The sequence below is a fragment of the Pseudomonas sp. HMSC063H08 genome (assembly GCF_001813645.1).
GTDB classification, from domain to species: Bacteria; Pseudomonadota; Gammaproteobacteria; order Pseudomonadales; family Pseudomonadaceae; genus Pseudomonas; species Pseudomonas aeruginosa.
This window is the reverse complement of the sequence record NZ_KV813369.1, coordinates 86,546-141,194: the sequence shown is the minus strand read 5'-3', so window position 1 is coordinate 141,194 and position 54,649 is coordinate 86,546. Positions and strand designations below refer to the sequence as shown.

At 68.2% G+C, this 54,649-nt stretch carries 55 protein-coding genes and 1 tRNA gene (2 of these 56 cut by a window edge); 25 read left to right on the top strand and 31 right to left on the bottom strand.

What is annotated here, in order from left to right:
* Window positions 1-1,056 carry the 5' portion of an elongation factor P maturation arginine rhamnosyltransferase EarP gene (earP, locus tag HMPREF2924_RS06340; protein ID WP_003130808.1) on the bottom strand. 75 nt of this gene lie to the left of the window's left edge, so the window shows 1,056 of its 1,131 coding nt (coding positions 1-1,056); its start codon is at window positions 1,054-1,056; the stop codon falls past the left edge of the window.
* A gap of 155 nt (window positions 1,057-1,211) precedes the next feature.
* Here earP and HMPREF2924_RS06335 point away from each other — a divergent pair.
* Window positions 1,212-1,301: transfer RNA gene (locus tag HMPREF2924_RS06335), tRNA-Ser, on the top strand.
* Window positions 1,302-1,717: 416 nt separating this feature from the next.
* A complete protein-coding gene (oprI, locus tag HMPREF2924_RS06330) occupies window positions 1,718-1,969 on the top strand; it encodes an outer membrane lipoprotei OprI (RefSeq protein WP_003090944.1) in 252 nt (83 codons plus the stop codon).
* A gap of 123 nt (window positions 1,970-2,092) precedes the next feature.
* Here the strand turns inward: oprI and HMPREF2924_RS06325 are convergent, their stop codons facing one another.
* From HMPREF2924_RS06325 to tesA, 3 genes are all read right to left on the bottom strand, one after another.
* Window positions 2,093-3,064 (bottom strand): L,D-transpeptidase family protein, encoded by a 972-nt coding sequence (locus HMPREF2924_RS06325; protein ID WP_003090946.1) that lies wholly within the window; start codon window positions 3,062-3,064, stop codon window positions 2,093-2,095.
* Between the two features lie 77 nt (window positions 3,065-3,141).
* On the bottom strand, window positions 3,142-3,420 hold the full coding sequence (locus tag HMPREF2924_RS06320; RefSeq protein WP_003090947.1) for a hypothetical protein: 279 nt from the start codon (window positions 3,418-3,420) through the stop codon (window positions 3,142-3,144).
* 55 nt (window positions 3,421-3,475) lie between these two features.
* On the bottom strand, window positions 3,476-4,081 hold the full coding sequence (gene tesA, locus HMPREF2924_RS06315) for an esterase TesA (RefSeq protein ID WP_003119867.1): 606 nt from the start codon (window positions 4,079-4,081) through the stop codon (window positions 3,476-3,478).
* A 10-nt stretch (window positions 4,082-4,091) separates the two neighbouring features.
* Between tesA and HMPREF2924_RS06310 the strand changes: the two genes are divergently transcribed.
* From HMPREF2924_RS06310 to greB, 3 genes are read left to right on the top strand one after another with little or no spacing between them, the layout of a single operon-like run.
* The gene (locus HMPREF2924_RS06310; protein WP_003090949.1) at window positions 4,092-4,775 is read left to right on the top strand and encodes an ABC transporter ATP-binding protein; all 684 of its coding nucleotides are present in this window, start codon (window positions 4,092-4,094) and stop codon (window positions 4,773-4,775) included.
* An 8-nt stretch (window positions 4,776-4,783) separates the two neighbouring features.
* Entirely contained in the window at window positions 4,784-7,276 is a 2,493-nt protein-coding gene (locus HMPREF2924_RS06305; RefSeq protein ID WP_003130807.1) for an ABC transporter permease, read from the top strand.
* A 51-nt stretch (window positions 7,277-7,327) separates the two neighbouring features.
* Entirely contained in the window at window positions 7,328-7,834 is a 507-nt protein-coding gene (gene greB / locus HMPREF2924_RS06300; RefSeq protein WP_003090951.1) for a transcription elongation factor GreB, read from the top strand.
* 12 nt (window positions 7,835-7,846) lie between these two features.
* On the opposite strand, the gene HMPREF2924_RS06295 is transcribed toward greB, so the two are convergent.
* Window positions 7,847-8,164 (bottom strand): hypothetical protein, encoded by a 318-nt coding sequence (locus HMPREF2924_RS06295; RefSeq protein ID WP_003090952.1) that lies wholly within the window; start codon window positions 8,162-8,164, stop codon window positions 7,847-7,849.
* A 176-nt stretch (window positions 8,165-8,340) separates the two neighbouring features.
* Here HMPREF2924_RS06295 and thpR point away from each other — a divergent pair, with 176 nt between their 5' ends.
* The 3 genes from thpR (at window position 8,341) to HMPREF2924_RS06280 (ending at window position 11,092) form a co-directional block, all read left to right on the top strand.
* Window positions 8,341-8,889 carry an RNA 2',3'-cyclic phosphodiesterase gene (thpR, locus tag HMPREF2924_RS06290; protein ID WP_003130805.1) on the top strand — a complete coding sequence of 183 codons (549 nt, stop codon included), beginning with the start codon at window positions 8,341-8,343 and terminating at the stop codon, window positions 8,887-8,889.
* Window positions 8,890-9,084: 195 nt separating this feature from the next.
* On the top strand, window positions 9,085-10,020 hold the full coding sequence (lipA, locus tag HMPREF2924_RS06285) for a triacylglycerol lipase (protein WP_003090955.1): 936 nt from the start codon (window positions 9,085-9,087) through the stop codon (window positions 10,018-10,020).
* A gap of 49 nt (window positions 10,021-10,069) precedes the next feature.
* Window positions 10,070-11,092: a lipase secretion chaperone gene (locus HMPREF2924_RS06280; RefSeq protein WP_003160579.1), complete on the top strand. Its 1,023-nt coding sequence runs from the start codon at window positions 10,070-10,072 to the stop codon at window positions 11,090-11,092.
* A gap of 167 nt (window positions 11,093-11,259) precedes the next feature.
* On the opposite strand, the gene HMPREF2924_RS06275 is transcribed toward HMPREF2924_RS06280, so the two are convergent.
* Together HMPREF2924_RS06275 and HMPREF2924_RS06270 are read right to left on the bottom strand one after the other, a co-directional pair.
* Complete coding sequence (locus HMPREF2924_RS06275; RefSeq protein ID WP_003090958.1) at window positions 11,260-11,694, bottom strand: DoxX family protein; 435 nt, start codon at window positions 11,692-11,694, stop codon at window positions 11,260-11,262.
* Between the two features lie 98 nt (window positions 11,695-11,792).
* A complete protein-coding gene (locus tag HMPREF2924_RS06270; protein WP_003110285.1) occupies window positions 11,793-13,223 on the bottom strand; it encodes an MltF family protein in 1,431 nt (476 codons plus the stop codon).
* A gap of 246 nt (window positions 13,224-13,469) precedes the next feature.
* On the opposite strand from HMPREF2924_RS06270, the gene HMPREF2924_RS06265 reads away from it, so the two are divergent.
* The 5 genes from HMPREF2924_RS06265 to HMPREF2924_RS06245 all read left to right on the top strand — a co-directional run bounded on the left by HMPREF2924_RS06265 (window position 13,470) and on the right by HMPREF2924_RS06245 (window position 18,531).
* Window positions 13,470-14,273 (top strand): TatD family hydrolase, encoded by an 804-nt coding sequence (locus tag HMPREF2924_RS06265; protein WP_003130793.1) that lies wholly within the window; start codon window positions 13,470-13,472, stop codon window positions 14,271-14,273.
* A 138-nt stretch (window positions 14,274-14,411) separates the two neighbouring features.
* Window positions 14,412-15,884, top strand: a complete 1,473-nt coding sequence (locus tag HMPREF2924_RS06260) for a methyl-accepting chemotaxis protein (protein ID WP_003110283.1) — start codon at window positions 14,412-14,414, stop codon at window positions 15,882-15,884.
* Between the two features lie 125 nt (window positions 15,885-16,009).
* The gene (locus HMPREF2924_RS06255) at window positions 16,010-16,369 is read left to right on the top strand and encodes an Mpo1-like protein (protein WP_003101677.1); all 360 of its coding nucleotides are present in this window, start codon (window positions 16,010-16,012) and stop codon (window positions 16,367-16,369) included.
* A gap of 86 nt (window positions 16,370-16,455) precedes the next feature.
* Window positions 16,456-16,944 (top strand): putative pterin-binding protein, encoded by a 489-nt coding sequence (locus HMPREF2924_RS06250; protein WP_003130791.1) that lies wholly within the window; start codon window positions 16,456-16,458, stop codon window positions 16,942-16,944.
* Window positions 16,945-16,953: 9 nt separating this feature from the next.
* On the top strand, window positions 16,954-18,531 hold the full coding sequence (locus tag HMPREF2924_RS06245) for a GGDEF domain-containing protein (protein ID WP_003130789.1): 1,578 nt from the start codon (window positions 16,954-16,956) through the stop codon (window positions 18,529-18,531).
* 8 nt (window positions 18,532-18,539) lie between these two features.
* Here HMPREF2924_RS06245 and HMPREF2924_RS06240 read toward each other — a convergent pair whose 3' ends face one another.
* The 7 genes from HMPREF2924_RS06240 to HMPREF2924_RS06210 form a co-directional block, all read right to left on the bottom strand.
* Window positions 18,540-19,337: an acyl-CoA thioesterase gene (locus HMPREF2924_RS06240; RefSeq protein ID WP_003090970.1), complete on the bottom strand. Its 798-nt coding sequence runs from the start codon at window positions 19,335-19,337 to the stop codon at window positions 18,540-18,542.
* An 80-nt stretch (window positions 19,338-19,417) separates the two neighbouring features.
* Window positions 19,418-20,188 carry a CHAD domain-containing protein gene (locus HMPREF2924_RS06235; protein WP_003117634.1) on the bottom strand — a complete coding sequence of 257 codons (771 nt, stop codon included), beginning with the start codon at window positions 20,186-20,188 and terminating at the stop codon, window positions 19,418-19,420.
* A complete protein-coding gene (tgpA, locus tag HMPREF2924_RS06230; RefSeq protein WP_003130786.1) occupies window positions 20,185-22,191 on the bottom strand; it encodes a protein-glutamine gamma-glutamyltransferase TgpA in 2,007 nt (668 codons plus the stop codon). Before tgpA ends, HMPREF2924_RS06235 begins: the two co-directional genes overlap by 4 nt.
* Window positions 22,188-23,141, bottom strand: a complete 954-nt coding sequence (locus HMPREF2924_RS06225; RefSeq protein WP_003130785.1) for a DUF58 domain-containing protein — start codon at window positions 23,139-23,141, stop codon at window positions 22,188-22,190. The genes tgpA and HMPREF2924_RS06225 overlap by 4 nt, the downstream gene beginning before the upstream one ends.
* Window positions 23,141-24,058, bottom strand: a complete 918-nt coding sequence (locus HMPREF2924_RS06220) for an AAA family ATPase (protein WP_003090974.1) — start codon at window positions 24,056-24,058, stop codon at window positions 23,141-23,143. Before HMPREF2924_RS06220 ends, HMPREF2924_RS06225 begins: the two co-directional genes overlap by 1 nt.
* Before the next feature lie 258 nt (window positions 24,059-24,316).
* On the bottom strand, window positions 24,317-25,015 hold the full coding sequence (pyrF, locus tag HMPREF2924_RS06215) for an orotidine-5'-phosphate decarboxylase (RefSeq protein WP_003090975.1): 699 nt from the start codon (window positions 25,013-25,015) through the stop codon (window positions 24,317-24,319).
* Between the two features lie 96 nt (window positions 25,016-25,111).
* The gene (locus HMPREF2924_RS06210) at window positions 25,112-26,005 is read right to left on the bottom strand and encodes a LysR family transcriptional regulator (RefSeq protein ID WP_003101696.1); all 894 of its coding nucleotides are present in this window, start codon (window positions 26,003-26,005) and stop codon (window positions 25,112-25,114) included.
* A gap of 45 nt (window positions 26,006-26,050) precedes the next feature.
* Between HMPREF2924_RS06210 and HMPREF2924_RS06205 the strand changes: the two genes are divergently transcribed.
* On the top strand, window positions 26,051-26,692 hold the full coding sequence (locus HMPREF2924_RS06205) for a DUF924 family protein (RefSeq protein WP_003130784.1): 642 nt from the start codon (window positions 26,051-26,053) through the stop codon (window positions 26,690-26,692).
* Window positions 26,693-26,714: 22 nt separating this feature from the next.
* On the opposite strand, the gene HMPREF2924_RS06200 is transcribed toward HMPREF2924_RS06205, so the two are convergent.
* A complete protein-coding gene (locus tag HMPREF2924_RS06200; RefSeq protein WP_003130783.1) occupies window positions 26,715-27,605 on the bottom strand; it encodes a LysR family transcriptional regulator in 891 nt (296 codons plus the stop codon).
* Between the two features lie 91 nt (window positions 27,606-27,696).
* Here HMPREF2924_RS06200 and HMPREF2924_RS06195 point away from each other — a divergent pair, with 91 nt between their 5' ends.
* Window positions 27,697-28,167: a multidrug/biocide efflux PACE transporter gene (locus HMPREF2924_RS06195; RefSeq protein WP_016254236.1), complete on the top strand. Its 471-nt coding sequence runs from the start codon at window positions 27,697-27,699 to the stop codon at window positions 28,165-28,167.
* Window positions 28,168-28,175: 8 nt separating this feature from the next.
* On the opposite strand, the gene HMPREF2924_RS06190 is transcribed toward HMPREF2924_RS06195, so the two are convergent.
* Together HMPREF2924_RS06190 and HMPREF2924_RS06185 are read right to left on the bottom strand one after the other, a co-directional pair.
* Window positions 28,176-29,087, bottom strand: coding sequence for a response regulator (locus HMPREF2924_RS06190; RefSeq protein WP_003090981.1), 912 nt, complete (start codon window positions 29,085-29,087; stop codon window positions 28,176-28,178).
* Between the two features lies 1 nt (window position 29,088).
* Window positions 29,089-30,390 (bottom strand): sensor histidine kinase, encoded by a 1,302-nt coding sequence (locus tag HMPREF2924_RS06185; protein WP_003160587.1) that lies wholly within the window; start codon window positions 30,388-30,390, stop codon window positions 29,089-29,091.
* A gap of 236 nt (window positions 30,391-30,626) precedes the next feature.
* Here HMPREF2924_RS06185 and HMPREF2924_RS06180 point away from each other — a divergent pair, with 236 nt between their 5' ends.
* On the top strand, window positions 30,627-30,794 hold the full coding sequence (locus HMPREF2924_RS06180; RefSeq protein WP_003090984.1) for a DUF2897 family protein: 168 nt from the start codon (window positions 30,627-30,629) through the stop codon (window positions 30,792-30,794).
* 232 nt (window positions 30,795-31,026) lie between these two features.
* Window positions 31,027-31,791 carry a CPBP family intramembrane glutamic endopeptidase gene (locus tag HMPREF2924_RS06175; RefSeq protein WP_003090986.1) on the top strand — a complete coding sequence of 255 codons (765 nt, stop codon included), beginning with the start codon at window positions 31,027-31,029 and terminating at the stop codon, window positions 31,789-31,791.
* Here HMPREF2924_RS06175 and atuR read toward each other — a convergent pair whose 3' ends face one another.
* The gene (gene atuR / locus HMPREF2924_RS06170; RefSeq protein WP_003114740.1) at window positions 31,792-32,415 is read right to left on the bottom strand and encodes an atu genes transcriptional repressor AtuR; all 624 of its coding nucleotides are present in this window, start codon (window positions 32,413-32,415) and stop codon (window positions 31,792-31,794) included.
* Between the two features lie 253 nt (window positions 32,416-32,668).
* Here atuR and HMPREF2924_RS06165 point away from each other — a divergent pair, with 253 nt between their 5' ends.
* The 8 genes from HMPREF2924_RS06165 (at window position 32,669) to HMPREF2924_RS06130 (ending at window position 44,028) form a co-directional block, all read left to right on the top strand.
* A complete protein-coding gene (locus HMPREF2924_RS06165; RefSeq protein WP_003130781.1) occupies window positions 32,669-34,471 on the top strand; it encodes an acyclic terpene utilization AtuA family protein in 1,803 nt (600 codons plus the stop codon).
* A gap of 72 nt (window positions 34,472-34,543) precedes the next feature.
* Window positions 34,544-35,422: an SDR family oxidoreductase gene (locus tag HMPREF2924_RS06160; RefSeq protein ID WP_003130778.1), complete on the top strand. Its 879-nt coding sequence runs from the start codon at window positions 34,544-34,546 to the stop codon at window positions 35,420-35,422.
* 1 nt (window position 35,423) lies between these two features.
* Entirely contained in the window at window positions 35,424-37,040 is a 1,617-nt protein-coding gene (gene atuC, locus HMPREF2924_RS06155; RefSeq protein WP_003114738.1) for a geranyl-CoA carboxylase subunit beta, read from the top strand.
* Window positions 37,041-37,156: 116 nt separating this feature from the next.
* Window positions 37,157-38,317 carry a citronellyl-CoA dehydrogenase gene (gene atuD, locus HMPREF2924_RS06150; protein ID WP_003101733.1) on the top strand — a complete coding sequence of 387 codons (1,161 nt, stop codon included), beginning with the start codon at window positions 37,157-37,159 and terminating at the stop codon, window positions 38,315-38,317.
* Between the two features lie 20 nt (window positions 38,318-38,337).
* A complete protein-coding gene (atuE, locus tag HMPREF2924_RS06145; RefSeq protein WP_003090995.1) occupies window positions 38,338-39,132 on the top strand; it encodes an isohexenylglutaconyl-CoA hydratase in 795 nt (264 codons plus the stop codon).
* Between the two features lie 45 nt (window positions 39,133-39,177).
* Window positions 39,178-41,163 carry a geranyl-CoA carboxylase subunit apha gene (atuF, locus tag HMPREF2924_RS06140; protein WP_003130775.1) on the top strand — a complete coding sequence of 662 codons (1,986 nt, stop codon included), beginning with the start codon at window positions 39,178-39,180 and terminating at the stop codon, window positions 41,161-41,163.
* A 51-nt stretch (window positions 41,164-41,214) separates the two neighbouring features.
* The gene (locus HMPREF2924_RS06135; RefSeq protein WP_003101741.1) at window positions 41,215-42,039 is read left to right on the top strand and encodes an SDR family oxidoreductase; all 825 of its coding nucleotides are present in this window, start codon (window positions 41,215-41,217) and stop codon (window positions 42,037-42,039) included.
* A gap of 162 nt (window positions 42,040-42,201) precedes the next feature.
* Window positions 42,202-44,028, top strand: a complete 1,827-nt coding sequence (locus tag HMPREF2924_RS06130; RefSeq protein WP_003130772.1) for a long-chain-acyl-CoA synthetase — start codon at window positions 42,202-42,204, stop codon at window positions 44,026-44,028.
* 13 nt (window positions 44,029-44,041) lie between these two features.
* Here the strand turns inward: HMPREF2924_RS06130 and HMPREF2924_RS06125 are convergent, their stop codons facing one another.
* The 13 genes from HMPREF2924_RS06125 to cobG form a co-directional block, all read right to left on the bottom strand.
* Window positions 44,042-44,464, bottom strand: a complete 423-nt coding sequence (locus HMPREF2924_RS06125; RefSeq protein ID WP_003091000.1) for a hypothetical protein — start codon at window positions 44,462-44,464, stop codon at window positions 44,042-44,044.
* A 345-nt stretch (window positions 44,465-44,809) separates the two neighbouring features.
* On the bottom strand, window positions 44,810-45,574 hold the full coding sequence (gene sbrR, locus HMPREF2924_RS06120) for an anti-sigma factor SbrR (protein ID WP_023094637.1): 765 nt from the start codon (window positions 45,572-45,574) through the stop codon (window positions 44,810-44,812).
* Window positions 45,571-46,155 (bottom strand): ECF family RNA polymerase sigma factor SbrI, encoded by a 585-nt coding sequence (sbrI, locus tag HMPREF2924_RS06115; RefSeq protein WP_003130768.1) that lies wholly within the window; start codon window positions 46,153-46,155, stop codon window positions 45,571-45,573. The genes sbrR and sbrI overlap by 4 nt, the downstream gene beginning before the upstream one ends.
* Before the next feature lie 330 nt (window positions 46,156-46,485).
* Complete coding sequence (locus HMPREF2924_RS06110; protein WP_003091003.1) at window positions 46,486-47,925, bottom strand: aminotransferase-like domain-containing protein; 1,440 nt, start codon at window positions 47,923-47,925, stop codon at window positions 46,486-46,488.
* A 221-nt stretch (window positions 47,926-48,146) separates the two neighbouring features.
* Window positions 48,147-48,515, bottom strand: coding sequence for a hypothetical protein (locus HMPREF2924_RS06105; protein ID WP_003130767.1), 369 nt, complete (start codon window positions 48,513-48,515; stop codon window positions 48,147-48,149).
* Window positions 48,516-48,601: 86 nt separating this feature from the next.
* The gene (locus HMPREF2924_RS06100; protein WP_003091005.1) at window positions 48,602-49,240 is read right to left on the bottom strand and encodes a LuxR C-terminal-related transcriptional regulator; all 639 of its coding nucleotides are present in this window, start codon (window positions 49,238-49,240) and stop codon (window positions 48,602-48,604) included.
* Between the two features lie 193 nt (window positions 49,241-49,433).
* On the bottom strand, window positions 49,434-50,243 hold the full coding sequence (locus tag HMPREF2924_RS06095) for an OmpA family protein (protein ID WP_003091007.1): 810 nt from the start codon (window positions 50,241-50,243) through the stop codon (window positions 49,434-49,436).
* Window positions 50,243-50,602, bottom strand: coding sequence for a DUF4398 domain-containing protein (locus HMPREF2924_RS06090; RefSeq protein WP_003091008.1), 360 nt, complete (start codon window positions 50,600-50,602; stop codon window positions 50,243-50,245). The genes HMPREF2924_RS06095 and HMPREF2924_RS06090 overlap by 1 nt, the downstream gene beginning before the upstream one ends.
* Window positions 50,599-51,447, bottom strand: coding sequence for a substrate-binding periplasmic protein (locus tag HMPREF2924_RS06085; RefSeq protein ID WP_003091009.1), 849 nt, complete (start codon window positions 51,445-51,447; stop codon window positions 50,599-50,601). Before HMPREF2924_RS06085 ends, HMPREF2924_RS06090 begins: the two co-directional genes overlap by 4 nt.
* A 69-nt stretch (window positions 51,448-51,516) precedes the next feature.
* Window positions 51,517-53,196, bottom strand: a complete 1,680-nt coding sequence (gene cobJ / locus HMPREF2924_RS06080; RefSeq protein WP_003130765.1) for a precorrin-3B C(17)-methyltransferase — start codon at window positions 53,194-53,196, stop codon at window positions 51,517-51,519.
* On the bottom strand, window positions 53,189-53,941 hold the full coding sequence (locus HMPREF2924_RS06075; RefSeq protein ID WP_003091011.1) for a precorrin-2 C(20)-methyltransferase: 753 nt from the start codon (window positions 53,939-53,941) through the stop codon (window positions 53,189-53,191). The genes cobJ and HMPREF2924_RS06075 overlap by 8 nt, the downstream gene beginning before the upstream one ends.
* The gene (locus tag HMPREF2924_RS06070) at window positions 53,938-54,564 is read right to left on the bottom strand and encodes a precorrin-8X methylmutase (RefSeq protein ID WP_003107929.1); all 627 of its coding nucleotides are present in this window, start codon (window positions 54,562-54,564) and stop codon (window positions 53,938-53,940) included. The genes HMPREF2924_RS06075 and HMPREF2924_RS06070 overlap by 4 nt, the downstream gene beginning before the upstream one ends.
* On the bottom strand, window positions 54,561-54,649 hold the end of the coding sequence (gene cobG, locus HMPREF2924_RS06065; protein ID WP_023094635.1) for a precorrin-3B synthase. It continues 1,282 nt past the right edge of the window; the window shows 89 of its 1,371 coding nt (coding positions 1,283-1,371); the start codon falls outside the window, past its right edge — the gene reads right to left on this strand; its stop codon occupies window positions 54,561-54,563. Before cobG ends, HMPREF2924_RS06070 begins: the two co-directional genes overlap by 4 nt.

The window sequence follows — 54,649 nt, the reverse complement described above, 5'->3', positions numbered from 1 at the left end:
CTGCGCTTCCCTACGCCACTCGGGCAGTTGCCTCTCCAGCCCCTCCCAGGCCCCGGCAAGTCCACCGCCGGCGTTCCACGCCAGCCAGAAGGTGCGCAGGTTTTCCGCCAGGTCGGCGGGCAGGCCGGCGCAATAGAGTTCGAGGAATGCCTCGAGCTTCGCCAGGTGCGCCTCCTCTTCCTGTCTATAGATGTGCCAGAGCAGCGGCCGTCCCGCCCACTGCGCGCGAACGAAGGAATCCTCGCCGCGCACCGCGTTCAGGTCGCAGCACCACAACAGGCGATCGTAGTCGTCCTGCGCCATGAACGGCAGCACCTGGACCCGCAACGCGTCGCGCACGTGGACGTCCCCGACGGCCAGGGTAGCCACCCGCAGCCAATCGGCGACATCCGCCAGCACCCGCCCTTCCGGCACCAGCAGCAGGCTCGGCTGGCGGGCGTCGCGCAGTTGTTCCAGCCAGCCAGGCAGCGCCGGGTTTTCGTAGGCAAACAGCGAAATCAGTCGCTCGCCAACCTTCCGCCGCACGCCGAGGGAGGCGAGAAACTCATCCGGCTCCGAGACGGAGGCCTGGAAACGGCGCCGACGTTCCAGCAGGCCGGCCTCGCGCAACAGGCCGCCACTGGGCTCGCGGAACCCGGGAAAGAAGAAGTACTTGGAAAGCCCGCACGCCTGCAGCGACGGCAATGCGTGGCAACTGCCGATCCATTCCTCGGCACTCAGGTACTCCAGGTTCAGCCACAGGGACGGCCGCTTGCGCTCGCGCATGGCCTGCCGGTGCGCCTCCGGCAGTTCGCAGGCGAAGGCCTCTATCACCACATCGGCGGCCGCCACCGGTGCCCACGGCCGGCCCCAGGCACGCACTTCGACCCCATCCAGGCACTGCACGTGCGCCACCGGGTCCGCCCGCGGACAGATCCGGGCGAAGGCCTGCGGCTCGTCCACCCACAGGCGCACGGCCTGACCGTGCTCGGCGGCCAGTTGGCGAGCCAGGCGCCAGGTGACGCCGATATCGCCATAGTTGTCGACCACGCTACAGAAAATCTCCCAGCTCGCCATCCGCCTCTCCTCTTCGTGCCCGGCAGTCTACCAAGGCACCCCGCGGACTTTCCTCCGACGACCTAAGCCGATGAAAAAGTTAAAAAAATATTTGCCAAGCGGGAAATGTTCGAGTAAATTGCGCGCCTCGACAGACACGGCGCTGTCGAGAACCTGGTGAGGTGTCCGAGTGGTTGAAGGAGCACGCCTGGAAAGTGTGTATACGGGAAACCGTATCGAGGGTTCGAATCCCTCCCTCACCGCCAGATCGCAAGAAGGCCCGGCTAATCAAGTTAGCCGGGCCTTTTTCATTTCCGCACCAATACTTACGGCATTTCCGGCAACATGCTGGCAACTTAGTTGTTACTTGCCACTCCCCGCCAAGTCGATAAGCGCCAGCCACTCCGGCGGAACATTCTCGACAACCCGGCAGCCCTCATCCCCCGCCTCTTGCAGCAACTCTACCCAAGGTCCGGGAAATTGCTTACTTGCGCCGCACGCTGGATATTTTTTGAACAAACGACACTCCAACTACTGCTAAAGTCGGGGGGACTAAAAAAAAAGTTGCTCGGCTTGCGCTTGGTCAGTTTACTTACTACAAGTAATGGGTAGTATGTAGCCGGCTAATTTCCCCGGCTGGGGAGATTGCTGTTATGGAAATGTCCACCTTAAGGGGAACACGATGAACAACGTTCTGAAATTCTCTGCTCTGGCTCTGGCTGCTGTTCTGGCCACCGGTTGCAGCAGCCACTCCAAAGAAACCGAAGCTCGTCTGACCGCTACCGAAGACGCAGCTGCTCGTGCTCAGGCTCGCGCTGACGAAGCCTATCGCAAGGCTGACGAAGCTCTGGGCGCTGCTCAGAAAGCTCAGCAGACCGCTGACGAGGCTAACGAGCGTGCCCTGCGCATGCTGGAAAAAGCCAGCCGCAAGTAATAGGTCTCACGACCTGTTGAAAACCGGTCCCTCGGGGCCGGTTTTTTTATGCCTGCGTTTCGCCGGGCATGAAAAAACCCGCGTCCCTTGCGGGTACGCGGGCCTCTGCCTCGACGCTCTCCGTCAGGGCGTAAGCTGGGTAGGATCGCTATCCACCGTCGCGGTCATCGCCGGCGCCGATTCCTGGGCGATTTCCACCGGCACGCCATCCTCCGAGGCCACCACTTCGCGGACCACGTCCCAGTTCAACTGGATACGCTTGGCCAGGTCGTCGCGCTTGAGCAGGGTGTTGATCACCGCGGTGTGCTTGTCCACCACCGACGGGTCGCCATGGTCGTTCAGCGGCGTATGCGCCTCCAGGTAGACCTTGCCGTTGCTCACGCCGAACTTGTAGGGCTCGTTGATGATACGCACGCTGGTGCCGACGCTGATCATCGAGAACAGGTGGGTCACGTCGGCGTTGTACATGCGGAAGCAGCCATGGCTGGTGCGGGTGCCGATGCCGAACTTCTTGTTCGAACCATGGATCAGGTAGCCCGGCACGCCCAGGGTCAGCTTGTACGGCCCCAGCGGATTGTCCGGGCCCGGCGGCACCACGGTCGGCAGCGGATCGCCATCGGCGGCGTGCTCGGCGCGGATCGAGGCCGGCGGATACCAGGCCGGGTCCTTGGTCTTGGCGGTGATGCGGGTGTTCGCGATCGGCGAACCCCAGCCCTCGCGGCCGATGCCCAGCGGATAGGTGTGCACCACGTTCTGCCCTTTCGGGTAGTAGTACAGGCGGTATTCGGCCAGGTTGATCACCACGCCTTCGCGCGGGCCAGGCGGCAGCACGAAGCGGGTAGGGATGATCACCTCGGTGCCGACGCCCGGCAGCCAGGGATCGACACCGGGGTTGGCGGCGACCATTTCGCTGTAGCCCAGGTTGTACTGCTCGCCGAGGTCGGCGAAAGTGTCCTCGTACTTGGCCTTGATCACCTGGACCTGGCCGACGACGTCCTCGCCCGGAGGCGGGAGCTGCAGTTCCAGGGCCGATGCGGAGCCGGCCGAAAGCAGCGCGGCGAAAGACAGTGAGACAACGGGTACGCGCGACAACATTCCGGAGAATCCTTGGCGAGTGCGATGAAGGAGTAGGAAAGACAGTGTAACACCCCGCCAGGTTTCACCGGGAGGGCTCAGACCAACCAGGACAGGCGCTCCCCACGCTTTTCCGCCTCCAGTTGTTTCCGGCAATCGGGACACAGCAGCCGGTCGCGCAGACGCGCCCGTTCCAGCGGCTGCCAGCGCGGCTGGGCCGGCAGCAGCTTGCCGCAAAGCGTGCGGTCCGCCGGGGTATCCAGCTCCAGCTGACGCGCCACCACATGCACCCGGACCTCGCGACAGGCGAACAGGTCCAGCTGATCGTCGGGCTCGATCAGTTGATAGGCGTAGAGGGTCCAGGCGGGACGCGGCATGGGGGGCTCCTGAGGGGTGCGCAACCTTAGCCGAAAGCGGTTTCCCGGGGAAGTCTCAAAGCAGCGGTTTCAGCGTCGGCCAGACATTTTCCAGGAGCCTCGGCTGGGCGGCGAGCGCCGGATGGATGCCATCCGCCTGCATCATCCCCTGGACCCCGCCGACCCCTTCGAGGAAAAACGGCACCAGGGCGGTCTTTTCCTGCGCCGCGACCGCGCCGTAGACCTTGGAAAAGGCCTCGATGTAGCGCGGGCCGTAGTTCGGCGGCAACTGGATACCCAGCAGCAGCACCTTCGCCCCTTCCGCCCGGGCCTTTTGCGCCATGCTGGCAAGATTCTGTTGCAATTGCGCCGGCGCCATTCCGCGCAGCCCGTCGTTGCCTCCCAGCTCGATCACCACCAGCGCCGGCTTCTCCTCGGCAAGCAGCGCCGGCAGGCGCGCCAGGCCGCCCGCGGAGGTGTCGCCGCTGATCGAGGCGTTCACCACCCGGTAGTCGTAACCTTCGTCGGCGAGGCGCTTCTGCAACAGGGCGACCCAGCCCTGGCTGGTATCCAGTCCCAAAGCGGCGCTGATACTATCGCCCACGACCAACAGCGTCTGCGCCGCGGCCTGCTGGGTCAGCAGGACCAGGGCCAGGCAGCCGCTCAACAGCAATGCACGCATCGGAACCTCCATGAGCGCCAGCATTCTCAACGCGCAGAACCTTAGCAAGGTTGTCGGTAGCGCGGAAGGCAAGTTGACCATCCTCCACGACCTCTCCCTCGACCTCGCCCGCGGCGACAGCCTGGCGATCGTCGGCAGTTCCGGCTCCGGCAAGTCGACCCTGCTCGGCCTGCTCGCCGGGCTCGACCAGCCCAGCGGCGGCGAGGTCCGTCTCGCCGGGCACGCCCTCGGCGACCTCGACGAGGACCAGCGGGCGCGCGTCCGCGCGGCCCATGTAGGCTTCGTGTTCCAGTCGTTCCAGTTGCTCGACAGCCTCGATGCGCTGGAGAACGTGATGCTGCCCCTGGAGCTGGAAGGCCGCGCCGACGCTCGCCAGCGCGCCAGAGAACTGCTCGAGCGAGTCGGCCTCGGCCAACGCCTGGGCCACTATCCGCGCCAGCTCTCCGGCGGCGAGCAGCAGCGGGTCGCCATTGCCCGTGCCTTCGCGGCGGAGCCGGACGTGCTGTTCGCCGACGAACCCACCGGCAACCTCGACAGCGCCACCGGCGAGCGGATCAGCGACCTGCTCTTCGAACTCAACCGCGAACGCGGTACCACCCTGGTCCTGGTTACCCACGACGAGCGTCTGGCGCATCGCTGCCGGCGCCTGATCCGTCTGGAAAGCGGACGCCTGATCGACCGGGTCGAACCCTGATGAAGCCGGTGCCCCTCTCCCGCCTGCTGAGCCTCGCCGCTCGCCAATTGTTCCGCGAGTCGCGCAGCGGCGAGCTGCGCGTGCTGTTCTTCGCCCTGCTGATCGCGGTCGCCTCGAGCACCGCCATCGGCTATTTCAGCGCCCGCCTGAACGGCGCCATGCTCGCCCGCGCCGCCGAGTTCCTCGGCGCCGACCTGGTGCTCAACGGTACCCAGCCGGCAAGCGCCGAACAGATCGAACGCGGCACCCGTCTGGGCCTGCGCCACGCCGACAGCGTCGAGTTTTCCAGCGTGATCGCCACCGACCAGGGCATCCAGCTCAGCAGCATCAAGGCGGTCGGCGACCGCTACCCCTTGCGCGGCCAGCTCAAGAGCGCTGCCGCGCCGTTCGCCGCCGAGCAGGCCGGCGGTCGTCCGCAGGCGGGCGAGGTATGGGTCGAATCGCGCCTGCTGGTCAGCCTCGACCTGAAGGTCGGCGACAGCATCGAGATCGGCCGCAAGCCGCTGCGCATCGCGCGCATCCTTACCTACGAGCCGGACCGCGCCGGCGACTTCTACAGCCTGACGCCCCGCGCCATGATGAGCCTGGCCGACCTCGATGCCACCGGGGTGGTCCAGCCGGGCAGCCGGGTGCGCTACCGCGATCTGTGGGAAGGCCCGCCGGAGGCCCTCCAGGCCTATCGCCAGCAGGTCAAGGGCAGCCTCGCCGCCAACCAGCGCCTGCAGGATGCCCGCGACGGCAACCGCCAGGTGGGCGATGCCCTCGGCCGCGCCGAGCGCTACCTGAACCTGGCCAGCCTGGCCGCGGTGCTGCTCGCCGGCGTCGCCGTGGCGCTGTCCGCCGCCCGTTTCGCCGCACGGCGCTACGACGCCAGCGCGCTGCTGCGCTGCCTCGGTCTGTCGCGCAGCGAAACCCTGCTCCTCTACGCGCTGCAACTGTTGCTGCTGGGCCTGCTCGCCAGCGCCATCGGCGCCCTGCTCGGCTGGTTGGCGCAGCTCGGCCTGTTCCGCCTGCTCGCCACGCTGCTGCCGCCGGACGTACCGGCCGGCGGCCTGTTCCCCGCCTTCGCCGGGATCGCCACCGGCCTGGTAGCGCTGGCCGGCTTCGCCCTGCCGCCGCTGGCTGCCCTGGGCCGGGTACCGCCGTTGCGGGTCCTGCGCAGCGACCTGCTGCCGGTGCCGATGCGCACCTGGATGGCCTACGCCTGCGCCCTGCTCGCCCTGGGCCTGATCATGTGGCGGTTGAGTCTCGACCTGAAGCTGACCCTCGCCCTGCTCGGCGGCGGCCTGGTCGCCACGCTGGTGCTCGGCGCCCTCCTGCTGCTCGGCCTGAACGGCCTGCGCCGGGCACTGGCGCGTGCCAGCCTGCCATGGCGGCTGGGACTCGGCCAGTTGTTGCGGCACCCGCTGGCCGCCGCCGGACAGAGCCTGGCCTTCGGCCTGATCCTGCTGGCCATGGCCCTGATCGCCCTGCTTCGCGGCGAACTGCTGGATACCTGGCAGGCCCAGTTGCCGCCGGACGCCCCCAACCATTTCGCCCTGAACATCCTGCCGACGGAAAAGGACGCCTTCGAACGTCGCGTGCAAAAGCTCTCCCCCGGCGCCGAGCCGCTGTTCCCCATGGTTCCCGGGCGCCTGGTAGCGGTGAACGGCAAGCCGGTCCAGGCGCTCGACGAAGACGTGCGCAGCGAGCGTGCCCTGCAGCGCGACCTCGGCCTGACCTGGTCGGAGCAACTGCCCTCCGGCAACCAGCTCACCGCCGGACGCTGGTGGAGCGCGCCGCAGCCGGGGGCCCTGCCGGGCGTGTCGGTGGAAGAGAAGCTGGCCGCCAACCTGCGTATCCAGGTCGGCGACCGGCTCACCTTCAGCGTCGCCGGGCAGAATCGCGAGGTCCAGGTCCAGAGCCTGCGCAAGGTGAAGTGGGACAATTTCCAGCCGAACTTCTTCATGGTCTTCCAGCCCGGCACCCTGACCGACCTGCCGGTGACCTACCTGACAAGCTTCTACCTGCCGGCCAGCCAGGAACGCGACCTGATCGAACTGGCCCGCGCCTTCCCCACCGTCACCCTGCTGCCGGTAGACGCCCTGCTGAGCCAGCTGCGGAGCATCCTCGACCAGGTCACCCTGGCCGTGGAGTACGTGCTGGTGTTCGTTCTCGCGGCGGGCTTCGTGGTGCTCTTCGCCGGCCTCCAGGCGACCCTCGACGAGCGCGTGCGCCAGGGTGCCCTGCTGCGCGCGCTGGGTGCCGAGCGCGAGTTGCTGCAACGTACCCGGCGGGTCGAGTTCGCCCTGCTCGGCGCAGTCAGCGGCCTGCTCGCGGCGCTCGGCTGCGAGGCGGTCAGCCTGCTGCTCTACCGACTGGTCTTCGACCTGCCGTGGCAAGCGCACCCCTGGTTGCTCGCGCTGCCTCTGGTAGGCGCCGTGCTGGTAGGCGGCGCCGGCCTGCTGGGTACCCGTCGCGCCCTCAACAGCAGCCCGCTGCGGGTCCTGCGCGAGGGCTGATCGGATACACTGGCAGGCTTTCATCCGTTCATTTGTGGAACCACCCGAACCATGAGTCGCTATCGTCCACCGCGCACCGCCGGCACCCCGCTGATCACTCCGGAGGGCGCCGCGCGGTTACGCGCAGAGCTGCATGAACTCTGGCACGTGCGCCGTCCCCAGGTGACCCAGGCGGTCAGCGAAGCCGCCGCCCTCGGCGATCGCTCGGAAAACGCCGAATACATCTACGGCAAGAAGATGCTGCGCGAGATCGACAGCCGCGTGCGCTTCCTGCGCAAGCGCCTGGAGAACCTGAAAGTGGTCGGCGAGCGGCCGGCGGATCCGAACCGGGTGTACTTCGGCGCCTGGGTGACCCTGGAAGACGAAGACGGCGAGCAGGCCCGCTATCGCATCGTCGGCCCCGACGAACTGGACCTGCGCAACAACCAGATCAGCATCGACTCGCCGCTCGCCCGCGCACTGGTCGGCAAGGAGCTGGACGCCGAGGTGCTGGTGCGCACCCCGGCCGGGGAAAAGCTCTGGTTCGTCGTCGAGATCGAGTATCCGCCGGCGCCCTGAGGGGCCACGCGCTCAGCGCAGGATACGGCGGGTGATCAGGCCCTGGCGGGCGACCCGGATCAGTTGCCGGACCACCAGGTCCAGGTCTTCCGCCCCGGGGGCCTGGACCACGGCGAAGTCGAACGCGTCGCTGGGGAAGCGCGCCAGGTCCTTGCCGTCCTGGGCGAACTGGATAAGGAAGGTACGCGAACCATTCCAGCGCTTCGGCCAGCCTTCGAGGTAACGGACGAGGGTCGGCTGGTGCGGCCCGCTGAGGAGAATCCTCGGGTTCCGCCGGACCAGGCCGGTGGTGATGGGTGCCAGGCGCAATTGCGTGCTGGGACAGGTCATGACGTCATGTCTCCGCCTCTTCGGTCCCGCTGGACAGCGGTGAGAGGCAACACCGAGCCAGCGCTTTAGCGGTATTTCGGCTGCTGCCGGGCGCCCCGCAAGTTGCTGTTTAAATCGGCGCACGCGCATCCTAGAAAAGCCGCATAGAGACTGTCAAGAAACACGCGGAGGCGCCCATGCCCGATCGCTCTCTTCGCCTGTTCTTCGCCCTGCCCTGTCCACCTTCCCTCGCCGAGCGGATCGGCCGGTGGCGCGATGACCGGCCACTGCCCGGACGCCAGGTGGCGACGGCGAACCTGCACCTGACCCTGGCCTTCCTCGGGCAGGTCTCGTCCGCTCGGCTCGAGGCCCTGCTGGACATGGCCGCGGCCATCGAGGCCGCGCCCTTCGACCTGTGTCTCGACCGTCTGCTGCGCTGGAGGAACGGCATCCTGCTGCTGGCCCCCAGCCAACCGCCCGGCGCCCTCCTGCGTCTGCGCCGCGCCCTGCGCTCCGGCCTTGCCGAACTGGAGCTGCCCGTGGAAACCCGCCCATTCAGCGCCCATCTGACCCTGGCTCGCGATGCCGCGCCGCTGGAGGACGTCCCGCCACCCCCAACCTTCGTATGGCAGGTCGACCATTTCAGCCTGTTTTGCTCGCAAAACGACGCCGCGGGCGTGCGCTACCGCACACTCGCTCGCTGGGCGTTGTGCGGGGAAGATTCAAACGAGCGTTTCGCGCCGTAACAACCCGCCTCTTCCGCTCTGCCACGCAGGTTATGACCGGCCGCCAGGAAGCCGCGGATTTCCTGGCCTGGAGGAAAAAAGCCGAAGCTGGCACGGTTCCTGCGCAAGGGACAGCGAAGCGGTTCTCCCGGAAGGATTCGGGCGATGGCTGGCAGGACGCGCCCCTCGGCCCCATCAACCTGAGATGAGAACAACATGAAGAAGAAGTCTCTGCTCCCCCTCGGCCTGGCCATCGGCCTCGCCTCTCTCGCTGCCAGCCCTCTGATCCAGGCCAGCACCTACACCCAGACCAAATACCCCATCGTGCTGGCCCACGGCATGCTCGGCTTCGACAATATCCTCGGGGTCGACTACTGGTTCGGCATTCCCAGCGCCTTGCGCCGTGACGGTGCCCAGGTCTACGTCACCGAAGTCAGCCAGTTGGACACCTCGGAAGTCCGCGGCGAGCAGTTGCTGCAACAGGTGGAGGAAATCGTCGCCCTCAGCGGCCAGCCCAAGGTCAACCTGATCGGCCACAGCCACGGCGGGCCGACCATCCGCTACGTCGCCGCCGTACGTCCCGACCTGATCGCTTCCGCCACCAGCGTCGGCGCCCCGCACAAGGGTTCGGACACCGCCGACTTCCTGCGCCAGATCCCACCGGGTTCGGCCGGCGAGGCAGTCCTCTCCGGGCTGGTCAACAGCCTCGGCGCGCTGATCAGCTTCCTTTCCAGCGGCAGCACCGGTACGCAGAATTCACTGGGCTCGCTGGAGTCGCTGAACAGCGAGGGTGCCGCGCGCTTCAACGCCAAGTACCCGCAGGGCATCCCCACCTCGGCCTGCGGCGAAGGCGCCTACAAGGTCAACGGCGTGAGCTATTACTCCTGGAGCGGTTCCTCGCCGCTGACCAACTTCCTCGATCCGAGCGACGCCTTCCTCGGCGCCTCGTCGCTGACCTTCAAGAACGGCACCGCCAACGACGGCCTGGTCGGCACCTGCAGTTCGCACCTGGGCATGGTGATCCGCGACAACTACCGGATGAACCACCTGGACGAGGTGAACCAGGTCTTCGGCCTCACCAGCCTGTTCGAGACCAGCCCGGTCAGCGTCTACCGCCAGCACGCCAACCGCCTGAAGAACGCCAGCCTGTAGGACCCCGGCCGGGGCCTCGGCCCCGGCCCTTTCCCGGAAGCCCCCTCGCGTGAAGAAAATCCTCCTGCTGATTCCACTGGCGTTCGCCGCCAGCCTGGCCTGGTTCGTCTGGCTGGAACCTTCCCCCGCACCCGAGACGGCGCCCCCGGCCAGCGCGCAGGCGGGCGCAGTCCACGCCCCGCCAGCAGCCTCCGCGGGAGAAGCGGTGCCGGCCCCCCAGGTCATGCCGGCCAAGGTCGCGCCGCTGCCAACCTCCTTCAGGGGCACCAGCGTCGATGGCAGTTTCAGTGTCGACGCCAGCGGCAACCTGCTGATCACCCGCGACATCCGCAACCTGTTCGACTACTTCCTCAGCGCCGTCGGCGAAGAGCCCCTGCAGCAAAGCCTGGACCGCCTGCGCGCCTACATCGCCGCCGAACTCCAGGAGCCGGCGCGCGGCCAGGCGTTGGCGCTGATGCAGCAATACATCGACTACAAGAAGGAACTGGTGCTGCTCGAACGCGACCTGCCGCGCCTGGCCGACCTCGACGCCCTGCGCCAGCGGGAAGCCGCGGTGAAAGCCCTGCGCGCGCGGATCTTCAGCAACGAAGCGCACGTGGCGTTCTTCGCCGACGAGGAAACCTACAACCAGTTCACCCTGGAGCGCCTGGCGATCCGCCAGGACGGCAAGCTCAGCGCCGAGGAAAAGGCCGCCGCCATCGACCGCCTGCGCGCCAGCCTGCCGGAAGACCAGCAGGAAAGCGTGCTGCCGCAACTGCAAAGCGAACTGCAGCAGCAGACCGCCGCCCTCCAGGCCGCTGGCGCCGGCCCGGAAGCCATCCGCCAGATGCGTCAGCAACTGGTGGGCGCCGAAGCCACCACCCGCCTGGAGCAACTCGATCGGCAACGCTCGGCCTGGAAGGGCCGGCTGGACGACTATTTCGCCGAGAAGAGCCGGATCGAAGGCAATACCGGGCTGAGCGAAGCCGACCGCCGCGCGGCGGTCGAACGCCTGGCCGAGGAGCGCTTCAGCGAACAGGAACGCTTGCGCCTGGGCGCGCTGGAACAGATGCGCCAGGCCGAGCAGCGCTGACCGACACGGAAACGCCAAGAACGCGGCGAAGGGCGCTTCGGCGGATAACGCTACCCTCAGGGGTGCAGCCCTGGCGTGGCCGGCGAGGCGGAAACCTTGTGCTGCGCGCCGCAACGAAAAAGGGCGGCCACCCGAAGGTGTCCGCCCTTTTTCGTCGCCAGCCCGGTTCAGCGGGACAGCTTGCCGTCCAGCGAGAACTTGCCGGCGCCATCGATCAGCAGCGCCACGCTGATCATCAGCAGGGTCAGGGCATATTCATAGCCGTTGTCGGTGATGAAGAAGCCATTGCCGATGTGCACGCTGAAGATCGCCACGATCATGGTGAAGCCCACCACCACCGACGCCGGACGCACCAGCAGGCCGATCACCAGCGCCAGGCCGCCGAAGAACTCGGCGCTGCCGGCCAGGGTCGCCAGCAGGTAGCCAGGGGTCAGGCCGATGGATTCGAACCACTGCGCCATGCCGTTCAGGCCGGCGCCGCCGAACATGCCGAAGAGCTTTTGCGAACCGTGGGACATCAGGGTAAGACCAGTGACGATACGCAGGATGGCCAGGCCGGCACCGGCGTTGGTCGACAGGATGGTCTTGATCAGTGGATTCATGGTGCGTCCTCAGGTGTGGGATAAGATGGGCACACTATAGGCAAGATAATTCGATATTAAAACCGCAAAAAACGCGTTATCAATATCGAATTTATAGATTATTTTTGAGCCGTCGCCGTCTTCGCACGCACCCCGGGCTCCAGGCGAACCCGTTCGCGTTCATATGCAAGGTAGTACTTGTTGACGCTGCTGACATAACTCACCACACCCATGCCTATCTCTTCCGCAGCCACCCGCTCGACCTGGAAGAACCAGCGATTCGGATCGAGCCCCCGGCGACGCGCCTGGGTGCGCAGGTTCTGCACCCGCTCCGGGCCCATGTTGTAGGCCGCCAGGGTGAACGCCAGGCGCTCGCGCTCGTCGAGGTGCTTGCTGGAGAAGAACTGCTTGCGGATCTTGGTCAGGTAGCGACTGGCGGCCAGCACGTTGCTGTCCTTGTCGTGCACATTGCCGACCCCGACGCTGCGCGCCGCCGCGGGGGTGATCTGCATCAGCCCGCTGGCGCCGCCGGAACCGCGCGCCTTCGGGTTCAGGTGCGACTCCTTGTAGGCCACCGCCGCCAGCGCCAGCCAGTCCATGCTGCTCTGCTGCGCGTAGCGCTGCAGCAGTGGACGGACCGCTTCCAGGCGCTTGCGGTCCGCCGCGCCGAGGGGGTTGCGGACCTTGTAGGCGCGCCGGTAGACGCGCTGGAAAGCCACGTCCTGGTCGGCCGGCGCGCGGTAGTCGGCGAGGAAGCGGTCGATGGTCGCGCGCAGGGTGCTGGCATCGCGGCGCACGTACCAGGCCATGTCGGCGCGATTGTCCAGCACCAGGTGGCGGTCGACGCGCAGCTTCGGCAGCACCTTGGCCCAGCGTTCGGCGATGGGCTGCTCGACCACGGTGAAGCCGAGGATGCCTGCCTGGACCATTTCCATCACATCCTCGACGGCCAGGGTAGCGTCCAGCTTTTCGATCCGGATCGGTGCCATGCGGCGTTGCGCCAGGCGCTGGTTGACCAGTTCGATGGCGCCCTCGGCGGCGCTGCCGGCCGGCAGCGGGATGGTCCGCCCGGACAACTGCTCCAGGCGCGTGTAGCGCCGGTTGCCCTTGCGCGCCACCAGCACCAGCGGCACATCGGCGCGCACCGGCGCGCTCGGGCTGACCTGCAGGCCGTCGTGCGCCGGCAGCAGTTCGCCGGGGGCGACCAGGTCGCCTTCGCCACGCTGCAGGGCGGCAAGCAACTGGTCCTTGGGCTTGGGTATGAGCTTGAGGGTGAGGTTCCGCGCGGACGGCGAGCGGCTGTTGAGGTATTGCTCGAAGGCGCGCAGGCGACGGTACTCAACGCCGATCGGCTCGCCCTTCACCTCGCCCGAGCTGTTGCGGCTCTGGTTGACCAGCACCTTGAGCACGCCAGCGCGGCGGATGCTCGCCAGGTCGCGGGTCTCCGGCTGTTCCTTGTGCCAGTTGTCCGGCTGGCCGGTGATGCGCGCAGCCGCCGGCAAGGGTGCGAGCACCAGCAGGCAAAGCGAAAGCAGCAACAGACGCGTCATCCAGGTCTCCAGAGGCCAGGCTCGATGTCCCTCTCCGGGGGACCGGATCAATCAGAGCATGGCAGTCTTGGCAAGTTCCTCTCCGACAGCGGCTGCAAACGGAGGCATTGGGTAGATAATCCGGGCGCCGAAGAACCCGATCTGCGATTATAACGGATTGTTCTACAAGCGGTTTGCCACCCATCCCCCGGCGGGTCCGGCGCGATCGAGGGGGCGCCGCCTCGCTGCGAATTCCAGGAAGGCACCATGCAACTCATCGATATCGGCGTCAATCTGACCCACGCCAGCTTCGCCCCGGAACGTGAAGCACTGCTCGCCCGCGCGCGCGCCGCCGGGGTGGTGCAGATGGTGATCACCGGCACCAGCCTGGCCGACAGCGAACAGGCGCTGCAGCTCTGCGGCGAACTCGACGAGGGCGGCCGGCTGTTTACCACCGCCGGCGTCCACCCCCACGAGGCCAGCCACTGGAACGCCGACACCGCTCGCGGCCTGCGCGCCCTGTTCGACGACCAGCGGGTACGCGCGGTGGGCGAATGCGGTCTCGACTTCAATCGCGACTTCTCTCCCCGTCCGGCCCAGGAAAAGGCCCTGGAGGAACAACTGGCACTGGCCGTCGAGCTACAGCGTCCGGTGTTCCTCCACGAACGCGACGCCAGCGAGCGCCTGCTGGCGATCCTGCGCGACTTCCGCGATCGCCTGCCGGCCGCCGTCGTACACTGTTTCACCGGCGAGCGCCGGGCGCTGTATGGCTACCTCGACCTCGACCTGCACATCGGCATCACCGGCTGGATCAACGACGAGCGCCGCGGTACCCACCTGCATGATCTGGTAGGCGAGATCCCGGTCGGCCGTCTCATGCTGGAAAGCGACGCGCCCTACCTGCTGCCGCGCAGCCTGCGGCCGAAGCCGAAGAACGGGCGCAACGAGCCGGCCTACCTGGTCGAGGTGCTCGCCTGCGTGGCCCGCCATCGCGGCGAGAGCGCGGAGCGCCTGGCCGCTCACACCAGCGCCGCGGCGCGGGCGTTCTTCGGCCTGCCGACGATCGACTGAGATCGCCCTCAAGCTCCCGGCGGATCGGCCGCTAAGCTGACGAACGGTCTCGTTGACCCGCATCAACGATTGCCCCTTACTCAGCTTTCAAGATAATGGCGCCTTGCCATTAGCTTGCCGATAAGAAGAAATCCCCCTATGGGCACCTGGATCAGCGACATTCCACTGAAATACAAGTTCTGGGCCGTCAACGCGGTGGCCTTCTTCACCACCCTGCTGCTGGTGTTGTTCGCCATGCAGCAGGAAGCCGCCGGGCGCAACGCTTCCGCCCAGCGCGCCGCCGCCGCCGAGGGCGAGCTGGTTCAGAGCTGGCCGGCCGGCAGCGCCCTGCCCGCCCGCAGCAACCTGCTGCCGCTGGAACAGGCCGCGAGCCTGGGCGGCACCGCTGCCCAGGCGCTGGGCAAGGGGCAGGGTTGGATCGAGTTGTCCGGCGCGCGCCAGGGCGATACCCCGCTGCTCGGCGCCTGGGTCGGCCAGACCGGCTCCGGCCAGCGCTTCGCCGTGCTTGCCCCGGCCAGCGACCTGTGGCAGGTCTTCGCCGACCGGGCCGGCGCCTACGCCGTCGCCGTGCTGGTGCTGATGCTGGCGCTGCTGGCGGCCTCGCAACTGCTGATCCGCTTCATCCTCACCCACCTGCATACCCTCAAGGACGTGATGCTGCACGTCGAGAAGAGCGGCGACCTGTCCGCTCGCGTACCGCTGCAGGGACGCGACGAAGTCGGCCAGATGGCCAGCGCCTTCAACGCCATGCAGGCCGGCTACCAGCGCATTGTCGGCACCGTCGCCGCGGCCGCTACCAAGCTCGACGAAGGCGCCCAGGCGCTGGCCCGCAGCATGGGCCAGGTACGCCAGGGCATGCTCGGCCAGCAGAGCGAGACCGACCAGACCGCCACCGCGATCAACGAGATGTCCACCACGGTCTTCCATATCGCCCAGCACGCCGCCGATACCCGTGATCAGTCGCAGGAAGCCGACCGCCTGGCCGGCGCCGGCCAGCAGGCGGTGAGCCGGGTCAGCGCGTCGATCGCCGGGTTGTCCCAGGGCGTCCAGGACACCGCCGAGATGATCCAGAAGCTGGCCGAGGACAGCCAGAAGATCAGCGGCGTGGTCAACGTGATCCACGGCATCGCCGAACAGACCAACCTGCTTGCCCTCAACGCCGCCATCGAGGCCGCGCGGGCCGGGGAAATGGGCCGCGGCTTCGCCGTTGTGGCCGATGAGGTGCGCAACCTCGCCCGTCGCGTGCAGGACTCCACCGACGAGATCACCCAGATGATCCTCGCCCTGCAGTCGGGTACCCGCGACGCCGTGGAGTTCATGCAGGAAAGCTCGCTCAAGGCAGACGGTTGCGTCAGCCAGGCCGGCGACGCCGGCGAGGCGCTGGCGGCGATCGCCAACGCGGTGGCGCAGATGCGTGAAAGCAACACGCAGATCGCCGTCGCCGCCGAACAGCAGAGCCAGGTCGCGGAAGAGATGACCCGTTCGGTGGTGGGCATCCGCGACGTCACCGAACTCACCGTGCAGCAGACCGTCGAGTCGGCGGCCACCAGCCAGCAACTGGTCGACCTGGCGGGCGATCTGACCCGCGCCATCGGCCAGCTACGCCTCTGATCCGCAGGCGCACCTGCCTATCGCCCGGATAGGCAGGAATCATTCGCCGCGCTGCCGCACCCCGCCTAGACTCGACGACATGCAACGACCCGCCCCGCGGGTCGCCGTCACGGAGTACCGAGAACATGGGCAAACGTCATCCCAACCTGCTCGCCTGGCAATGGCGCGGCTATGCCGCCAACCACCGCAACCCGACCAACCTGGTCCTGCACCTGATCGCCGTGCCGCTGTTCATCGTCGCTGCGATCCTGCTGCTCGGCGGCCTGTTCGGCCTGGACCTGCTGCAGGTGGTACTCGGTGTCATCGGCATCGGCGCCGGCCTGGCGATCCAGGCCAAGGGACACGCGCTGGAGGAACAGGCACCCGAGCCATTCAGCGATCGGCGCGACGCTGTCAGTCGACTGCTCGTCGAGCAGTTCGTCACCTTCCCCCGCTTCGTCCTCAGCGGCGCCTGGTGGCGGGCCTGGCGCGAACGGCATAAGTGACAGTTCGTCCGGGATTTTGCACAGCCCTTCAGTTTTAGCGCGACGCTGCCGATATAATCGACGGAATCCTGTCGTGGACCGACAACATGCCGTCAATGCGTCAATTAATCGTCTTTTCCTGCTGCCTGGGGCTGCCTCTTGCCCAGGCCGCGGAACCCGTGCCGCTGGGCGGACGTCCGATCGTCACCCTGCAGCGGTCCGGCGGCGCTCCCGTGCGGCTGACCCTGTCCGACCTCGAAGCCCTGCCCAGCGAGACCCTGGAAGCCCAGCTCCCCGGCGAGGCCAACGCCCGCTGGCAAGGCGTGCGCCTCAGCCTGTTGCTGCGCCACCTGGACCTGGCGCCGCCCAAGCGCCTGCGCGTGCTGGCGCTGAACGATTACTCGGCGATCATCCCGTACAGCGACCTCGACAGCTACCAGCCCATCCTCGCCTATCGCCGCAACGGCGCCTACATGGCGATCCGCGAACGCGGACCGCTTTTCATCATCTACCCGATGGCCCGCTATCCTGAGTTGAGAAACCAGGTCTACTACAACCGTACCGTCTGGCAGGTCAGCTCCATCACTCTTGAGTAAGTAACGGACATGACTGTGCCGCTGCTCGATCCGACAAAGCTGCGCCGGCAACGCCAGATCATGGGGCTGTTGCTCGGCCTGGTGCTGCTCATGGCGCTGATCGCCGGGGCTGCGCTGTGGCTGGCGGTGCGCCAGGCCCAGCAACTGGCCCAGCCGAACCTGCACAACGAGCTGTGGCAGACCTACTCGCTGCGCGCCGAACTGGATCGCACGCTGGACGCCGCGCGGCACACCGAGAGCGGCGAAGGCCAAGCCGACGACCTGGCGATCCGTCTCGAAGTTCTCGCCAGCCTGATCGCGCCGCTGCGCCGCCAGTCGTTGTTCAGGCATCTCGCCGAACCGCGTCCGGAGGTACAGGCCACCCTGCAACGCCTGATCGAGCTCAGCGATCGCTGGTCGGACCAGGCCCCCTGGGGCGATCCCGTCGCCGCGCGCCGCCTGGCCGCGGAGATCGTCCAGCAGGTCCCGCCCTTGCTCGAACCGACCCACCAGATCGTCGTCGCCAGCAACATCGCCCTGACCAACCAGTTGGACGTCGACCGCAAGCGCCTGCACCGGGCGTTCTACGCGTTGTTCTGGGCGCTGCTCGGGATCGGTGCCGGCGGTGCCCTGCTGGTGCTGCGCCTGGTCGCCGACTTCAAGCGCGCGCAGCAACTGGCCGGGCATCTGATCGAGCTTAACGCCACCCTGGAGAAACGCGTCGGCGAGCGCACCCGCCAGCTCAGCGAAGGCAAGGCGCTGCTGCATTTCATCCTCGAGGCCAGCCCGAGCGACGTGGTCCTTCTCAGCGCCTGCGGCGCCAGCATCCATTACGTCAGCCCGCGCCTGCTCAAGCGCCTGGGTTGCCAGGCCCAGGACGACTTCAACCTGCCCCGGCTGTTCGCCAGCGCCAGCGAATACAGCCGCCTGCAGAACGCCCTGGAGGCGCGCGGCCAGGTGGATGGCTGGGAAGCCCAGCTATGCGGGGAAACGCCTTGCTGGGCGGTGATCTGCGCGCGCCACCTGGAAATCGACGGCGAGCCGGCGACCCTGATCTGGTGCTACGACATCAGCCGGCGCAAGGCCATGGAGCAGGAACTGCGCCTGCTGGCCAGCACCGATACCCTGACCGGCCTGCACAACCGCCACTCGTTCCTGCACCAGGCGGAACTCATGCTCAAGGCCGCCGAACGCTTCCACCACCCCTGCGTGGCGCTGATGCTGGACATCGACCACTTCAAGAACATCAACGACAGCCACGGCCACCTGACCGGCGACCGCGCCCTGCAACGTGTCGCCGAGACCCTGCGCCAGGGCCTGCGCGAAGTGGACCTGCTCGGCCGCCTGGGCGGCGAGGAATTCGCCGCGCTGCTACCGGAAATCGGCCTGGACCAGGCGCTGGACGTCGCCGAACGGCTGCGCGCCGGCGTCGAGGCGCTACGGGTGAGCAATCCCGACGGCGAACCGTTGCGAATGACCGTGAGCATCGGCGTCGCCCTGCGCAGGGACGCCGGGGACGACCTGGAAAGCCTGCTGGTGCGCGCCGACAGCGCGCTCTACCAGGCCAAGAGCGGCGGGCGCAACCGCACCGAGTACGCGCCCGCCTGACATGCGCCTCAGCCGAACACCGTGACCATCTGCCGGCTGATCGCCAGCAACTGGCCGTCGGCGCTCCACATCCGCGCCGCCACGTGGCCGTAGCCGTCGCGCGCCTCCTCGATCTCCGCCAGGTAACGGCACCAGTCGCCGCTGCCTTGCTGCGGCAGCGGCTGGAGGAACTCGGCGGTCCAGGTCAGCGAGCTGGCCATCGCCGGGGTGCCCAGGTGCGGCAACAGCGCCGGCGGCCAGGAGTCGAGCAGCGCCAGCAGGTGGGAAACCTCCATGGGCTCTCCCTCGGGTTCGTCGCGGAAACGCATCCAGCCGCCCATCTGGCGCGACTTGTTCGAAGAGAACGGCAGGCCGCCCACTGCCCAGCGCATGGCGATGTAGCGAGTGAACTCCGGGGTCACGTTACGGATATAGGGCAGCTCCTGGCTCTCTTCGGGGCCCTTCATCCCGGCCGCCGGCAACGCTTCCACCGCCACCGCCGACGCGCGGGCGACGCCGAAACTGGCCTGGACCAGCGTCACCACCTGCTCGCCCTGACGGACCTCGACCTGGACCTGGCTCACCGCCTTGCCCTCGCGCAACAACCGGGCGCTGAAGCTCGCCGGCTGCTCGGGGGCCAGCGGTCCGACGAAGCTGACGCCGATGGAGCGCAACGGACGCCCCGCCTCGACCACCGCAAGCATGGCCTCGTAGGCCAACGCCACCACCAGGCCACCGAAGGTGGCGCGGCCCTGGCCCCAACTGGCCGGTACTACCACCGAGGAAGGGTCGCGGCGGACCGCCTGGATCAATTCGGAAAAATTCATGTGTGCCTCGCGAGGGGATTCGAGGGCCCATCTTAGGCGAGGCGATCCTTGGGAAAAAGCCGATCGGAATACCGGCGGCCTCAGTGCTCGGCAAGCGCCTGCTGCAATGTCGACAGGGCCCGTCCGGCACGCTCCCGGGCCAGTTCGAAGCGTGCAGTCCAGACCTCGCGCACGGGCGCCAGGTCCGGCTCGCGCTGGCATCGCAACAGCCACTGTTCGAGGTCGTGCCAATCGCCCAGCGCCGACTGGGCCGCCTTGAGCGGCGCCAGCAGCGAGCCGGGAATGCTGCAATCGTGCGGATAGGCCTCCAGCCCGTAGCGCACGCGCTTGATCCGCAGCCGTAGCGGGTGCCAGTGCTCGTAGGTGGTGTCCGCCAGCTCGGCGCGCAGGGTCTTCCATTGCCGGCGCAGGCGCTTGCGCACCCGGCCGTGCAGGCCATCCAGCACGGCATGCCGCTGGGCCGTACGCAACAGGGCCGGCCAGACGTCCAGGCAAAGCTGCAGGCGGTGCAGCGGCTGGCTGGCGAGAACCGCCACGTAGCCGGACTCCAGCACCGGCCGGCGCACCGCCAGCGCATCCCGCAGCCCTTCGGCGGCGAGCGCCGGCAGCAGCACCTCCAGGTCGCGGATCGGCCCGCTGAGCCGCCCGACCTCGGCGGCGGCATGCTCCAGCTCCTCGACGCCGGGGACTCCGCGGATCGGCCGCAGCAGGCTGCGCAGACGGCGCAGGGCGATGCGCAGGTCGTGCAGTGCCTCGCCATCCGTGCGCGCCTCCAGGCGGGCGACCGCCGACATCAACGCCACCTGCTGGCCGATCACCTCGGCCAGCAGTTCATCGATGAACCCCGTCATGCCTGCTCCTCTCCCCGGCCATCCCGCGTGGGCGTGCGCACCAGGCGCCAGGGCAGCGCCCGGCGCAATGCGCGCAGACGCAACCCTGGATCATCGGCACCGCCGTGTCCATAGCGTTGCGCTTCGAACGCGCCAACGAAGGCCGCGATGGCTGGCGCCTGCGCCGGCAGGACGCGGGCGGCGCGCTCGCCGTAGGAGCGTAGCCCTTCGCCGGGGGAACGGCGCAGGCCATGCATCTCCAGCAGGCGTTCGAAGCGGCGCAGTTGGCGGCTGCGCAGATCGCCACGGCCTTGCCAGGGCTTGAGCAGGAACAGCGCGAGCAGACCGACCGACAATATCGCCGCGGCACCGAGCAACAGGCCCAGTCGGGTCGGATCGAGCCCGCCGAACCAGCGCTGCAGGAAGGCGCCCTGCTGCTCACCCTGGTAGGCCAGGACCCAGCGTTGCCAGCCATAGTTCAGGCTGTCCCAGGCCAGACGCATGTCGTTGAGCCAGGGCAGGCCACGGTAGCGCAACGGCGACAGCGGTGCGTCGGCGAGGTACTCGCTGTCCCCGGCCAGGGCCTGCTCCAGCCCCTGTTCGATCCGTTCGGGCGCCACCTGGTAGGTCGGGTCGACGCTCAGCCAGCCCTGCTCCGGCTGCCAGTATTCGACCCAGGCGTGGGCGTCGAACTGATGCACCAGCAGGTAGTTGCCCGCCGGATTCAGCTCGCCGCCCTGGTAGCCGGCCACCACTCGCGCAGGAATGCCCGCGGCGCGCAGGACGAAAGCCATCGCCCCGGCGTAATGCGCGCAGAAGCCGCTGCGCGTGTCGAACAGGAAATCGTCCACCCCGTCGGCACCGGTCGCTGGCGGTTTCAGGGTGTAGGCGAAGGGCTCGCGGTTGAAGCGCTGCAACAGGGCCGCGACCAGTGCCTGCGGTTGCGCATGGGCCTGGCGCAGTTGCTCGGCCAGGGCGCGCGCGCGCGGATTGCCGTGCATCGGCAACTGCAGGTTGCGCCAGCGCATGCGCGGATCGATGCTGGACTCGCGCAGCGCCTGTGGCCAGGAACTGACTCGGTAGAACAGACGTTGCTCGACCGGCTGCCGTCGCTGCAGGTGGAAATCGCTCATCAGGCGCGTGTCGGTCTGGTCGGTCTGCGCCACGTCGAGGGCGAACAGCCAGGGCTGCGAACTGGGCTGCATGATCACGTCGTAGCGCAGCTCAGGGCCACGCTTCTGCCAGTGCAGAGCATCCTCGCCCGACCATTGCGGCGCCTGAGCCCAACGTCGTCCGTCGAAACGCTCCATGGTCAAGGCGCGCCAGTAGAGCTGCTCGCGCGGCGGCGGTGCGCCCTCGAAGCGGACCCGGAACGCCAGTTCGGCGGAGCGCCCAAGCTCGGCGATATCCCCTGGCGCCATGCTCTCCGAGAGTCCGGTGACCCCCTTGTTGCCGGGCATCGGCAACGACCACAGCGGCCCCAGGCGGGGGAAGAACAGGAACAGCAGGAGCATCAGCGGCAGCGCCTGCAGCAACAGCCCGCCGGCCAGCCGCAGGGTCGGCCAGGGCCGGCTGGCGAAAGCGCTCTGCTGCAAGCCGATCAGCGCCGCCAGCAACGCGGTCACCGGCAGCAGGCTGTACAGCGCGGCGAGGAAACCGTCGTCGAACAGGTAGCCCACCACCACTGCGAAGAAACCGAGGAACACCAGTACCAGCGCATCGCGGCGGGTCTTCATTTCCACCAGCTTGAGGATGAACGCGGCGATCAGCAGCACCGCCCCCGCGTCCAGGCCCACCAGGCTGCCGCGCGACAACCAGACCCCGGCCCCAGCGAGCAGCGCCAGGGCCAGCTTGACCCAGGCGCGCGGATAGCCGGCACGCATGCGGAAGACCTGCACCCGCCAGGCCGCGCAACCGAGCCACATGGCCGCGATCCACAGCGGCATGTAGGCCAGGTGCGGCAGGATCACCAGTACCTGCGCCACCAGCAGCCAGACCAGCGCGACCCGCGGAATCGCGTTCATCGCGCCGCTCCGAACAACGCCAGCGCGCGCAGGCAGGCCTCGCGCTGGGCCTCGCCGCTGGCCGGTTGCAGGCGCGTGCCGGGCAGCGCCAGGCCATAGGGCTGCTGCCGCGCGGAGAGTTCCAGGACTGCATGGCACAAGCGGCCCAGGCGACTTTCGAGATCCCCGCCGAGGCGCTCGAATTCCAGCCACAGGTCTTCCCCGCCGAGCGCGGCGAAGTCCTTCACCAGCAGCCCCTGGCCACGGGAAAACGCCTTCCAGTGCAGGCGCCGCCGCGAGTCGCCCGGCTGGTAGGCGCGCAGTCCCTGGTAGTCGTCGACGCCCGTGCTCGCCAGCGCGCGCCCCTGGTCCTCGGCATCCTCCGCGCCCGGCGCGAGGAACGGCTCGCCGGCCAGCGGCCGAGGGTAGACCAGCGCCTGCTGGCGCAGGTCGACCCAGCTCCAGGCCACCAGCAGGCCGAGGGGAAAGCGACTCTCCACCCGCAGGCGCCCCGGCCGCAGCCAGCCGCGTCGCTCGGTCGGGTGGAACAGCAGCACCTCGGCAGCCGCGTCGCCTGCCAGGTCGGCGTATTCCAGCGGCCGCTCCGGCCAGCCGACGGCGATGGCCTGGCGCGCCCGCCGCGGGCTTTCCAGGCGCACCCGGAAACCGACGCGCTCGCCGGCGAACACCGGGTCCGCTCCCAACGCGGTGAGGCGCAGGCCGGCAAGGTTGCGATAGGTATGGAGGATGGTCACCACGCCCAGGGACAGCAGCAAGAAGGTCAAACCGTAGGCCAGGCTGTTCTGGTAATTGATCGCCGCCAGCAGCATCACCAGCAGCGCCAGGCCGAAAGCGCCGCCCTGGCGGGTCGGCAGGATGAATACGCGGCGCTGGTTCAGCTCGACGCTGCTCGCCGGCGGTATCCGCCGGTTCAGCCAGCGCTGCCAGCGCGGCCAGTTGCGCAGGCGCATCAGAGCGCCGGGACTTCGCGCAGCAGCCATTGCACCAGCGCGCCGCCACCGTGCCCGGTGGGGTCCGCCTGGTCGCGCAGGCGATGCCCGGCGACCGCCGGCAACACCGCCTGGACGTCTTCCGGAATCACATAGTCGCGTCCCGCCAGCAGCGCCCAGGCACGCGCCGCGGCGAGCAACGCCAGGCTACCGCGCGGCGACAGGCCGAGGGCGAAGGCCGGCTGCGTGCGGGTCGCTTCGACCAGGCGCAGCACGTAGTCCACCAGCGCATCGCTGGCGCGGACCTTCGGCACTTCGGCCTGGAAAGCGGCCAGCGCCGCGTGGTCGAGCAAGGGTTCCAGGCGCGGCAGCAGATCGCGCCGGGCTTCGCCGAGCAACAGCGAGCGTTCCGCCGCGCGCCCGGGGTAACCCAGCGACAGGCGCATCAGGAAGCGATCCAGCTGCGATTCCGGCAGGGAGAAGGTGCCGCCCTGGCTGGCCGGGTTCTGCGTGGCGATGACGAAGAACGGTTCCGGCAAGGGCCGGGTGGCGCCCTCGATGGTCACCTGGCCTTCTTCCATCGCCTCGAGCAAGGCGCTCTGGCTTTTCGGCGTGGCGCGGTTGATCTCGTCGGCGAGCACCAGCTCGGCGAAGATCGGCCCGGGATGGAAGACGAATTGCCCGCTGTCCTTGTCGAACACCGAGGTACCGAGGATATCGCCCGGCAGCAGGTCCGAGGTGAACTGGATGCGCTGGAAACTGAGCCCGAGCACCCGCGCCAGGGCATGGCTGAGGGTAGTCTTGCCCATCCCCGGCAGGTCTTCGATCAACAGGTGCCCACGGGCCAGCAGGCAGGCCAGGGCCAGGCGCACCTGGCGGTCCTTGCCCAGGAGAATCTCATCGACCGCCTTCAGGCAGGCTTCCAGGGTGTTCAGCATCCCGACCTCACGTTTCCGGGGAAAACAGCGATCCTACTGGCCTGGGGCCAGCCGGCAAGGCACTTGCAATTTTTCCTCACGAAACTGTGAAACCGTTGCCACCGGTACTTGCCGGAGTGCCCGCTACAAGCCTAGACGCTGGGGAGGGACAGGCGACCGCAGGCGCCCCCCCTGGGCGCCGGCGCGGATGATGCCTGCGCCAGTCCGGCTCGACACGGCGCGCGACGGTCGCCGACGGCAGGCGTGGGGGAAGCCGCCTCAGCCCAGTTCGGCGACGATCGCCGCCAGCGCCTTGGCCGGGTCGGCGGCCTGGCTGATCGGCCGGCCGATCACCAGGTAGTCGGAGCCGGCGTCCAGGGCCTGGCGCGGGGTGAGGATGCGCCGCTGGTCGTCCTGGGCGCTGCCGGCCGGGCGGATGCCCGGCGTGACCAGTTGCAAGCCCGGATGGGCAGCCTTCAGCGCCGGCGCTTCCTGGGCCGAGCAGACCAGGCCGTCCATGCCGGCCTTCTGCGCCAGGGCGGCGAGGCGCAGTACCTGCTCCTGGGGCTCAATGTCGAGGCCGATGCCCGCCAGGTCCTCGCGCTCCATGCTGGTCAGCACGGTCACGCCGATGAGCAACGGCCTGGGTCCGCTGAAGGCCTCCAGCGTCTCGCGGCAGGCGGCCATCATGCGCAGGCCGCCGGAGCAGTGCACGTTGACCATCCACACGCCCATCTCGGCGGCGGCCTTCACCGCCATCGCCGTGGTGTTCGGGATGTCGTGGAATTTCAGGTCGAGGAACACCTCGAAGCCCTTGCCGCGCAAGGTCTCGACTATACCCGCGGCACAACTGGTGAAGAGTTCCTTGCCGACCTTCACCCGGCACAGTTTCGGGTCCAACTGATCGGCCAGCGCCAGGGCGGCCTCACGGGTGGGGAAATCCAGGGCGACGATGATGGGGGACTGGCAGGCGGACATGGGCTCTCTCGCGGCGAATCGAAAACGGCGCGCATTGTCGCAGAATCCGGCCGTTTGCCGTAGCCCGGAACGCGCCGGGGAGATGAACGTCGTGGACTAGAGGCGGGCGCGGAGCAGTTGCTCCAGCCAGTCGACGAATGCCCTGACCCGCCGCGACAGATGCCGCCGGTGCGGATACAGGGCGTACGCCGGCATCGCTTCGGCCCGCCACTGCGGCAGCACCTCGCGCAGCTCGCCGCGTTGGAGGTGCTCGCGCACGTCGTAGGCAGGGATCTGGATCAGGCCCAGTCCGGACAGGCAGCAGGCGATATAGCTTTCCGCGTTGTTCACCGTGACCCGGCTGCGCAGCGCGCGGGTCAGGGTGCGCCCATCCTCGCGGTACTCCCAGGGCAACACCCGGCCGCTGCTGGGCGAGGCATAGTTGACCGCCCAGTGCCGGTCGAGGTCGGCCGGCGTCCGTGGCTCGCCATGCTCTTCCAGGTAGGCGGGACTGGCGCAATTGATCAGTTGCATCTCGCCGAGGCGTCGCGCCACCAGGCTGCTGTTGCCCAACTGGCCGACCCGCAGGACGCAGTCGACGCCCTCCTGCACCAGGTCCACCGAACGGTCGCTGGAGCCCAGTTCCAGTTCGATGTCCGGATGCTGGCGGAAGAATTCCGGCAGCGCCGGGGCGATCAGCAGTCGCGCCACCCGGCTCGGCACGTCGACCTTGAGCCGGCCGCTGGCGCGGCTGCCGTCGTGGAACAGGCTCTCCAGCTCTTCCATGTCTTCCAGCAGGTGACGGCAACGCTCCAGCACCACGCTGCCGTCGTGGGTCAGCTGGACCTGCCGGGTGGTGCGATGCAACAGCCGGCTGCCGAGTTGCGCTTCGAGCTGCTGGACCGCCGCCGAGACCGTCGCCCGCGGCATGTCCAGCAGATCCGCGGCCTTGGTGAAGCTGCCGGTTTCGGCAACGCGCAGGAACACGCGCATGCTGTCCAGACGATCCATGGGCAGGCCCCTTCTCTCTATTCGGGATGGCTGGACAGTCTATCCATGCCACCCACGTTTATCCAAAGAACCCGGACCAATAGCCTGGAGTCCCTACTCTACTTCCTGGATCCGCAAATGCCCCATGCAGCGCTTTTGCCTTCTCCCAGCGCGTCCCCGCTGCCGGAAGTGGTCGGTTTCTGGCGCGATGCCGGCCCTACCCTCTGGTTCGCCAGGAACGCCGATTTCGACCGGCGCTTCCGCGAGCGCTTCGCCCATCTTTACGAGCTTGCCTGCGCCAACGCGCTGCGCCCGGCTGCCGGTGAAGCCGAGGACCATCTCGGCCTGCTGTTGCTGCTCGACCAGTACCCGCGCAACGCCTTCCGCGGCACCCCACGCATGTACGCCAGCGACACCCAAGCGCGGCGCTGGGCGGAGCGGGCACTGGGACAAGGCCTCGACCGCCAGGTCGAGGACGCGCTGCGGCTGTTCTTCTACCTGCCGTTCGCCCATGCCGAGAACCTTGCCGACCAGGATCGCTCGGTAGCGCTGAACCACGGACTCGGCCAGCCCTTCCTCGCCCACGCTCGTGAGCATCGCGAGATCATCCGCCGCTTCGGGCGCTTTCCCCATCGCAATCCGATCCTCGGTCGCCCGTCCAGCGCCGAGGAACTCGCCTTCCTCGCCGCCGGCGGCTTCGCCGGCTGAACCGGGGCTCAGCCGGCCCTCCCTATATAGGCAGGTCGCGATCCAGCAAGCGGTCCAGCAACCAGTTGGCCGCCGGTCCCAACGGCCGCTGCCGCGACCAGACCACATCCACCGCCTGGCTGCGCGGCCAGCCGGACACCGGCAACTCCTTCAGCCGCCCGTTGGCGTAGCCGCTGACCAGCCAGCGCGGCAGCTCGGCCCAACCGAAGCCGTGGGTGGCCATTTCCAGCAGCAACAGGTAGTTGGGCGCCGACCAGCAGCGCCCGCCGCTGGACGGCAGGCCGTCGTTGATCGCCGCGCCGGTCTCGCTATAGGTGTTCAGGCGCAGCAGACGCCATTCGGAAAGGTCACGCTCGCTGACCCGCTCCAGGTCCGCCAGCGGATGGTCGACGGCGGCGAACAGGCCGAACTCGGCACGCTCGGCGACCGCCGCCACGCCCAGCTCCGGCGGGTAGTGCGGCTGCGCGGCGAGCAGGCCGAGGGTGGCGCGGCCGCGGCTGACCTGGGCGATCACGTCCTGGTCCTCGGCGATCAGGCATTCGAACTCCAGCTCAGGGTAACGCTCGTCCAGTTCGGCCAGGCGCGCCTCGTAGCGCGCCGAATGGTAGGTGTCGGATAGCGCCAGGGTCACCCGTGGCTCCGAGCCGCCGGCGAGCAGCGCGGCGACCCGGCGCAGGCGGTCGGACGCGCCGAGGACCTCCTCGACCCGTCCCAGCAGCGTGCGCCCGGCCTCGGTCAGTTGCGGCTGGCGGCCACTGCGGTCGAAGAGTTCCAGGCCGAGGTCGATCTCCAGCCGGGCAATGGCCTCGCTGACGGTCGACTGGCTCTTGCCCAGCTTGCGCGCGGCGGCGCTGAAGGAGCCGAGGGAAACGGCCTGGACGAAGGCCTCGAGGGATTCGGGCGACAAATGCATATCGGTTTTTCCGATGGTATCCAACTTAACCCTATCCCAAAGACCGATGACAATACAGCCCGACTTCAACGACGAACCGGGAGCGTTCGCCATGACCCACACCCACACCGCCCTCGACAAGACTCTCAAGGAGCGGGTCTTCCACGCCCTGGCCTTCGAGGGCCTGGCCGTCCTCCTCACCGCGCCGGTGCTGTCGCTGGTGATGAACAAGCCCCTGGCGCACATGGGTGCGCTGACGCTGATGTTCTCCACCGTGGCGATGCTCTGGAACATGCTTTTCAACAGCCTCTTCGACCGCGCCCAGCGGCGCATGGGCTTCCAGCGCACCCTGCAGGTCCGGGTGCTGCATGCGATGCTCTTCGAGCTGGGGCTGATCGTGGTGCTGGTACCGCTGGCCGCCTGGTGGCTGTCGATCGGACTGGTCGAGGCGTTCCTCCTCGACATGGGCCTGATCCTGTTCTTCCTGCCCTACACCATGGCCTTCAACTGGAGCTACGACGTACTCCGCGCACGCCTGGTGGAAAGCCGCCAGACCAAGGCCGCCGGTTGCGACGCCGGCTAGGCCGGCGTTCAGGCCGTCAGCCGCTCGCGCAGGCGGCCGAGCATGCCGAGCAGGCTGCCGACCCGTTCCTTCTCGCGCTCGTCGCGCGGCACCTCGGCCAGCCGGTCGACCTCCGGCAGGCTTCGCCCGCGCCACAGCAAGGCCTGCTCGGCGGCCGCCTTCAGGCCTTTCTCGAACAATCCCCTGCGGATCGGCTTGGGCAGGTAGCGGAATATCTGCGCCTGGTTGATCAGCTCGAGCAGGGCCTGGGTGTCGCGGAACGGCGTAACCACCAGGCTGAGCAGGCGCGGATGGGCCTGGGCCAGGGATTTCAGCAGCGGCGCGGTATGCTCCCCGGCCAGCTTCAGGTCGCTGACCAGCACCTCCACCGGTTCGGTGTTCAGCCACACCAGCGCCTCGGCCAGGTTGCGCGCGCGCAGCAGGCGATGCCCGCCGGCATGGCAGAAGGCCCCGACGCAGTCCAGGGTTTCCGGGTCGTCGTCGAGCAGCAGCACGCTCAGCGGCGCCGCCAGCGTGGCCGCGGGCGGTGCCGGCAGGCCCTGGCGGCTGGCGATCTCCGCCGCCTGGCGCAGGGTGAAGGCCATTTCCTGGGGATTCCAGGGCTTGGTCAGGTAGCGGAAGATGCCGCCGTCGTTGAGCGCGTCGACGGCGGCGTCGAGGTCGGAATAGCCGGTGAGGAGAATCCGCAGGGTCTCCGGATAGCGCTCGCGAGCCTGCGCCAGCAGTTCGGCGCCGCTCATCTGCGGCATGCGCTGGTCGCTGACCAGCACCTGTATCCGTTCCGTCTTCAGGCGCTCCAGGGCGCGCCGCGGGTCGCTCTCGGTGAGCACCTCGTAATGGCGACGGAACTGCATGGCCAGGCTGCGCAGGATGCGCTCCTCGTCATCGACGAAGAGGATGCGGACGGGAGATGGGCTCATGTCAGGCGCTCCGTTTCAGTTCGCGGGCCTGCTCTCGCGGCAGGCTGATGAGGAAGCGGGTTCCGCGGCCCGGTTCGGAGGCCACGCGGATGGTCCCGCCATGTTGCTGGATGATCTTGTAGCTGATCGACAGGCCGAGCCCGGTGCCCTGCCCCACCGGCTTGGTGGTGAAGAACGGGTCGAAGATCCGCCCGAGGACCTCGGCGGGCATGCCCTTGCCGTTGTCCTGCACGGAGAGGAACACCTGGCGCTCGTCGGCCCAGCTCTTCAGCAGGATGCGACCGAAACGCTCCATGGCCTGCGCGGCGTTGGTCAGCAGGTTCAGCAGCACCTGGTTGATCTGCGACGGCGCGCAGGCGATAAGCGGCAGCTCGCCAAGCTGGCTGCTGATCTCGGCCTTGTCCTTGATGGCGGTGCGGGCGATCAGCACGGCGTTGCGCACGCAGTCGTTGAGGTCGACCTCCTCGCTGAAGGCGCGGTCCAGGCGGGCGAAGTCCTTGAGCCCGGAAACCAGCTCGCCGATCTGGCCGAGGCCGTAGCGGGTATCGACGAACAACTGCCGCAGGTCCTCGCGCAACTGTTCGACGGCGGCCTCGCGGCGCACCGCGTCGGCCGCCTGCAGCGCCTGCGCCAGGCGCGCTTCGTCGCACTGCGGGTCGCCCAGGCAGTCGACCAGCGCCGCCTGGGCATCGGCCAGGCGCAACAAGGGATCGCTCAGCTCCTCCAGCAGCGCCAGGTTGTTGCCGACGTAGCCGAGCGGCGTGTTCAGCTCGTGTGCGACCCCGGCCACCATCTGCCCGAGCGAAGCCATCTTTTCCGACTGCACCAGTTGCGCCTGGGACTCCTTGAGGTCCACCAGCGCCTTGCGCAACACCCGGTTGCGCTGGGCGATGCGCGCCTCCATGGCCTTCAGCAGGTCGAGCACGGTGCCCAGGCCACGGTAGCGGCCCTCTTCGTCGACCAGGGCGAAGTCCTCGGTGATCGGATACTGCAGGCGACCGGTGACCTGCTGCGCCGCCTCTTCCAGGCTGGCGCCGAGGGAGACGCTGAGGGGCGCCCGGTTCATGACGTCGCGCACCGGATGGCGGCCCCAGAGGTCGCGGCCGAAACGCTGCATGAAGATGTCCTGGAGGGTGTAGCGGCTGACCAGGCCGAGGACCCGGCGCTCGTCGTCGACCACCGGCAGCGAGAGGAAGGCACGGTGCTCCGGCATCAGCAGGCGGTCGGCGACGTCGCTGATGCTCATCGCCGGAGTCAGGGGTTCCACCGGGCGCAACAGACGGGACAACGCGCTCGGAGACATCGGCAACCTCTCGCTGGCAGGCCCGGACGGGGCAATGAAGGGATACCCGCCAGTTAAGCAATGTCAGATTGCCAACATGTGACAGGCATCACGCCGACCAGGCTCAGCGCTTTCTCCGCCCGCAACTTCCGAGCGCCGCCGGAAGTCTCAACCACAGGACCTTGCGCCGGAACGTTGCCTGACAGAAAGGCAAACCCGGCGTATGGTGAACATTCATATCGATGAGGGAGAACAACATGCCCTGGTACGCCTGGTTGATCATCGTCCTCGCCCTGGGCTCCATCGTCGGCGGACTCCTGCTGCTGCGCGACTCGGCGAAGAAGCTGCCGTTGAGCGAGGAACAGCTCAAACGCATCCATGAACGCAACGCCGAGCTGGACGCGCAGGAGGCGAAGGACCGCTGAACCTATTGGCCTGCCGGCGGGTCACTAGGTCTCGTAGGAAAACCCCGGCGGGCGAAAAACCGGCGAGGCGAAGGCTCGCGTGGCGGAGTCATGCGGGCCGCGCATGGTTTTTCCTGCGCAACCTGGGGTTCGTTCCCCGTGTGTTTCCCTCTGGCAGAAGGTCCGTTCCTTGCGCTTTTCCCATCCGCGGGTCGAAATGCCTTTAGAATCCCTCCTTTAAACGGGAGGCTGCATGCTCGGGCGTCTGATACCGCTTCTACCCATTCTGTTCCTGCTCGGGGGCTTCTTCACCGGGCACATCGCGCTGCTGACGGCGGTCATCGTCCTGCTCTACATCATCTGGGTGACCTACGCCGAACGCTGGCTGCCGACCCTGCTCTGGTGGCCGGTGAGCCTCGCCGCCAGCGCCCTGATCGCCATCCACTACCTGCCCGGCTTCATTCCCCTGCGCCTGTTCCCCTGGGACCTGGCCAGCGCCAGCCCGCCGATCCAGATGATCTGGCTGCCCTGGGACAAGGCCCTGGTCGCCCTTACCCTGCTCGCCTGGTGGCTGCGCCGGCCGAAGCAGCCGCTGGTGTCGCTGGATATCACCGCGCTGGCCTTCTGCCTGACCTTCTTCGTGGTGCCGCTGCTGTCGATCATGACCAATGCCGCGAGCTGGCAGCCGAAGTGGCCGGATGCCTTCTGGTGGTGGCTGGTACTGAACGTCGGGGTGGTCTCCCTGGCCGAGGAGGCGTTCTTCCGCGGCCTGCTGCAAAGCCAGTTGATCCGCTGGTTCGGCGCCTGGCCGGGAATCATCGTCGCAACCCTCGCCTACGCCGCGCTGCACCTGCTGGTGAACCCGGTGTACGCGCTGCTGGCCGGGATCGCCGGGCTGGGCTACGGCATGGTCCTGCACTTCAGCGGGCGGCTGTCCCTGGCGGTGCTGCTGCACGCTTCGATCAACACCCTGCACTTCCTCCTGCTGAGCTACCCGTTCCGCCTGATCTCCGAGTGATCAGGCGTTCTTGATCACCAGCGCCAGGGCCTCCTCGGCGAGCTGGTCGAGACTCATCGGTCCTTCCGGACGGAACCAGGTGGTGGTCCAGGACAGCGCGCCGGTGAGGAAGCGCCGCAGGATGAACGGATCGCCCTGGCAGTAGCCGGCCAGCCGCGCCTCCCCCAGCACGTCGAGCCACATCTGCTCGTAGATGTCGCGCAGGCCGAGGATGTACGCCTGGCCTTCGGCGGACAGCGAGCGCCACTCGTAGACCAGCACCGCCATCGCCTCGCCGGTGCCGCCCATGATCGATTGCAGCTCGCAGCGGATCAGTCCCAGCACCCGCTCGCGCAGGTCCTCGGCGTCGGCCAGGGCGGCGCGCATCAGGGCGGTGTTGTAGAGGATGGTCTCTTCCATCACCGAGCGCAGAATCTCGTCCTTGCTCTTGAAGTGATGGAAGATGCTGCCCGACTGGATGCCCACCGCGCTGGCCAGGTCGCGCACCGTGGTGCGTTCGTAGCCTTTGCTGCGGAACAGGTGGGCGGCGGTCTGCAGCAGCTTGCCGCGGGCGCTTTCCGGATCAGTGAGCTGTCCGGTAGCTACCAGCTCCAGCATCACTTCCCGGGCTTTCTGATCGTCCAACGCTGAGTACCCCTTTTCCGGATCGTCGGCGGCTCGGTGCCGCTCATCCGCGCGCCCGGCCGCTCCGTATTTGCCGACCGGCCTCGGGATTGCCCCGCAAGTGCTTGTCGGCATTCATGAAATGTATGCCTGCGAAGACGACCGAGCAAGCGCTTGGGTAACAGCCGAGAACGGATTTGTTTCCGCCCTCTTCTCAACCAAGCGCTTGCTTGGTAATGTCGCCCCACACTTCCGCCGTCACGGGTCAAGAACAATGCAAAAGACCGTACGCATCGGCTGCGCCTCGGCCTTCTGGGGCGACACCTGCACCGCGGCCGCCCAGTTGGTGCGCGGCGCGCCGCTGGACTACCTGGTGTTCGACTACCTGGCCGAGATCACCATGTCGATCATGGCCGGCGCCCGCCTGAAACAGCCGGACGCCGGCTACGCCACCGACTTCGTCGAGGTCCTCGCACCACTGCTGGGCGAGATCGCCGAGAAGAAGATCCGCGTCATCAGCAACGCTGGCGGGATCAATCCGCAGGCCTGTGCCGCCGCCCTCGCCGCGGCCTGCGAGAAGGCCGGGGTGCAGCTGAAGATCGCCGTGCTCCATGGCGACAACCTGCAAGCGCGCCAGGCCGAACTGGCCAAGGCCGGCATCCGCGAGATGTTCAGCGACGCGCCTTTCCCGCCGATGTGCGTCTCGCTCAACGCCTACCTCGGCGCGCCGGGCATCGTCGAGGCCCTGCGCCTGGGCGCGGACATCGTGATCACCGGCCGGGTGGTCGACAGCGCGGTGGTCAGCGCCGCCCTGGTGCACGAGTTCGGCTGGGCCTGGGACGACTACGACCGACTGGCCCAGGCCGCCCTCGCCGGGCACATCGTCGAATGCGGCGCGCAATGCACCGGCGGCAATTTCACCGACTGGGAGCAGGTGCCGGACTACGAGCACATCGGCTTCCCCATCGTCGAGGTCGAGGCCGACGGGCGCTTCGTAGTGACCAAGGCGCCCGGCACCGGTGGCCTGGTCAGCGAACTGAGCGTCGGCGAACAGATGCTCTACGAGATCGGCGACCCACGCGCCTACCTGCTGCCCGACGTGGTCTGCGACTTCACCGAGGTGCGTCTGCGCCAGGTCGGACCCGACCGGGTCGCGGTGGAAGGCGCGCGCGGCCTGCCGCCCACCGACCGGTACAAGGTCAGCGCCACCTATCCGGACGGTTTCCGCTGCACCGCCAGTTGCCTGATCGCCGGCATCGATGCGCTGAAGAAGGCCGAGCGGGTCAGCCAGGCGATCATCGCCAGGACCGAGGAAATCTTCGCCGAGCGCGGCTGGGAGCCCTACCGCGAGGTCAATGTCGAACTGCTCGGCAGCGAAGCCACCTATGGTCCCCATGGGCGACGGCAGGACAGCCGCGAAGTGGTGGTCAAGCTGGCCGTCCGGCATCCGCGCAAGGAAGCCCTGGTGCTGTTCTCCCGCGAGATCGCCCAGGCCGCCACCGGGATGGCGCCCGGCCTGACCGGCATCGTCGGCGGCCGGCCGACGGTGTATCCGGTGATCCGCCTGTTCTCTTTCCTGATCGACAAGGCGCAATGCGCGTTGAGCGTGGAGATCGACGGCCAGCGCCATCCGCTGGAACTGCCGGTCCTCGAAGCCTTCGACCCGGCACGATTGGCCGAGGCGCGCCAGCCGCCACGCCCGGAGCAGCCCGCCAGCGCCAGCGTGCCGCTGGTGAAGCTGGCGGTGGCGCGCTCCGGCGACAAGGGCAACCACAGCAACATCGGGGTCATGGCGCGGCGTCCGGAGTACCTGCCGTGGATCGCCGAGGCGCTGGAGGAAGGCGCGGTGGTGGACTGGATGCAGCATGTGCTCGACCCGCAGACCGGCCGGGTCGGCCGCTGGTACCTGCCGGGCAGCCACAGCCTGAACTTCCTGCTGGAGAACGCCCTCGGCGGCGGCGGCGTCGCCAGCCTGCGCATCGACCCGCAGGGCAAGGCCTTCGCCCAGCAGTTGCTGGAGTTCCCGGTGGCGGTGCCGCAGGCGCTCGCCGACGCGCTGGAAACGCAGGGCAGATAACCACGACCAGGAACGACGAATGCGGCGTTCCGCTGCAACCACCCCACGGGATTCATCGGAGTCACCAGAACAATGAGCTACGACTCGATCTTCCGACCTGGCCTGTTCGACGGCCAGACCATCATCGTCACCGGCGGCGGCAGTGGCATCGGCCGCTGCACCGCCCATGAGCTGGCGGCCCTCGGCGCCCACGTGGTGCTGGTCGGACGCAAGGCGGAAAAGCTGGAGAAGACCGCCGGCGAGATCGTCGAAGACGGCGGCAGCGCCAGCTGGCACGCCTGCGACATCCGCGAGGAGGAAGCGGTGAAGACGCTGGTGGCGAATATCCTGGCCGAACGCGGGACCATCCATCACCTGGTCAACAACGCCGGCGGCCAGTATCCCTCGCCCCTCGCCTCGATCAGCCAGAAGGGCTTCGAGACCGTGCTCCGCACCAACCTGGTCGGCGGCTTCCTGGTCGCCCGCGAAGTGTTCAACCAGTCGATGAGCAAGACCGGCGGCAGCATCGTCAACATGCTCGCCGACATGTGGGGCGGCATGCCCGGCATGGGTCACTCCGGCGCCGCACGCTCCGGCATGGAGAATTTCACCAGGACCGCCGCCGTCGAGTGGGGCCATGCCGGCGTGAGGGTCAACGCGGTGGCGCCGGGCTGGATCGCGTCCAGCGGCATGGATACCTACGAAGGCGCGTTCAAGGCGGTGATCCCGACCCTGCGCGAGCACGTGCCGCTCAAGCGCATCGGCAGCGAGTCGGAAGTCGCCGCCGCCATCGTCTTCCTGCTCTCCCCCGGCGCCGCCTTCGTCAGCGGCAACACGATCCGCATCGACGGCGCCGCCAGCCAGGGCAGCCGCGCCTTCCCGCTGCTCAAGGGCAAGCCGGGACAGAGCCGCGCGTACAACGGCTTCCACCGCGCCTACCTGCCCGACGTACTGAAGGACCAGGAGGACTGACATGCCCGCGATCCAGTCGGAACTCGACGTCAACGGCGAGGACTTCGCCCGCAACCGCGAGGCCATGCTCGCCGCCGTGGCCGGCTTCCGCGAATTGGAGCAGAAGGTCCTGGACAAGGCCGCCGAGGCCAGGCCGAAGTTCGAGAAACGCGGACAACTGCTGCCGCGCGAACGCCTGGCGTTGCTGCTCGATCCGGGCGCGCCGTTCCTCGAACTGTCCTCGCTGGCCGGCTACAAGCTGCACGACGACAAGGACGGCACCCAGGCCGGCGGCGGGATCATCGCCGGGATCGGCTACATCGCCGGGGTGCGCTGCCTGGTCAGTGCCAGCAACAGCGCGATCAAGGGCGGCACCATCTCCCCGACCGGGCTGAAGAAGACCCTGCGCCTGCAGCAGATCGCCATGGAGAACAAGCTGCCGGTGGTGACCCTCACCGAAAGCGGCGGCGCCAACCTCAACTATGCGGCGGAGATCTTCGTCGAAGGTGCGCGCGGCTTCGCCAACCAGGCGCGGATCTCCGCCATGGGCATTCCCCAGGTCACCGTGGTGCATGGTTCCAGCACCGCCGGCGGTGCCTACCAGCCGGGGCTGTCGGACTACGTGGTGGTGGTGCGCGGCAAGGCCAAGATGTTCCTCGCCGGGCCGCCGTTGCTCAAGGCCGCCACCGGCGAGATCGCCAGCGACGAGGAGCTCGGCGGAGCCGAACTGCACGCGCAGGTCGCCGGCACCGCGGAATACCTGGCGGAAAACGACGCCGACGGCGTGCGCCTGGCCCGCGAGATCGTCGGCATGTTGCCGTGGAACGCACAACTGCCGGCGCGCCCGGCGCGTTCCTGGCGCGAACCGCTGTACCCGGTGGAGGAGCTGCTCGGGGTGGTTCCGGCCGACCCGAAGAAGCCCTACGACGTCCGCGAGATCGTCGCGCGCATCGCCGACGGCTCCGAGTTCCTCGACTTCAAGAACGAGTTCGACGGCCAGACCGTCTGCGGCCACCTGCGCATCGAGGGCCACGCCTGCGGCCTGATCGGCAACAACGGACCGATCACCCCGCAGGGCGCGGCCAAGGCGGCGCAGTTCATCCAACTCTGCGAACAGAGCAACACGCCGCTGCTGTTCCTGCACAACACCACCGGCTTCATGGTCGGCACCGAGTCGGAGCGCCAGGGCGTGATCAAGCACGGCTCGAAGATGATCCAGGCGGTGGCCAACGCCCGCGTGCCCAAGCTGACCCTGGTGGTCGGCGGCTCCTACGGCGCCGGCAACTACGCGATGTGCGGACGCGGCCTCGACCCGCGCTTCATCTTCGCCTGGCCGAACAGTCGCACCGCGGTGATGGGCGGTGCCCAGGCCGGCAAGGTGCTGCGCATCGTCACCGAGGAGAAACACGCCAAGGAAGGCAAGGAAGCCGATCCGAAGATGCTCGAGATGCTGGAAACCGTCACCGCGCAGAAGCTCGACAGCCAGTCCACCGCGCTCTACGGCACCGCCAGCCTGTGGGACGACGGCCTGGTCGACCCGCGCGACAGCCGCAGGCTGCTCGGCTACCTGCTGGATATCTGCGCGGAAGCCGAGGCGCGGCCGCTGAAGGGCAACAGCTTCGGGGTCGCGAGGTTCTGACTGCAACAGGCGAGCCGGCGACAGCCCCTCTCCCCGCTCTCCCTGAAGGAAGAGGGTTGGGAGAGAGCAAGCGGATCCTGCCGGAAAACAATGATGCCCAGGAGGAAAGACAACCCATGATCTTCACCCAGGAACACGAGGAACTCCGCCGCACCGTTCGCAGCTTCGTCGAGCGGGAAATCAACCCCAACGTCGACCAGTGGGAAAAGGACGGCCGCTTCCCGATCCACGAGATCTTCCGCAAGGCCGGCGAACTCGGCCTGCTGGGCATCTCCAAGCCGGAGAAGTTCGGCGGCATGGGCCTGGACTACAGCTACTCGATCGTCGCCGCCGAGGAATTCGGCAGCATCACCTGCGGCGGCATCCCGATGGCCATCGGCGTGCAGACCGACATGTGCACCCCGGCCCTGGCCCGCTTCGGTTCCGACGAGTTGCGCGAGGAGTTCCTCCGCCCGGCCATCGCCGGCGAGATGGTCGGCTGCATCGGCGTCTCCGAGGTCGGCGCCGGCTCCGACGTCGCCGGCCTGAAGACCACCGCGCGCAAGGACGGCGACGACTATGTGATCAACGGCAGCAAGATGTGGATCACCAACTCGCCGTCGGCTGACTTCATGTGCCTGCTCGCCAATACCTCCGACGACAAGCCGCACGTCAACAAGTCGTTGATCGTGGTCCCGATGAAGACCCCGGGCATTACCCTCAGCCCGCACCTGGACAAGCTCGGCATGCGCAGTTCGGAGACCGCCCAGGTGTTCTTCGATAACGTCCGCGTACCGCAGCGCAACCGCATCGGCGCGGAAGGCGCCGGCTTCATGATGCAGATGCTGCAGTTCCAGGAAGAACGGCTGTTCGGCGCGGCCAACATGATCAAGGGCCTGGAGCACTGCATCGACGTCACCATCGAGTATTGCAAGGAGCGCAGGACCTTCGGCCAGCCGCTGATCGACAACCAGGTCATCCACTTCCGCATGGCCGAGATGATGACCGAGGTCGAGGCGCTGCGCGCCCTGGTCTACCAGGCCACCGAGCTGTACGTGAAAGGCAGGGACGTGACGCGCCTGGCTTCCATGGCCAAGCTCAAGGCCGGCCGCCTCGGCCGCGAGGTCAGCGACGCCTGCCTGCAGTACTGGGGCGGCATGGGCTTCATGTGGGACAACCCGGTCTCCCGCGCCTACCGCGACACCCGCCTGGTATCCATCGGCGGCGGTGCCGACGAGATCATGCTCGGCATCATCTGCAAGCTGATGGGCATCCTGCCGGGCAAGAAGAAAGGCTGACGTTCCAGGAGGAAACCGGCATGAGCCTGCCGCATTGCGAGACCCTGCTGCTGGAACCCGTCGAGGGCGTCCTGCGGATCACCCTGAACCGCCCGCAAAGCCGCAACGCCATGAGCCTGGCGATGGTCGGCGAACTGCGCGCGGTGCTCGCCGCCGTGCGCGACGACCGTAGCGTGCGGGCGCTGGTGCTGCGCGGCGCCGACGGGCACTTCTGCGCCGGCGGCGACATCAAGGACATGGCCGGTGCCCGCGCCGCCGGGGCGGAAGCCTACCGCACGCTGAACCGCGCCTTCGGCAGCCTGCTGGAGGAAGCCCAGGCCGCCCCGCAACTGCTGGTGGCGCTGGTGGAAGGCGCGGTGCTCGGCGGCGGTTTCGGCCTGGCCTGCGTGTCGGACGTAGCGATCGCCGCCGCCGATGCGCAGTTCGGCCTGCCGGAAACCAGCCTCGGCATTCTCCCGGCGCAGATCGCGCCTTTCGTGGTCCGCCGCATCGGCCTGACCCAGGCCCGCCGCCTGGCCCTCACCGCCGCCCGCTTCGACGGCCGCGAGGCACTGCGCCTGGGCCTGGTGCATTTCTGCGAGGCCGACGCCGATGCCCTCGAACAGCGCCTGGAGGAAACCCTCGAGCAACTGCGCCGCTGCGCGCCGAACGCCAACGCCGCCACCAAGGCCCTGCTGCTGGCCAGCGAAAGCGGCGAACTCGGCGCCCTGCTGGACGATGCGGCGCGCCAGTTCGCCGAAGCGGTGGGCGGCGCCGAAGGCAGCGAAGGCACCCTGGCCTTCGTACAGAAACGCAAGCCGGTCTGGGCCCAGTGAGCCACGACCGCGAAACAGGGCAACAGCCTCCAGGAGCCGAACGACATGCCCAGCTTCAACAAGATCCTCGTCGCCAACCGCGGTGAAATCGCCTGCCGGGTGCTGCGCACCGCCCATGAACTGGGCTACCGCAGCGTCGCCGTGTACAGCGAGGCGGACGCCGACGCCCGCCATGTGCAACTGGCCGACGAGGCCGTGTGCATCGGCCCGGCAGCGGTGGCGCAGTCCTACCTGAACCTCGAGGCGATCCTCGACGCCGCCCGTCGCAGCGGCGCCGAGGCGATCCACCCCGGCTACGGCTTCCTCTCCGAGAACGCCGAGTTCGCCCGTGCCTGCGAAGCCGCCGGGATCGTCTTCATCGGCCCGGATGCGGAAGCCATCCACCTGATGGGCAGCAAGCGCCTGTCGAAGATCGCCATGCTCGCCGCCGGGGTGCCGTGCATCCCCGGCTACGAAGGCGCCGAACAGGACGACGCGACCCTGCGGCGCGAGGCCGAACGCATCGGCTACCCGCTGATGATCAAGGCCAGCGCCGGCGGCGGCGGCCGCGGCATGCGCCTGGTGGAGGAACCCGGCCAACTGCTGGAACAGTTGCGCACTGCGCGCTCGGAAGCGCTGGGCGCCTTCGGCAGCGCCGAGCTGATCCTGGAGAGGGCCGTGCTGTGCCCGCGCCATGTGGAGATCCAGGTGTTCGGCGACCGCCACGGCAACCTGCTCTACCTCGGCGAACGCGACTGCTCGGTGCAGCGCCGCCACCAGAAGGTCATCGAGGAAGCCCCCTGCCCGGTGCTCGATGCCGACCTGCGTCGCGCCATGGGCGAGGCGGCGGTGAAGGCCGCGGCCTCGGTCAACTACGTGGGCGCCGGCACCGTCGAGTTTCTTCTCGGCGAGGATGGTCGCTTCTACTTCCTGGAGATGAATACCCGCCTGCAGGTCGAACACCCGGTCACCGAACTGGTCACCGGCCAGGACCTGGTGGCCTGGCAGATCCGCATCGCCGAGGGCCATCCGCTGCCGCTGCGGCAGGAGCAGGTGGAACTGCGCGGGCATGCCATCGAGGTCCGCCTCTACGCCGAGGACGCCGGTCGCGGCTTCCTGCCGCAGACCGGCACGGTGCTGCGCTGGGACCCGGAACTGCTGCCCGGCGTACGCATCGACCATGGCCTGGTCGAGGGGCAGGCGGTGACGCCCTTCTACGACCCGATGCTGGCCAAGCTGATCGCCTACGGGGCGACCCGCGACGAAGCCCGGCGCAAGCTGATCCGCGCGCTGGAGCGCTGCGTGCTGCTGGGGGTCGACGGCAACCAGCGGTTCCTCGCCAACCTCCTGGCGCATCCGGACTTCGCCGCCGGCGAGGCGACCACCGCCTTCATCGGCGAACGCTTCGCCGAAGACCCCAGCCTGCAACCGCGCCAACCGGGCACCGAGGAACTGGCCCTGGCCGCCGCCCTGCTCTACCAGGCCGGCGCCGAGGCCAGTGCGCACCAGCCCGGCCTGGCCGGCTGGCGCAGCGCCGCCGGGGCACCGTGGAAGATCGTCCTGAAGCACGCCGAACAGCGCCTGGAGATCGGCCTGGAGGTCCTCGAAAGCGGTCGCCGGCCGCGACTGCTGGCGCGCCTGGAGCGACGCGAGATCGCCGTGCGCCTGCTCGACTGCGACGGACGCTGGGCCAGCGCCGAACTCGACGGCATTCGCCGCCGCCACGCCTACCACCTGGACGGCGGGCGCCTCTGGCTATACGGCCACGGCGGCAACCTCGAACTGCTCGACGTCACCCACGCCGGCGCCAGCGCCCAGGTCGGCGCCAGTTCCGGCACGCTCAAGGCGCCGATGGACGGCGCCATCGTCGAGGTGCTGGTCGGCGAGGGCGAACGGGTCGGCAAGGGCCAACTGCTTCTGGTACTGGAGGCAATGAAGATGGAACACTCGCTGAAGGCCGGAGTCGACGGCGTGGTCCGCCGCGTCCAGGTCGGCCGTGGCGAGCAGGTGCGCAACCGGCAGGTGCTGGTCGAGGTGGAAGCCGACGCCTGAGACAACCCGCCGCTCATCCGCAACGACAACGACAAGAAAACGGAGACGCCCATGTCACTGCACGGCAAGACCCTGTTCATCACCGGCGCCAGCCGCGGCATCGGCCGGGAGATAGCCCTGCGCGCCGCGCGCGATGGCGCCAACCTGGTGATCGCGGCGAAGAGCGCCGAGCCGCATCCGAAGCTGGAAGGCACCATCTTCAGCGTCGCCGCCGAGGTCGAGGCCGCCGGCGGCCAGGCCCTGCCGCTGCAACTCGACGTGCGCGACGAGCAGGCCGTGGCGGCGGCCATGGCCCGCGCCGCCGAACGCTTCGGCGGGATCGACGCGCTGGTCAACAACGCCGGGGCGATCCGCCTGGTCGGGGTGGAAAAGCTGGAGCCCAAGCGCTTCGACCTGATGTACCAGATCAACACCCGCGCGGTGCTGGTCTGCAGCCAGGCCGCCCTGCCCTACCTGCGCAGGAGCGCCAACGGCCACATCCTCAGCCTGTCGCCGCCGATCAACCTGGCCGGCAGGTGGTTCGCCCAGCACGGCCCCTACACGGTCACCAAGTACGGCATGAGCATGCTTACCCTGGGGATGCACGAGGAGTTCGGGAAATACGCCATCAGCGTCAACGCGCTGTGGCCGAAGACCATGATCGCCACCGCCGCCATCGAGTTCGAGCTGGGCAGCCGTGACGCCTTCCGCCGCGCGCGCACCCCGGCGATCATGGCCGACGCCGCGCACGCCATTCTCACCAGCGAGGGGCGCAGCCTCAGCGGGCGCCTGCTGGTCGACGAGGAATTGCTGCGCGAGCGCGGCCAGAGCGATTTCGAGCAGTACCGCTACGACCCGGAGGGTGGCGCGCTGGTGCCCGACCTGTTCCTCGACTGAGGTCTCCGACGAAAGGCGCGCGGCGCTCTGCGGCGGGCTTCCGGGCTATTTGCCGAAGTGCCCCGGGGCGACCGCGCAACGGTCATAGCCGAGGCGGCGGCTGCGGTCTAGAGTCGCGGGAGCGTCCTACGCCCCGCACAACAACGACAAAGCGCGAGAGCCATGACCCACGCCGACCTGATCACTTTCAACCGTTTCGTTGCCCGCCTGCCTGCCACCTTCGGCCGCGTGCCGCGCATGCTGCGCGGCCTGTACTACACCGCGATCCGTAACCGCGAGAAGAGCCTGTCCCTGGGCTGGGCGCTGGAGCGCGCGGCACGCCTGTACCCGGACAACCCGGCGGTGCTCGACGGCCAGCGGCGGATCAGCTACGCCCTGTTCAACGGCTGGGCCAATCGCCTGGCGCGCGCCTTCAAGGCCGAGGGCGTAGGCCACGGCAGCGTGGTCGCGGTGATGCTGGAGAACCGCGTCGAGCTGCTGGCGATCCTCGCCGCCCTGGCCAAGCTCGGCGCCATCGGCGCACTGGTCAACACCACCCAGCGCGGCAAGGTCCTGGTGCACAGCCTGAACCTGGTGAAGCCCGGCCACTTCGTGGTCGGCGAAGAGTTGCGCGAGGTGTTCGAGGAAGTCCGCCAGGAGGTGCTCGGCAACACCGGCCATTGCTACTGGGTCGACGACGGCGACACCCTCGGCGATCCCGGCTCGCCGCCGATGGGCTGGCGCAACCTGATGCGCCTGGCCCAGGGGCAGACCTCGGAGAACCTCGAGGACACCGGCAGGGTGCGGCTCAAGGACTCCTGCTTCTACATCTACACCTCCGGCACCACCGGCCTGCCGAAAGCCTCGATCATGAGCCACGGCAAGTGGATCAAGGCCTACGGCGGCTTCGGCCATTCCGGCCTGGGCCTGGGCCGCGACGACGTGCTCTACCTGACCCTGCCCTGCTACCACAACAACGCCGTGACCGTCTGCTGGAGCGCGGCGCTCGCCGGCGGCGCGGCCATGGCCCTGCGCCGCAAGTTCTCCGCCAGCGGTTTCTGGAAGGACGTGCAGCACTACCGGGCGACCTGCTTCGGCTACATCGGCGAGCTCTGCCGCTACCTGCTGAACCAGCCACCGTGCGCCGAGGAACGCGGCAATAGCCTGACCTGCATGATCGGCAACGGCCTGCGCCCGTCGATCTGGGCCGAGTTCAAGCAACGCTTCGAGATCCAGCGGATCACCGAGTTCTACGCTTCCAGCGAAGGCAACATCGGCTTCACCAACGTATTCAATTTCGACAATACGGTGGGCTTCTCCCCAGCCACCTACGCCATCGTCCGCTACGACCTGGAGAACGACCGCCCGGTGCGCGACGCCAAGGGCTTCATGGAGAAGGTCGGCAAGGGCGAGGTCGGCCTGCTGATCAGCGAGATCAGCGCGAAGTGGCCGTTCGACGGCTACACCGATCCGGCCAAGAGCGAAGCGGTGATCCTCCGCGACGTGTTCAAGAAGGGCGACGCCTGGTTCAACACCGGTGACCTGATGCGCGACATCGGTTTCAAGCACACCCAGTTCGTCGACCGTCTCGGCGACACCTTCCGCTGGAAGGGCGAGAACGTTTCCACCACCGAGGTGGAAAACGCTCTCGGCGCCTTCGACGGGGTCGAAGATGCGGTGGTCTACGGCGTGGAGATTCCCGGCACCAACGGCCGCTGCGGGATGGCCGCACTGCGCCTGGCCGATGGCGTCGAACTGGACCGCGACGCCCTCGCCGCGCACCTCGACCGCGAGTTGCCGGCCTATGCCACGCCGGTGTTCCTGCGCCTGCTGCGCGAAGTCGAGACCACCGGCACCTTCAAGTACAAGAAGACCGACCTCAAGCGCGACGCCTACGATCCCGCGCGGGTGAGCGACAAACTCTTCGTCAGGTTGCCCGGCAGCGCCGGCTACCAGCCGTTGGACGCGGAGCTGTACCAGGCGTTGCAGGAGCAGCGCTACCGCTTCTGAGCGCCGGGGCGGCCTACTGGCGGAATTCGAACTGCAACTCGGCCCCTTCCAGGGGCCGCGACACGCCCAGTTCGCGGTCGCGATAGAGCAACTGGCCGTTGAGGCGGAAGTCGCTGTCGTCCTTTTCCTCGAACATCGGCGGCAACAGCGGCTTGGGCTTATGGGTCTCTTCCGTGCCGGGCGGCGCCATCTTCTGCACCAGTTCCTTCGGCAGGCGCAGGTCCAGCTTGGCGCTCGGCAGCGGCTTGCGCACCTCGGGGTCGAGACGAGCGGTGGAAGCGCGCTTCGCCGGCGCCGGCTTGTCCTTGGCGACCGGCCTGCTGGCCGGCTTCGGCGGCGCAGCCGCAGGCTTCGGCTTGGCCGGCGGCTTGGGTTCGGCAACCTGCTCCGCGGCTGGCGCGACCTTCTTCGAAGCTGTTTTCGGCGCGGCAGGCACGGCAGGCGCTGGCTCCGCGCGTGCAGGCTTCACTGGCCTGGCAGGGGCGCGCTGCTCCTGCGGCGGTGCTTCCGGGGCTTTCTTTTCCGGTGCCTTGGAGCCGTCATCACAGGCCGCCAGGAAGCAACCGAAAAGAACAACGACGCAAATTCGGCAAAGACGTTTCATAGTCACGCAGGTATGGCCAATTGCGGCAATGCTGACGGCAGACTGCAACCAAGGCAAGGGGTCACTATCGTCATCCTGGCACTCTCTCGGTTGTTCGCCCCATGTCTAACCTGTCATGCACGGATAACCGCTTGATGTCAGCCCGCGACGCCATCACGGCGTCGCGGGCCATGGTCGTCACGGCCGTTTCTTGGCGCTCGCGGCTATCGTCGCGAGGCGTTCCAGTCGTTCCACCAGGTTCTCTCCGGGGAAACGTTTCTGCAGCTCGGCCAACTGGGTCGCGGCCTGCTCCGTCTTGCCCTGCTCACGCAGGGCAAGGACCGCCCCGAGCGCCTCGTCGAGCACCTCCGGCTTCACCGCAACCGCCTTGCCCCTGGCCTGGGCGACGAAGTCGCCAGCCAGCTCCGCCTGGACCTTCGCCTGCTGCGCGGCCTGGGCCGGCGGTCGGTCGGCCAGGGCAGCCGGAGCCGGCGGCGCGGCCTCGGCCATCAGTTGCGGCGCCTCCCCGGACGATGCGTAGCTGGCCAGCAAGGCCGGGGACTCCGACATCTCGCCGGACAGCGGAGCCGGCGCCGCCGGCGCGCGCATGGCCCGCTTCGCCGCAGCGGCCCCGGCGACTCCGTCGCGCAGGGGCACATCGCTGAACGCCACTTCGGGCCGGGCCTGGCGCTCGGCGTCGTCCAGCACGTTGTGGCTGACCAGCCCCAGCACCAGCGCCACGCCCAGCAGGCTGGCGAAGGCCGCCTGCCAACGCGGCCTGCGGGAGGCTTCCAGCCAGCGCCGCCACCAGGGCCGGGCAGGTTCGACATGCGCCGCCTGGCGTCGCGCGGCGGCGAGGATCGCCTGGTCCAGCGCCGGCGCCGGCTGCTGCGGCGCGTGGGCGCGGAAATGCGCCAGCATCTGCTCTTCGGCGACGCTCGCGGAATGCTTCTGTGGGTTCATACCGCCACCTCCTCGGCCAGCAGCCGGCGCAGCTTCTGCACCGCGTAGCGGAAACGGCTCTTCACCGTCTCCAGCGGCGACTGGGTGAGCGTGGCGATCTCGGCCAGTTCCAGTTCGCCGTGGGCGCGCATCAGGAATACCTCGCGCTGTTCCTCGGGCAGGGTCTCCAGCGCGCTCTGCAAGCGCTCGCCGTCGCGGCTCAGGCTGAGCTGCTGCTCGGGGCCGGCGCCCTGGTCGGGTTGCGCGTGCAACTGTTCGTCGTAGCTGTCCTGCAACGGCTGGCGCTGGCCATGCTTGCGCCAATGATCGATGAGGCGGTTGCGGGCGATCTGGTAGAGCCAGGTGCGGAAGCTCGCCCGGCCCTGCGGCTGGCTCTCGCTGCGGATCAGGCTGAGCCAGGTTTCCTGGTAGATCTCGTCGGCCAGTTCGGTCTGTCCGGCCAGGCCGCAGAGAAAACGGTAGAGACCTTGCCGGTGGCGCTGGTAGAGCACCTCGAAGGCCGCGCTGTCGCCCTTGCGGTAACGCGCCAGCAGCGTTTCGTCGCTGCCGGCGGCCGTCGTGGTGCTGGTGGAGGCATGCATGCCGCTGGTCGACTCCTGTCCTGTGTCAAAGGCGACCGAGAGCAGGCTCATCGGCCACATCCTTCGCGGCACGCATCGGCGTCGCCACGAAACGCCCGGGCCGTCGCCAGAAGCGCGGCCGGAGCGGCTATCGGTAGACATTTTCCAGCGTCGGACAGTTCGGCGAAAGTGCCGGTCCGGATGGAAGCCGGGAAAAACATCGAGACGACCTCGTCGTGCAGCGGAGAGATACCCGCTGAGACGAAGCTGTCGGTGGATTCGGGTTAATCCCCGGGAAAATTCTTCGCGGACTGTCGCGGGGCGCCCCTCAGCCAGGGGAGCGCCTCGCGCTCAGGCGGCGATCAGGCCTTCCTGGCAAAGCTGCCCGGCAAGCATGCCGAGGGTCATGATCGCCCGCTCCGCCTCGCGGTTCCAGGGAATCCCGCAGGTCAGCCGCAGGCAGTTGTTGAACTGCTCGGTGTTGCTGAAGATCAGCCCCGGGGCGATGCTGATGCCCTGCTCCAGGGCCCGCACGTGGAGTTCCTTGGTGTTGACCTTGGCCGGCAGGCTGACCCAGAGGATGAAGCCGCCCTTGGGCCGGGTCATCTGCGTCCCCTCCGGGAAGTACTGCTGCACCGCCAACTGGTAGGCGGTCATGTTCTTCCGGTACTCCTGGCGGATGTAGCGCAGGTGGCGGTCGTAGCCGCCGTTCTCCAAGTAGGCGGCGACGCCCATCTGGGTCACGGTGCAGGCCGAATGGGTGGTGAAGGTCTGCAGGCGACGGATCTCCTCCTGGTAGCGCTCGGCGATGATCCAGCCGATGCGTACGCCGGGCGAGATGGTCTTGGAGAAACTCGAGCAGTAGATCACCCGGCCGTCGCGGTCGTGGGACTTGAGCGAGCGCGCCTGGCCCTGGTCGAACATCAGTTCGCCGTAGATGTCGTCCTCGACCACCCCGATGTTGTGTTCGGCGGTCAGTTTCAGCAGTTGCTTCTGGCGATCCTCGGGAATCGTCCCGCCGAAGGGATTGCTCAGCCGCGCGGTCAGCACCAAGGCCTTGATCGACCACTGGTTGGCCGCCAGTTGCAGCGCTTCCAGGCTGATCCCGGTGCGCGGGTCGCTGGGGATCTCGATGACCTTCAGGCCCAGCACGTCAGCCAGTTGCAGCAGGCCGTAGTAGCTCGGCGACTCGGTGGCGATCAGGTCGCCGGGACGGGTCAGCACCCGCAGGGCCATGTGGATCGCATCCACGCAGCCGTGGGTGATGGTCACCTGCGACGGGTCGACCACCACGCCGGCGTCGCGCATGCGGATCGCCACCTGCCGCCGCAGCGGCTCGAAACCGGGGCTGAACATGTAGCTGAACGCCCGTGGGCTCTGGAAGCGGGTGACCTTGGCCAGTTGCTGGTGCAAGGCGCGCACCGGCAGGTAGTCCACGTGCGGCACCGCCGCGCCGAGCGGGAATACCCCTTCGCGGCGGGACTCGGCGAGCACCTGGTTGATGATGCTGCTGCGGGTGACCAGGCCGGGACGCTCGACCCGCGCGATATCCGGGGTCGGCGCGGTCAGTGCCGGGGTGCGGTGGACGTAGAAGCCGGATTGCGGACGGGCACGGATCAGTCCCTGGTCCTCGAGGGTGGCGTAGGCCTGCAGCACGGTGGCGTGGCTGACGTTCAACTGGGTGCTGAGCTTGCGCACCGACGGTACCCGCTCGCCCGGCTGGTAGACGCCACGGCGAATGTCCTCGGCCAACTGCTGGGCGATGCGTTGGTAAAGCAGCAGATTGGTCATGGCGGGTTTTCCTCGGCGATTGAACCGAAACAGTAGCTCAATTCGTGAAACTGCTCCAGAACAGTTCGGCCGACAACCAGGCATACAGTCGCAAAACTGTACGGGTCGGTCGCAGAGACGGCGCGTTTGCGAGGAAAAGAAAACCCGGTCGGTCGCCACCGGCCGGGTGCGGGCGGGAAATAGTCCGCCAAGAGCCGCCTGGGGAGCGGCCATAGGGAAAGTCAGAAACGCAACGCGTCCGCCGCCGCGCTCTCGCCGGTCGACGCTTGCCAGGCGAAGGGGCTTGGCGCCAGGCCGAGATCGCCGAACAGGCGGTAGTCCGGGACGGCGGCGGGCTGGCGGGCGGCCGGGGAAAAGTCATCGCGGCCGAGGCGGGTGACCAGAACCCGGGCCTGCACCTGCAACGCCACCAGGCTGAGGCTTTCCCGCGCCGTGCAGCCCGCCTCGCCGCACGCCACCGGCGAGTCCTCCAGCAGGAGTTCCTGGCGGCGTGCTTCGGTAACCGCGCGGAGTTCGGCGGCGAAGGACGGCTGGCACAGGCTCAGCAACAACGGCAGGACGAAACGGGCAAAGCGGGGCTGGCGGATCATGCGGATTCCTCGGCTGCGGCGGGATGGCTCCCGGGGGCTGGCGAGGATTGTTCCGCAACTGGCGGTCGAGATGTTTCGAACCCCGGTCAGGCGAGTTCGTGGAGCCAGTTCATCACGCCCAGGGCGATCAGTTCGGCGTCACTGTTGAGGCCTATCTTGACCATCGCGTTCTTCTTGTGGGTGCTGATGGTCGACACGCTGCGCATGGTCCGCTGGGCGATCTCGCTGACCGTGTCGCCACGCGCCAGGCGTCGGAGGATGTCCACCTCGGTGGGGCTCAGCGGCTTGCCGGTATGCCGCTGCGGGTGCAGGCCGGGGTCGAGGAAGGTCTGTCCGAGCGCCATGCACTCCAGCGCCGCCTTCAGCGTCTCCAGCGGGCTGCGCTTGCTGATGTAGGCCGAGGCGCCGCTGCGCAGGACCGCCTTGGCCAGCAACGGCGCGCTGAACACCGAGTAGACCATCACCTTCATTTGCGGGCAGTGCCGGGTCAGCCATTCCACCAGGTGGATACCGTCGCGGCTGCGCTGGCCAGGCAAGCCCAGCTCGGTGATCAGGATGCTTTCCGGCGGCAGGTCGGCCAGGCGCTCCACCAGGCTGTCGCTATCGCCGACCACCGCCAGCACCTGGCGTCCGCACTCCTCGCTGAGGTAGCGCTGCAGCGCCCACTGCATGACCGGGAAGGAATCGGCGATCACCAACCCCGGCAGGGTTTCGTTCGAACTCATGGCGCCTCTCTACTCGTTATAACGAAATACAAGGTGCTTATGCTGCACGGATTGCCGCTCGAACTAGTTCGATCCCGATGATAGCCCGCTCTTGCGCAAGTTCTGACAGAGGAATCCAGCGCCACCCGGTTCGCCAGACGAAAAAAGCCCCGGACCCTTTGGGGTACCGGGGCTTCCTGCGGCGGCGCGGTTCTCAGCGCGGCGCGCTGAGCTGGCCCTTGTCGTTGGAGAAGACGATCTCCACCCGGCGGTTCTGCGCCCGTCCCCGGTTGGAGGCGTTGTCGGTGACCGGGAAGGCTTCGCCGTAGCCGACCACCTGCATGCGCGCGGGATCCACGCCGAGATCGGCGAGCACGTCGGCCACCGCCTGGGCGCGCTCGCGCGACAGGTCGAGGTTGGCCTGCCTGTCGCCGACGCTGTCGGTATAGCCTTCGATGCGGATCACCCGCCGCGGATTGAGCTGGAGGAACTGCACCAGCTTCAGCGCGGTGCGGTTGGCCGCCGGCTTGAGTTCGGCGCGGTTGAAGTCGAACAGCACGTCGCCAAGGGTGAGCACCAGGCCACGCTCGGTTTCCTCGGTGCTGAGACTGGCGATCTCCTCGCTCAGGCGCTGGCCCTGCTCCTGCACACTGAGCAGCTTGGCTTCGCGCAGGGCCAGTTGCAGGCGCTCGCGCTCCAGTTGCAGGCGGGTCAGGCGCTCCTGGTTGAGGTTGAGCAAGGCGTGCTGGCGAGCGATCTCGCTGTAGCGCTGGCTCAGGTAGGCATACTGGATCACGTCGCTGCTGCTGCCCCAGTAGCTGGACAGGCGTTCGGCGCGGGCCAGCGATTCGCCGGCGCGGATCACATCCTTGGGCGCCGCGCGGAGCACGTCGGAATCTTCCTTGACCTGGTCGAACTCGCTCTGCGCCTTGGCCAGCGACTGTTCGCTGAGCTTGTGGTCGGCGCAGCCAGCCAGCGCGGCGCAGGCCAGCAGGGTGGCGAAGAGAGTCGCTTTGCCCGGCATCAGTCGGTCTCCCCCAGTTGCTTGCGCAGACGTTTCAGGCTCTTGTCCAGCTCGCCGAGCTGGTCCTTGCTCTTCTGCGTCAGCACCTTGGACTCGGCGAGGCGTGCGTCCAGCTCGGCCTGCTCGGCCAACAGGCGCGCCTTCTTGTAGGACTCCGCGGTCATCGCGATCTGCGCCGCGGCGTACTTGTCCTGGGCCAGTTTCAGCTCGGCCACGTCGTCGGTGGCACCCACCGCCTTGGCCTGCTCCAGCGCCTGTTCGGTCAGGCGCATCTGCTCCAGCGGAGCCGGGTCGTTGCTCGCACAACCGCTCAGGGTCAGCGCGGCGAGGCCTGCGGCCATCATCCATCGAATGCTCACAAGTCACTTTCCTGCGTAGTCGAACTGGCGCCGGAAGCCGGCAATTGCTGGGCTTTCCAGCGTTCGAGATTGTCCTGCAAGAGCGTTACGGGAACGCCGGCAGCCGACAATTCTGTCATCTTTTTCGCCAGTTGTCCGCGCAGCCACGGATCGTTGCAGGCGGAGTTGTGCGACAGCGTCAGGTACAGCCCCTCGCTGCTCAGCACCGGTTCCAGCGCCTCCAGGTCGTCGGCCATGCCCAGCGCCTCGACCTGGGCCTGCCCGGGCAACGCCTGGTAGAGGAGGAACTCGCTGCGCTTGAGCATCAGGTCCTGCAAGCCCTGGGTCAGGCTCGGCACCGGCTTCAGGTCGAGACTGGCCTTGGCGAAGCGGTCGAACTCCTCGCCCAGGCTGCTGCCGGCCAGCACGCTGCCCTTGTGCCCGATCAGGTCGTCGCGGCCGATGAACGGGAACGCGGCGTCCTTGTTCACCCAGACCACCCCGCTGGTCATCAGGAACGGCGGATGCACATAGTCCATGCTGCCGAGCCGTGCCAGGGTCAGGTAGGCCCCGGCGAGCAGGTCGGCGCGACCGCTGGTCACCTCTTCCTGGGCCTTCTCCCAGGAGCCGCTGTAGAGCACGTCGATGCGCACGCCGAGCTCCTTGCCCAGGCGCTGCAACAGGTCGGCATTGGCTCCGATCAGGCGCTTCGGATCCTGCGGGTCGCGCCACAGGTAGGGTGGGTACTCCGGGTTGCCGGTGGCCACCAGGCGCTCGCAGGAGCCGGCCGCCGCGGCCAGCCCCGGAACGAACAGCGCCGCCAGCAGGATGCCGGCCAGGCGGCACGGGGAACAGCGAAAGGACATGGATTCAGGCTCCGCGGTACAGGGATGCGCGCAGCAGTCTGCCACATTTCCGCGCGCGCTCCCGCCCCGCTATTCCGATGGGTACCAGCGCGGCGTGTAGACCCAGGCTTCGCCGTCGGCACGCGGGAAGCTGCAGGTGGTGGACGAGCCGATGATCACCAGGGTGCGCATGTCCACCTGCTCCGCACGCAGCTCGCCCAGGGTGGTGCGCAGCAGGCGCTCGCCGGGCCGCCCGATGTCGCGACCGAGCACCACCAGGGTCTGCGGCGAACGATGGCGGGCGACGATCTCCAGCGCCCGTCCCAGTTGCCAGGGCCGCGCCCGCGAGATCGGATTGTAGAAAGCCATCGCCAGGTCGGCGGCGCCGGCCAGGTCGAGGCGCCGCTCGATCACCTCCCAGGGCTTGAGGTTGTCGGACAGCGACAGCAGGCAGAAATCGTGGCCCAGAGGCGCCCCCGCCCTGGCCGCGGTGGCCAGGGCCGCCGAGACGCCAGGGAAGATCCGCAGCTCGACCACGTCCCAGGCCGGCTCGCCAGCGCCATGCAGGGCTTCCAGCACCGCGGCGGCCATGGCGAACACGCCGGGGTCGCCGGACGATACCAGCACCACCGCCCTGCCCGTCGCTGCCAGTTCGAAGGCATGCCGGGCGCGCTGCAATTCCTCGCGGTTGTCGCTGCCATGCAGCACCTGTCCGGCGCGGAAGGGTCCGGCCATGTCGACGTAGGTCTGGTAGCCGAGGATGTCCTCGGCCTCGTCCAGTGCCCGCCGCGCCGCAGGCACCATCAGCTCGGCGCAGCCGGGCCCCAGGCCGATCACCGTGAGTCGGCCGCGACGCTGGCCGATGCGGTCCATCGCCAAGGGCGCGGCGGCCACCGCCAGCCGGTCGCCGACCTGCTCGGCGGCGGGCAAGGCCTGGCGCAGGCGCGCAGCGGGATCGGTCTGCGGCAGAAAGCGCAGCGGTACGCCGAGCGCATCGGCGGCGGCCTGCAGGCGCGGATCGGCCATCCGCGCGCTGTCGGCCAGCAAGCCGCCGAGCGCCGCCGCGGCCAGGCCGGCATCGACCAGCGCCTGGCGCACCGCGTCCGCCGCCGCGTCGGCAGGTTCGAGCGCCGCCAGCACGCAGCGCGGATGGATCAGCAGTTCCTCGGCCCGCGGCGCACGCGCCGAGGGCGTCACGTGAATCGCCAGCGCCGCCGCCGGGTCGCGCGGCAAACGGGCCGCGTCGAGCCAGCCGGCGGCACCCTCGACGCGCACCGGCTGGCCACCGAGCAAATCGGCAACGAAGCGCTTGCCCTGCTCCAGGTCGGCCAGGACATAACCGGCGGGCGGGTTGAGCACGCAGGTGCCGAAGCGCAGCTCGCCGCTGGTGGTGATCGCCGGCGCCACGGCCAGCACCTCGCCGATTTCCCGCGCCAGCCGGTTGACCCCGGCCAGCCCGCCGAGCAGCGGCACCACCGCGCTGCCGTCCTCGGCCAGGGCCAGCACCGGCGGCTCCGCTCCCTTGCGTTGCAACAACGGCGCCAGGCTGCGAATGACGATACCGGCGGCGCACAGGGCGACGATCGGGCGGTCGGCGCAATACAGTTCGCGCAGGGTGTCGCCGAAATCCGTATAGGAACGGTCGGCCTCGACCCGCCCGGCGAGCCCATGGACCAGCGCTCCGGGATAGCGCGCCTGGACCCGCCGCGCGGTATCCAGCGCGCCCTGGCCGAGGATGACGATGGCCGGAACCTGCTGGGCGTCACTCACCGCCGGCCCCTCCCTGCCACTTGTCGCCGGGAACGACGATCAGCGAGAAGTACGGCGAGGCCATCGGCTCCACCCGTTCCAACGGCACGATCCGCTGGTTGGCCATGGTCGCCCGCTCGACGTACAGCGCGCGGCGCTCGAGGCCAAGCTCGACCAGCACGCGGCGGACCTTGTCGAAATTGCGACCGAGTTTCATCACCACCGCCGCGTCGGCATCCGCCAGGCGCCGGCGCAACTCCTCCTCGGGCAGCACTCCGGAGAGCACCGAGAGGCTCTGGTTGCGGTACACCAGCGGCGCACCGAGCACCGCCGCGCCGCCGAGCATCGAGCAGACGCCAGGCACCACTTCGCTTTCGTAGCGCGTCGCCAGGCGGTCGTGCAGGTACATGTAGGAACCGTAGAAGAATGGGTCGCCCTCGCAGATCACCGCCACGTCGCGGCCGGCGTCCAGGTGCGCGGCCAGCTGTTCGGCGGCGGTGTCGTAGAAATCGCTGATGATGGTCTCGTAGCACAGCGGCGGTTCCAGCTTCTCGGTGGTCACCGGATAGACCAGCGGCAGGCGCACTTGGGCCTGGTCCAGGTGCGCCTCGATGATGCCGAAGGCGTTGCCCTTCTTGCCCTTGGCCACGAAATAGCCGACTACCGGCGCCGCGCGCAGCAGGCGCAGGGCCTTGAGGGTGATCAGTTCGGGATCGCCGGGCCCGACGCCCAGGCCCAGCAGGCGGCCCTTCACGACACTCATCATTCGCGCTCCGTGGCCAGGGCGTTCACCGCCGCGGCGGCCATGGCGCTGCCGCCACGGCGACCGCGGACGATCACGTAGGGCACCCCGCGGCTATCGGCGGCGAGCATCTCCTTGGATTCCGCGGCGCCGACGAAGCCGACCGGGAAGCCCAGGATCAGCGCCGGTTTCGGCGCGCCGGCGTCGAGCATTTCCAGCAGGTAGAACAGCGCGGTCGGCGCGTTGCCGATCACCACCACGCTGCCCTCCAGGTGCTCGCGCCAGTGCTCCAGGGCCACCGCCGAGCGGGTATTGCCGAGTTCCGTGGCGAGCGCCGGCACGTCCGCTTCGTTGAGGGTGCAGATCACCCGGTTGGCGGCGGGCAGCCGCGAGCGGGTCACGCCTTCGGCGACCATCCGCGCGTCGCAGAGGATCGCCGCGCCGGCGGCCAGCGCGGCGCGGCCGGCGGCGCCGGCGCCGGGCGAGAAGCGCAGGTCGTCAACCACGTCGACCATGCCGCAGGCGTGGATCACCCTGACCGCGAGCTTTTCCAGGTCGGCCGGGATGCCGGCGAGGTTCGCTTCGGCGCGGATGGTGGCGAACGACTGGCGATAGATCGCCTGGCCATCGCGGATGTAGTCAATCATGCGGGTTTTCCGGAAGTGGGCTGGGAAGGCAGGGCCGCCAGGTAATCGGCGGCCGTGGCGAAAGTCAGGCGGCTGGCCAGCAACT

Bases quoted from the DNA above. Each gene is read 5' to 3' on its own strand.
- HMPREF2924_RS06235 (WP_003117634.1), bottom strand. From the start codon at position 20,188: ATGACGGGGTTCATCGATGAACTGCTGGCCGAGGTGATCGGCCAGCAG.
- HMPREF2924_RS06190 (WP_003090981.1), bottom strand. From the start codon at position 29,087: ATGAGCCCATCTCCCGTCCGCATCCTCTTCGTCGATGACGAGGAGCGC.
- HMPREF2924_RS06085 (WP_003091009.1), bottom strand. From the start codon at position 51,447: ATGTCCTTTCGCTGTTCCCCGTGCCGCCTGGCCGGCATCCTGCTGGCG.
- greB (WP_003090951.1), top strand. From the start codon at position 7,328: ATGAGTCGCTATCGTCCACCGCGCACCGCCGGCACCCCGCTGATCACT.
- HMPREF2924_RS06095 (WP_003091007.1), bottom strand. From the start codon at position 50,243: ATGCCGGGCAAAGCGACTCTCTTCGCCACCCTGCTGGCCTGCGCCGCG.
- HMPREF2924_RS06240 (WP_003090970.1), bottom strand. From the start codon at position 19,337: ATGAATTTTTCCGAATTGATCCAGGCGGTCCGCCGCGACCCTTCCTCG.
- atuF (WP_003130775.1), top strand. From the start codon at position 39,178: ATGCCCAGCTTCAACAAGATCCTCGTCGCCAACCGCGGTGAAATCGCC.
- HMPREF2924_RS06265 (WP_003130793.1), top strand. From the start codon at position 13,470: ATGCAACTCATCGATATCGGCGTCAATCTGACCCACGCCAGCTTCGCC.
- HMPREF2924_RS06210 (WP_003101696.1), bottom strand. From the start codon at position 26,005: ATGGATCGTCTGGACAGCATGCGCGTGTTCCTGCGCGTTGCCGAAACC.
- HMPREF2924_RS06075 (WP_003091011.1), bottom strand. From the start codon at position 53,941: ATGATGAGTGTCGTGAAGGGCCGCCTGCTGGGCCTGGGCGTCGGGCCC.
- HMPREF2924_RS06200 (WP_003130783.1), bottom strand. From the start codon at position 27,605: ATGCATTTGTCGCCCGAATCCCTCGAGGCCTTCGTCCAGGCCGTTTCC.
- HMPREF2924_RS06310 (WP_003090949.1), top strand. From the start codon at position 4,092: ATGAGCGCCAGCATTCTCAACGCGCAGAACCTTAGCAAGGTTGTCGGT.
- HMPREF2924_RS06225 (WP_003130785.1), bottom strand. From the start codon at position 23,141: ATGCGCCTGCGCAACTGGCCGCGCTGGCAGCGCTGGCTGAACCGGCGG.
- pyrF (WP_003090975.1), bottom strand. From the start codon at position 25,015: ATGTCCGCCTGCCAGTCCCCCATCATCGTCGCCCTGGATTTCCCCACC.
- HMPREF2924_RS06205 (WP_003130784.1), top strand. From the start codon at position 26,051: ATGCCACCCACGTTTATCCAAAGAACCCGGACCAATAGCCTGGAGTCC.
- HMPREF2924_RS06135 (WP_003101741.1), top strand. From the start codon at position 41,215: ATGTCACTGCACGGCAAGACCCTGTTCATCACCGGCGCCAGCCGCGGC.
- HMPREF2924_RS06270 (WP_003110285.1), bottom strand. From the start codon at position 13,223: ATGACGCGTCTGTTGCTGCTTTCGCTTTGCCTGCTGGTGCTCGCACCC.
- tesA (WP_003119867.1), bottom strand. From the start codon at position 4,081: ATGCGTGCATTGCTGTTGAGCGGCTGCCTGGCCCTGGTCCTGCTGACC.
- HMPREF2924_RS06295 (WP_003090952.1), bottom strand. From the start codon at position 8,164: ATGACCTGTCCCAGCACGCAATTGCGCCTGGCACCCATCACCACCGGC.
- HMPREF2924_RS06320 (WP_003090947.1), bottom strand. From the start codon at position 3,420: ATGCCGCGTCCCGCCTGGACCCTCTACGCCTATCAACTGATCGAGCCC.
- oprI (WP_003090944.1), top strand. From the start codon at position 1,718: ATGAACAACGTTCTGAAATTCTCTGCTCTGGCTCTGGCTGCTGTTCTG.
- atuE (WP_003090995.1), top strand. From the start codon at position 38,338: ATGAGCCTGCCGCATTGCGAGACCCTGCTGCTGGAACCCGTCGAGGGC.
- lipA (WP_003090955.1), top strand. From the start codon at position 9,085: ATGAAGAAGAAGTCTCTGCTCCCCCTCGGCCTGGCCATCGGCCTCGCC.
- HMPREF2924_RS06070 (WP_003107929.1), bottom strand. From the start codon at position 54,564: ATGATTGACTACATCCGCGATGGCCAGGCGATCTATCGCCAGTCGTTC.
- HMPREF2924_RS06110 (WP_003091003.1), bottom strand. From the start codon at position 47,925: ATGACCAATCTGCTGCTTTACCAACGCATCGCCCAGCAGTTGGCCGAG.
- HMPREF2924_RS06260 (WP_003110283.1), top strand. From the start codon at position 14,412: ATGGGCACCTGGATCAGCGACATTCCACTGAAATACAAGTTCTGGGCC.
- HMPREF2924_RS06180 (WP_003090984.1), top strand. From the start codon at position 30,627: ATGCCCTGGTACGCCTGGTTGATCATCGTCCTCGCCCTGGGCTCCATC.
- HMPREF2924_RS06175 (WP_003090986.1), top strand. From the start codon at position 31,027: ATGCTCGGGCGTCTGATACCGCTTCTACCCATTCTGTTCCTGCTCGGG.
- HMPREF2924_RS06275 (WP_003090958.1), bottom strand. From the start codon at position 11,694: ATGAATCCACTGATCAAGACCATCCTGTCGACCAACGCCGGTGCCGGC.
- tgpA (WP_003130786.1), bottom strand. From the start codon at position 22,191: ATGAACGCGATTCCGCGGGTCGCGCTGGTCTGGCTGCTGGTGGCGCAG.
- HMPREF2924_RS06220 (WP_003090974.1), bottom strand. From the start codon at position 24,058: ATGCTGAACACCCTGGAAGCCTGCCTGAAGGCGGTCGATGAGATTCTC.
- HMPREF2924_RS06245 (WP_003130789.1), top strand. From the start codon at position 16,954: ATGACTGTGCCGCTGCTCGATCCGACAAAGCTGCGCCGGCAACGCCAG.
- HMPREF2924_RS06105 (WP_003130767.1), bottom strand. From the start codon at position 48,515: ATGATCCGCCAGCCCCGCTTTGCCCGTTTCGTCCTGCCGTTGTTGCTG.
- atuD (WP_003101733.1), top strand. From the start codon at position 37,157: ATGATCTTCACCCAGGAACACGAGGAACTCCGCCGCACCGTTCGCAGC.
- HMPREF2924_RS06165 (WP_003130781.1), top strand. From the start codon at position 32,669: ATGCAAAAGACCGTACGCATCGGCTGCGCCTCGGCCTTCTGGGGCGAC.
- HMPREF2924_RS06195 (WP_016254236.1), top strand. From the start codon at position 27,697: ATGACCCACACCCACACCGCCCTCGACAAGACTCTCAAGGAGCGGGTC.
- HMPREF2924_RS06130 (WP_003130772.1), top strand. From the start codon at position 42,202: ATGACCCACGCCGACCTGATCACTTTCAACCGTTTCGTTGCCCGCCTG.
- HMPREF2924_RS06160 (WP_003130778.1), top strand. From the start codon at position 34,544: ATGAGCTACGACTCGATCTTCCGACCTGGCCTGTTCGACGGCCAGACC.
- HMPREF2924_RS06185 (WP_003160587.1), bottom strand. From the start codon at position 30,390: ATGTCTCCGAGCGCGTTGTCCCGTCTGTTGCGCCCGGTGGAACCCCTG.
- HMPREF2924_RS06255 (WP_003101677.1), top strand. From the start codon at position 16,010: ATGGGCAAACGTCATCCCAACCTGCTCGCCTGGCAATGGCGCGGCTAT.
- HMPREF2924_RS06250 (WP_003130791.1), top strand. From the start codon at position 16,456: ATGCCGTCAATGCGTCAATTAATCGTCTTTTCCTGCTGCCTGGGGCTG.
- HMPREF2924_RS06100 (WP_003091005.1), bottom strand. From the start codon at position 49,240: ATGAGTTCGAACGAAACCCTGCCGGGGTTGGTGATCGCCGATTCCTTC.
- sbrI (WP_003130768.1), bottom strand. From the start codon at position 46,155: ATGCATGCCTCCACCAGCACCACGACGGCCGCCGGCAGCGACGAAACG.
- thpR (WP_003130805.1), top strand. From the start codon at position 8,341: ATGCCCGATCGCTCTCTTCGCCTGTTCTTCGCCCTGCCCTGTCCACCT.
- HMPREF2924_RS06325 (WP_003090946.1), bottom strand. From the start codon at position 3,064: ATGTTGTCGCGCGTACCCGTTGTCTCACTGTCTTTCGCCGCGCTGCTT.
- atuC (WP_003114738.1), top strand. From the start codon at position 35,424: ATGCCCGCGATCCAGTCGGAACTCGACGTCAACGGCGAGGACTTCGCC.
- sbrR (WP_023094637.1), bottom strand. From the start codon at position 45,574: ATGAACCCACAGAAGCATTCCGCGAGCGTCGCCGAAGAGCAGATGCTG.